Source organism: Micromonospora sp. NPDC018662, from assembly GCF_044391475.1.
GTDB lineage: Bacteria > Actinomycetota > Actinomycetes > Mycobacteriales > Micromonosporaceae > Micromonospora.
This window is the reverse complement of sequence record NZ_JBISAC010000007.1, coordinates 56,915-113,662: the sequence shown is the minus strand read 5'-3', so window position 1 is coordinate 113,662 and position 56,748 is coordinate 56,915. Positions and strand designations below refer to the sequence as shown.

Genomic DNA, 56,748 nt, shown 5'->3' with positions numbered 1-56,748 from the left:
CGTGGCTGGTCGAGCGGCTCCAGCGGCCCACCCTGGTGCTCGCGCCCAACAAGACGCTCGCCGCCCAGCTCGCCAAGGAGTTCGGCGAGCTGCTGCCGCACAACGCGGTGGAATACTTCGTCTCCTACTACGACTACTACCAGCCCGAGGCCTACATCCCGCAGACCGACACCTACATCGAGAAGGACTCCTCGATCAACGAGGAGGTGGAGCGGCTGCGGCACTCGGCGACCATGTCGCTGCTCACCCGGCGCGACGTCATCGTGGTGGCCACCGTGTCGGCGATCTACGGTCTGGGCACGCCGGAGGAATACCTCGACCGCGCCGTGCGGGCCAAGGTGGGGCAGGAGCTCGACCGCGACCAGTTGCTGCGCCGGCTGGTCGACATTCAGTACACCCGCAACGACATGGCCTTCCAGCGCGGCACGTTCCGGGTCCGCGGCGACACGCTGGAGATCATCCCGGCGTACGAGGAACTGGCCGTCCGGATCGAGCTGTTCGGCGACGAGATCGAGAAGCTCTACTACCTCAACCCGTTGACCGGGGACGTGGTCCGTGAGGTCGACAGCCTGGTGATCTTCCCGGCCACGCACTACGCGGCCGGCCCGGAGCGGATGGAGCGGGCGATCCGCGACATCGAGGCCGAGCTGGCCGAGCGGCTGGCCGAGCTGGACCGGCAGGGCAAGCTGCTGGAGGCGCAGCGGCTGCGGATGCGCACCACCTACGACATCGAGATGATGCGTCAGGTCGGCTTCTGCTCCGGCATCGAGAACTACTCGATGCACATGGACGGCCGGCTGCCCGGCAGCCCGCCGCACTGCCTGCTCGACTACTTCCCCGACGACTTCCTCACCGTGGTCGACGAGTCGCACGTGACGATCCCGCAGATCGGCGGCATGTACGAGGGCGACGCCTCCCGCAAGCGGATGCTGATCGACCACGGCTTCCGGCTGCCCAGCGCCGCCGACAACCGGCCGCTGCGCTTCGACGAATACCTGGAGCGGGTGGGCCAGTCGGTCTTCCTCTCCGCCACCCCGGGCCCGTGGGAGCTGGAGCAGGCCCAGGGCGAGTTCGTCGAGCAGGTCATCCGGCCGACCGGCCTGGTCGATCCCGAGGTGGTGGTGAAGCCGACCAAGGGGCAGATCGACGACCTCATGCACGAGATCAAGCTGCGCACCGAGCGGGACGAGCGGGTGCTGGTCACCACGCTGACCAAGAAGATGGCCGAGGACCTCTCCGACTACCTGCTGGAGAACGGCATCCGGGTGCGTTACCTGCACTCCGAGGTGGACACGCTGCGCCGGGTCGAGCTGCTGAGCGAGCTGCGCAAGGGCGACTACGACGTGCTGGTCGGCATCAACCTGCTCCGGGAGGGCCTCGACCTGCCCGAGGTCTCCCTGGTGGCGATCCTCGACGCCGACAAGGAGGGCTTCCTGCGCAGCGGCCGGTCGCTGATCCAGACCATCGGCCGCGCGGCCCGGAACGTCTCCGGCCAGGTCCACATGTACGCCGACAAGATCACCCCGTCGATGGCGGCGGCGATCGACGAGACCGACCGGCGTCGGGCCAAGCAGATCGCCCACAACGAGGCCCACGGGATCAGCCCCGAGCCGCTGCGCAAGAAGATCTACGACATCCTCGACGACATCTACCGCGAGGCGGAGGACACCGAGGCCACCACCGTCGGCGGCGCCGCGCGGCAACTGTCCCGGGGCAAGGCGCCGGTCAAGGAGACCCGCAGCCGGGGTGGCCGGGGCGGCGCGGCGACCCCGTCCCGGGAGGGGATGGCCCGGGCCGACCTGGCCAACCTCATCCAGGAGCTCAACGACCAGATGCTGGCGGCCGCGCGGGAACTCCAATTCGAGCTGGCGGCGCGGATCCGCGACGAGGTCGCCGATCTCAAGAAGGAGTTGCGCGGGATGGACGCCGCCGGGGTGCGGTGACCGGCGCGCCGGCCGGGAGGGCGGGATGCTGACCGAGGCGGTGACCGGGCGTCCCGACGCCAGGCTGCGGCAGTGGGTGGACCGCTACCTCGGCTACCGGGAGGACGCGCCGGCTCCGCTGGTGCGCCGCGAGGTGGCCGGCGCGTTCGTGGTGCTGATCCTGGGCTGGGGTGCCCCGCTCGACGTACGCGATCCACGGGTGACCGGCCGGGGCGCGTCCGGCAACGCGTTCCTGGCCGGTCCGTTCGACGGGTGGTGCGCCACCCGCACCGACGGGGCGGGCGCCGGCGTGCAGGTGATCCTGACCGCGCCGGCGGCGCGGCGGGTGCTCGGGCTGCCGCTCGGTGAGCTGGCCAACCGGGTGGTGCCGGTCGACCGGGTCGCCGGCTGGCTGGCCGACCTGCGGGACGAGCTGGCCGGCGCGGCCGGCTGGCCGGAGCGCTTCGCCCGGCTCGACGCCGCCTTCGCCGCCCGGCTGGCCGCCACCGGCCCGGTCGACCGCCGGCTGCTGGCGGCGTGGCGGCGGCTCGACGCCAGCGGGGGAGCGGTCGGCGTCGCCGCGCTGGCCGACGAGATCGGCTGGTCCCGTCGTCACCTGGCGGTCCGGTTCCGCCAGGAGTTCGGGCTGCCGCCGAGGACGGTGGCCCGGCTGCTGCGTTTCGAGCGGGCGTACGCCAGTCTCGGCCGCACGGTGCTCATCGCGCCGGCCGCCGGCGCGGGCGGGGCGGGCTGGGCGGAGCGGGCGACCCGCTGGGGCTACTACGACCAGTCGCACCTGATCCGGGAGTTCCAGGCGTTCGCCGGCGCCACGCCGGCGGTGCTGGCCCGGCCCGGATCACATCCGTCCTATCCGGGCTGACCGGCGCGCGGCACGCTGGTGGCATGCCAAGCATCTACCCGGTTCTCCGGTATCCCGACGTCCGCGCCGCCGTCGACTTCCTCCGGTCGGCGTTCGGCCTCACGGTCCACGAACTCTACGAGGAGCCCGACGGCACGGTGCGCCACGCCGAGCTGGGTCACGGCGACGGCCTGGTCATGATCGGGGCGGGGCCCGCGCCGGTGAGCCGCCCGGCCGACGACGACTACCGCGTCTACCTGGCGGTCGACGACGTGGACGCGCATCACCGGCGGGCCCGTGAGGCCGGCGCGGAGATCGTCCGGTCGCCGTTCGACACCGACTACGGGTCCCGCGACTACGCGGCCCGTGACCTGGTCGGCGTGGTCTGGTCCTTCGGCACCTACCATCCCTGACCCGGCCGGCGTCTGTCGCTCTGCGCGAGCGAGGTATTGCCGTGTGTGATGGTCATGCGTACGCTCCCACCCTGGGAGGAGCGCATGCCGATGTCAGCAAGTCCGGTCGTCCGGCGGGTGCGGCTCGGTGTCGAGCTGCGCCGGCTGCGCCGCCGTGAGTCACTGACGCTCGAGCAGGTCTGCGCCCGGCTCGGCTGGGCGTCCACGTCGAAACTGTCCCGCATCGAGCTGGGTCAGAGCCGGCCGGACCTGGCCGACGTGCTCGACCTGCTCGACGTCTACGCGGTGCCACCGCACCAGCGGGACGATCTGATCGTCATCGCCCGCGACGCCGCCACCGGGCGCGGCTGGTCCAAGGCGCTCGGCGAGATGGGGGAGCGGCAGCGGGCGTACGCGGAGTTGGAGGCCGGCGCCGAGCGCATCGTGGAATACCAGCCGGCGTTCGTGCCCGGCCTGTTGCAGACCCCGGCGTACGCCCGGCTGCGGGTGTCGGCGGGCGCGTCGCTCGCCGACGAGGTGGACGTGGAGGCCGACGTCCGCGCCCGGGCGGTGCGCCAGGAGTTGCTGGTCCGGCCGGACCCGCCGCACTACACCGCGTTGATCGACGAGCGGGCGTGCGAGCCGGGCGGCCTGCCGGTCGAGGTGTGGCGGGAGCAGTTGCGGCACCTGCTGGCGCTGACCGAACGCTCGTACGTCACCGTCCGGGTGTTGCCGCGTGACGCCTCGTCCGGCGAGGTCCTGCACCCGTTGGCGCCGTTCTCCTACTACGCCTATCCCGACCCGGACGACCCGCGCACCGTGCTGGTGGAGACGCTCACCACCGACCTGCGGCTGGTCGCCGAGGCGGATGTGGCCCGCTACGAGCAGGTGATCGAGCGGCTGCTCGTGGCGGCGCTGCCCGAGGACGCGACGGCCGCGCTGCTGGCCCGGCGGCTCGGCTCCGCGCCGGTGCCCCGGCCGCGCGAGCCGGGCTGAGTCACCGCGCCGCGCGCCCACTGAGCTGGACAGGGGCGCCGCGCGCCCACCGGGCCCGACGCCCCCGATGCCCGTCGGGACCGGTGACCGCGCGTCACGCGCAGGCTACGCCAGGGGTACGACAGTTCAGGCCGGCACGTCGACGAAGTGCTCGACCAGCGGCGGGCCGGCGAAGTACGGGCCGATCAGCCCACGCCACCGCGCGAAGCGCTCGGTCTGCCGGAAGTGCACGTCGTGCGCCTCCACCGAGTCCCACTCGACCAGCAGCACGAACCGGGTGGGCGACTCCACCCCGCGGGTCATCCGTACCGAGCGGCAACCCTGCGCCTCGGCGAGGATCGGACGCGCCTGCGCGTAGGCGGCGGCGAAGTCGTCCTCGTGTCCGGGCGTCACGTCGATCAGCGCGACCTCAAGAACCATGCCCGAAGCCTCCCATGCCCGGCCTCCCCCGGTACGCTCCGGGGGCGCTCCGGCGGCGGGGGAGGGACATCTACATGCTCGACTGGCTCACCGGCACCGCGTTCACCGTGCTCGGCGCCGGCACCACCTGGGCCGAGCTGCTCGGCTTCGTCACCGGCGTGGTCAACGTCTGGTTGGTCGCCCGCCAGCACATCGCGAACTGGGCCGTCGGCATCGCCAACGTGCTGCTGCTGATGGTGCTGTTCTGGACCGCCGGCCTGTACGCCGACGCCGGCCTGCAAGTGGTCTACGTGGCGCTCGGGGTCTACGGCTGGTGGCACTGGCTGTTCGGTGGCGCCCGGCGCAGCCGGCTCACGGTGGCCCGCACCGGGCGGCGGGAGTGGTGGGCGCTGGGCCTGGCCGGGCTGCTGCTCACCGCCGGTCTGTGGGCGTTCCTGGACCGGGCGACCGACTCGACCGTCCCGCTGGCCGACGCGGTCACCACCGCGTTGTCGCTGCTGGCCACCTACGGCCAGACCCGCAAGCTGGTGGAGAGCTGGTGGCTGTGGATCGCCGCCGACCTGATCTACATCCCGCTCTACGCGTACAAGGGGCTGTGGCTGACCGGCGGCCTGTACCTGATCTTCCTGGCCCTCTGCGTGGTGGGGTTGCGGGCCTGGCGGGCGGACCTGCGCCGGCGCGTGGCGGCCACGCCGGTGCCGCCGGGTCCGGCGCCGGTGGCCGCGTGAGCATGGCCGGGACGGGCCCGCGACGGTTCCGGCACGGCCTGGTGGTCGGCAAGTTCTATCCCCCGCACGCCGGGCACCACGCGCTCATCGAGGCCGCCGCGGCCCGCTGCGCGGCGGTGACCGTGGTGGTGGCGCCGTCCCGGCGCGAGTCGATCCCGTTGGACCTGCGGCTGGCCTGGCTGCGCGAGGTGCACGCCGGCACCCCGTGGGTGCGGTTCGTCGGCCGGCACGACGACCACCCGGTCGACTACGCCGACCCGGCGGTGTGGGATCTGCACTGCGCGGTGTTCGCCGACGCGCTGGGCGGTGAGCGGGTGGACGCCGTCTTCTCCTCCGAGGTGTACGGCGCGGAACTGGCCCGTCGGTTCGGCGCGGTCGCGGTCGACGTGGATCCGCGGCGGCGGGCGGTGCCGGTCTCCGGCACGGCGGTGCGCGCGGACCCGGCGGCGCACTGGCGGTGGCTGAGCGCGCCGGTGCGGGCGTGGCTGGTCCGCCGCGTGGTGGTGGTCGGCGCGGAGTCCACCGGCACCACGACCATGGCGCGGGCGCTGGCGGAGCACTTCCGCACCGCCTGGGTGCCCGAGTACGGCCGCGAGCTGACCGCCCGCAAGCTGGCCGCGCTGCGCCGTTCCCGGCCGGACGCGACCGTCTTCGACGTCACCTGGGACCGGGACGACTTCGTCGAGGTGGTGCGCGAGCAGCAGGCGGCCGAGGACGCCGCGGCCCGGGTCAGCGGCCCGCTGCTGTTCTGCGACACCGACGCCCGGGCCACCGCGATCTGGGAGGAGCGCTACCTGGGTTCGTCGTCGGCCGAGGTCCGGGCCGCTGCGCGCCGCCCGGCGCTCTACCTGCTCACCGACCACGAGGGTGTGCCCTTCGCCGACGACGGCCTGCGCGACGGGGAACACCTGCGGGCATGGATGACCGGGCGGTTCCGGGCGGAACTGGCCGGGGGCGGGGTGCCGGTGGTCGAGCTGCGCGGCACGCACGAGGAGCGGCTGGCCACCGCGGTCACCGTGGTCGAGGATCTGCTCGCCGCCGGGTGGGCGTTCACCGACCCGGTGCTGCCCGCCCACTGAAGCCCTCGTCTGCACCGGACCGGAGGGTGCCGAGCACCGCCGGCACCCGGCGGTGCTGTCCGCCACCCGAGAGCTGCCTGGGCCCCGCCCAGCGAACGCTGTTTCCACCGACCCTGGGACAGAAAGGCTAGCCTCCTAGGACGCACTGCGCAACGTGAGTCGTGGCACCTGAAGACGGCAGATCGGCGCCCGGAGATGCGCTACCGGGTCGGGATGGTGAACAATGGCGGCCGAGGAGGGGAGTATTCCCCCGCGACGGAGTCGTCAGCACGGAAGAGCGCCAGCACCCCCCGGTGGCTCGACCCGGCTCCGTCGGTCGGAGCCCACCCGGGTTCCGGCGGAAGAGACCTCCGACAGTCACCACAGTCAGCGTCGACGCACCCCGGCCCCACACCCGGCGTACGGTGTGCCCGACGCTGCGTGTCTGCCGGAGGATGGATTTGAACGTGTCCGCATTGGTGTGGGCGGTAACCCTGACCGCGATGATCGCGGTCCTGCTCGCCGACCTGTTCATCATCGGCCGCCGCCCGCATGAGCCCAGCGTCCGCGAGTCCAGCCTGTGGGTCGGCTTCTACGTGGTGCTGGCACTGCTCTTCGGCGTGGTGCTCTGGTTGACGGCCGGGCCGAGCGTGGCCGGCCAGTTCTACACCGGCTGGCTCACCGAGTACAGCCTCTCGGTGGACAACCTCTTCGTCTTCGTGATCATCATGGCCCGCTTCGGGGTGCCCCGGCAGTACCAGCAGAAGGTGTTGCTCATCGGCATCCTGCTGGCGCTGGTCATGCGCGGCGGGTTCATCGCGGCCGGTGCGGCGCTGATCTCCCAGTTCTCCTGGGTGTTCTACATCTTCGGCGCGTTCCTGATCTACACCGCGGTGAACCTGGCCCGGCAGGGTGAGCCGGACGAGGACGAGTTCAGCGAGAACCTGCTGATTCGGTGGAGCCGCAAGGCGTTGCCGCTGTCCCGGGACTTCGACGGGGCGAAGATGACCACCCGGGAGAACGGGCGGCGGTTGTTCACCCCGATGCTGATCGTGATGATCGCGATCGGCACCACCGACCTCATCTTCGCGCTCGACTCGATTCCGGCGATCTTCGGCATCACCCAGGAGCCATACCTCGTGTTCACCGCGAACGTCTTCGCGCTGATGGGGTTGCGGCAGCTCTACTTCCTGCTGGGCGGCCTGCTGGACCGGCTCATCTACCTCAGCTACGGGCTGGCCGTGGTGCTCGGCTTCATCGGCGTGAAGCTGGTCCTGGAGGCGTTGGCCGACAACAACCTGCCGTTCATCAACGGCGGCGAGCACGTGGGCTGGGCGCCGCACATCCCGATCTGGCTCTCGCTGACCGTCATCCTCGGCACCCTGGCCGTGGCCACGGTGGCGAGCCTGGCCAAGTCGTCGCGGGACCGGCGCCGGGAACTGGCCGAGGCGCGCCGCTGACCGCATCGGGTGTCCGGGGCGGTCCCGCCCCGGACACCCGGGTCAGACGCGGTGCGCGCCGACCAGGGTGGCGACCCGGTCCGGGGGCAGTTCCTCCTCGACCACCCGGCGGGTCAGGTAGCAGGCGTTCAACATCCGGCGCCGGCCGCCGTGCGGCTCGGCCGTGACGATGCCGACGTGGTGGATGCGCCGGCCGGGGCGGGCGAAGAAATAGAGGTCGCCGGGGCGCTCGTCGTCCAGCGCCAGTGGCGTGGTCGCCTCGGCCTGGTCGTCCGCGTCGCGGGGCAGCGTGACGCCGTACCGCCGCCAGGCCAGGTGCACCAGCCCGGAGCAGTCGATGCCGTCGGTGGACAGGCCGCCCCAGACGTAGACCAGGTCGCGCAGCCGGTCGGCGACCGCGAGCACCTCCTTGGCCTCGGGCCGCTCTCCGGGCAGCGGCACCAGGTCGCCCTCCGGCGCCCAGAGCGGATCGGCCCGACCGGGCACCCGGACCGGCCGCCACCCGTCCACCGGCCGCCCGGCGGAGGCGAGACGGGTGCCGAGCACCACGCCGGTGAGGTCCGGGGGGCCGCCGGCGGCGGCGTGCAGCGTGGTGCGGCCGACGTCGACCACCAGCGCGCCGGCGGACGGCGCGTCGGTGGGTGTGGTGAGGTGGGCGGCGCGCAGCCAGCCCGGGTAGCCGCGGACGTCGAGCTTGGCGGCGGGTTGGCCGAGGGCGAGCACCCGGACCCAGCCGTCCGGTCGGGTCTCGGTCACCAGCACCGGCTCGCCGAGCAGGAGCTGGGTCAGGACGCAGTCGCCGACCTGCTGGTCGCGGTCCATTCCGGCGACCCAGGCGGCCACGTCGGGGGCGTCGGCGAGAGCGGGGCGGTCGATCGGACGCACCGCCTCGGGCGCGGTCCAGAGGGTCGCCACCGGGACCCGTACGACGGCCTGGTGGCCCGGTTGAGGCGCCATGTGCACCCCTCCTCCCACGCTTCTGTGGGCGACCCTATGAAAAAATCCGCCGACACTCAACTGCGGTGCTGAACCTTAGCTTCATTCACGTCGGTGATCCCGAGCCCCGGCGCGTTCGGCAGCAGCACGCTCGCGCCCTCGTACCGGAGCCCGCCGGTGACCGGCGACCAGGCGAGCCACCAGGCGGCGTCGAGGTCCGACACGGCCGTGGTGCCGTGCGCGGCGGCCAGGCTGGCGGCCGCGCCCACGCCGATCGGACCCTCCATCATGGAACCGACGATCGTGCCCATGCCGTGCGCGGCGGCCAGGTCGAGCAGCGTGCGGGCCGGTTGCAGGCCGCCGCACTTGGCCAGCTTGACGTTGACCATGTCGGCCGCCCGGCGGCGGATCACCTCGACCAGGTCCCGCACGTCGAAGACCGACTCGTCGGCGAGGATCGGCACGTCCACCCGGTCGCTGACCCAGGCCAACCCGTCCAGGTCGCGGCGGTGCACCGGCTGCTCGACCAGTTCGACGTCGAGCCCGGCGTCCGAGATGCCACGGATCACCCGGACCGCCTCGCGCGGCGTCCAGCCCTGGTTGGCGTCCAGCCGGATCCGCACGTCCGGGCCGACGGCGGCGCGCACCGAGCGGACCCGGTCCAGGTCGCCCGCGGCGTCGGTGCCCACCTTGAGCTTCAGCACGGTGAAACCCTCGGCCCGCCGCCGGCCGGCCGCCGCGGCCAGGTCGACCGCGTCGCCGGCGGCCAGCGTGACGTCCGTCGGGACGCGCAGCGCGGTGCCGCCCAGCAGCCGCACCAGGGGTACGCCGAGTCGCCGCGCGGCCAGGTCGTGCAGCGCCACGTCCACTGCCGCCTTCGCCGACTCGTTGCCCACCACGGCCCCGCGCACCTGCCCGCAGCGGGCCTGGAGGTCGTCCGCGTCGCGTCCGGTCAGCAGCGGCGCGAGCAGTTCGCGGACGCACGCCTCGGCGCCGCCGATCGACGCGCCGGTGACCTGCCAGACCTGCGGGGCCTCGCCGAACCCGGACCGGCCGTCGGTGTCGATCACCTCGACGACCAGGGTCTCCGTGGTGGTGGTGCTGCGCAGCGCGGTGACGAACGGGGTGTGTAAGGGGGCCGAGAGCCGGTGGGTGCGTACCGCCGCGATCGTCATGTGGGGCACCCTATAGGCACTGGCGGCGAGCAGGGGAGGGCCGATGACCGGGCGGGACTGGGAGCTGGTGGGCGCGCCGAACGCCCGCGACCTGGGCGGGTTGCCGACGACCGACGGGCGGCGGGTCCGCGCCGGGCGGCTCGTCCGCACCGCGGCGCTGGGCCGGCTGACCGACGAGGACCTGCCGGTGCTGGGCAAGCTCGGCGTGGCCTGCGTGGTGGACCTGCGCGCCGCGCAGGAGCAGGAGGTGGCCCCACCGGACCGGCTGGTGGGCGAACCCCGCGTGGTGCACCTGCCGGTGTACGACGCGGCCCACCCGGTGTTCACGTACGTCTCGGCCGTGTTGCAGGGGCACGACCTGGACGCGTACGCGGAGCTGGCCCGCGAGGGCATGCCGGGGGCGATGACGGCGATCTACCGCTGGTTCGTCACCGGGGAACCGGCGCGGGCGGGGTTCGGCGCGGCGGTGCGGCTGGCCGCCGACGGCGCGCACCTGCCGTTGCTGTTCCACTGCTCCGCCGGCAAGGACCGCACCGGGTGGCTGTCGGTGGTGCTGCTGACCGCGCTGGGCGTCGAGGAGCCGGCGATCCGGGCCGACTACCTGCGGCACAACGAGTTGACCGAGAGCCTGCGCGAGGTGCTGCTGGCGGCGATGACGCGGCGTCGGCCGGACCTCGACCCGGCGGCGGCCCGGCCGCTGCTGGAGGTGCGCCCGGAGTACCTGGACGCCGCGTACGACGAGGTGCGCCGGGTGCACGGCTCGTTCGAGGCGTACCTGCGCGACGGTCTGGGCGTGACCGACGAGCTGCGCGCCGCGTTGCGGGAGCGGTTGCTGGCGTAGCGGCTCAGCCGGCCAGCTCGTGCCGGGCGTCCCACACCCGCGCGCTGACGTGCGCGATCAGCCGGCAGGCGTCGTCCTCGACCTGCTCGCCGTCCGCGCCGCCGTCGGCCAGGTCGGTGGTCGTGCACACCACGACGGCGTACGGCGGCGCGTCGTCCGGGAAGACCACGCCGGCGCCGTGGCGGACGCCGCGTACCCAGCCGTTCTTGTGCGCGATGCGGGTGCCGTCGGGCAGCCCGGCGGCCAGGTCCTCGCGGTGCTCCTGGGCGACGAGCACGTCGAGCATGGCCGCGCAGCCGGCCGGCGAGGCGAGCGGACCGGGCCGGCTCGCGCCCAGTGCCAGCTCGCCGAGGAGGGCGGCCAGGTCGGCGGCGGTGACCAGGTTGTCGATGCCGGCGTCGCGGGCGGCGAAGTCCTCGATGCCGCGGCCGGTGACGCTGTGCCGCGCGCCGGCCAGCGTCCACGCCTCCGCCACGGCGGGCAGCCCGACCTGGCCGATGCAGAGGTTGGTGGCCAGGTTGCTGGACCGGATGATCATCCGCTCGGCGAGCCAGCGCAGCGGAGCGCTGCCGCCGACGGCGTCCCAGACCGCCTCGTCGTTGTCGTAGTCGCGGTTGTTGGCGAACCGGGGCGCGTCGGGCCGCGCGGAGTCGAACGAGTTGCGCACCGGCACCGGCGCGTCCAGGTCGAGCCGGCCGGCCTCAGCGGCCCGGTGCAGCGCCACCAGCACGGCGACCTTCATGGTGCTCGCCGCGTAGTGGGTGGCGTCGGCCCGCCGCGTCCAGGTGGGTCGGGCACCGGGACGCCCGACGTACGCGGAGACGGTGCCGGGCACCCGGTCCAGGTGCATGTCGAGTTCGTCCCAGATCATGGGCCGACCGTAGCGGAACCGCCCGGCGCGCGGGGCTGCGGTGCGGCCGGTACGGCGTTAACGTGCGGGGATGGCGACCGCCTTGTACGACGACATCGCGGACTGGTACGAGGAGTACGCCAGCGACACCTCCGGCCCGTACATGGATCGGGTCCGGTCGGTGCTGGCGGAGTTGCTGGGTGCGGGCCCCGGGCGGTGCCTGGACCTGTGCTGCGGCACCGGCGCGCACGCCGCCGAGCTGGCCCGGCTGGGCTGGACGCCGGTGGGCGTGGACCTGTCGGCCGGGCAGCTCCGCCACGCCCGGGCCCGGCTGCCGGTGGCCCGCGCCGACGCGACCGCGCTGCCGTTGGCCGACGGCGCGGTGCCGGCCGCGGTCTGCGTGCTGGCGCACACCGACATGCCGGACTATCCGGCGGCGCTCGCGGAAATGGCCCGGGTGCTGGCGCCGGGCGGCCGGCTGGTGCACGTCGGCGTGCATCCGTGCTTCGTCGGCGCGTTCGCCGACCGGTCCGAGCCGGAGCGCATCGTGATCGACGGCGGCTACGCCGAGCGGGAGCGCACGGTCCGCTCGTGGAACGCCGCCGGGGTGCGGGCCCGGGTGGGGGCCTGGCACCTGCCGCTGGCCGACCTGCTCACCGCCGGCACGGCCACCGGCTTGGTGCTCGACCGGGTGGTCGAGTCCGGCTCCGGCCCGGTCCCCGACGTCCTGGCCTTCGCCGCCACCAAGCCCGCCTGACCCCCACCCCCACCCCCCACCGGGCTCGCTGATGCACGGAAAGAGTGGCCATTCCCCGGGGAGTGGCCACTCTTTCCGTGAAAGTGCGGTACGCGGAGCGGGTGGGTCAGCCGGCGTGCTTGCGGCGGGCCGCTGCCCGGCCGCGCTGCTGCTGGTCGAGGACCACCTTGCGGATGCGCACCGAGGTCGGGGTGACCTCGACGCACTCGTCCTCGCGGCAGAACTCGAGCGCCTGCTCCAGCGACAGCTTGCGCGGCGGGATCAGCTTCTCGGTCTCGTCGGAGGTCGACGCCCGCATGTTGGTGAGCTTCTTCTCCTTGGTGATGTTGACGTCCATGTCGTCGGAGCGGGAGTTCTCCCCGACGATCATGCCCTCGTACACCTCGGTGGTCGGCTCGACGAAGAGCTGGCCGCGCTCCTGAAGGTTGATCATGGCGAACGAGGTGACCGCGCCCGCCCGGTCGGCCACCAGCGAACCGTTGTTGCGGGTACGCAGCTCGCCGAACCACGGCTCGTACGACTCGAAGACGTGGTGCAGGATGCCGGTGCCCCGGGTGTCGGTGAGGAACTCGGTGCGGAAGCCGATCAGGCCGCGCGCCGGGACCAGCCACTCCATCCGGATCCAGCCGGTGCCGTGGTTGACCAGCTGCTCCATCCGGCCCTTGCGGGTCGCGAGGAGCTGGGTGATCGCGCCGAGGTATTCCTCGGGGGCGTCGATGGTGAGCCGCTCGACCGGCTCGCAGGTCTTGCCGTCGATCTCCTTGGTGACCACCTGCGGCTTGCCGACGGTCAGCTCGTAGGACTCGCGGCGCATCTGCTCGACCAGGATCGCCAGGGCCAGCTCGCCACGGCCCTGCACCTCCCAGGCGTCCGGCCGCTCGGTGGGCAGCACCCGCAGCGACACGTTGCCGATCAGCTCCTTGTCGAGCCGGTCCTTGACCATCCGGGCGGTGACCTTGGCGCCCTTGACCCGACCGACCAGCGGCGAGGTGTTGGTGCCGATGGTCATCGAGATGGCCGGCTCGTCCACCGTGATCAGCGGCAGCGGGATCGGGTTCTCGGCGTCGGCCAGCGTCTCGCCGATCATGATCTCCGGGATGCCGGCGACCGCGATGATGTCGCCCGGCCCGGCGGACTCCGCCGGCTTGCGCTCCAGACCCTCGGTCATCAGCAGCTCGGAGATGCGCACCCGCTGGGTGCTGCCGTCGGTGCGGCACCAGGCCACGGTCTGGCCCTTGCTGATCGTGCCCTGGCGGACCCGGCACAGGGCGAGCCGGCCCAGGAACGGCGAGGCGTCGAGGTTGGTGACGTGCGCCTGGAGTGGCGCGCCCTCGTCGAACGCGGGGGCCGGGATGGTGTCCAGCAGGGTGCGGAACAGCGGCTCCAGGCTGGTGCTGTCGTCCGGGATCGCGCCGTCGGCCGGCTGGGTCAGCGAGGCGATGCCGTCGCGGGCGCAGGCGTAGACGATCGGGAAGTCGATCTGCTCCTCGTCGGCGTCCAGGTCGAGGAAGAGCTCGTAGGTGTCGTCCACGACCTCCTTGATCCGGGCGTCCGGGCGGTCCACCTTGTTGATCACCAGGATGATCGGCAGCCGGGCGCGCAGCGCCTTGCGGAGCACGAACCGGGTCTGCGGCAGGGGGCCCTCGCTGGCGTCGACCAGCAAGACGACGCCGTCGACCATGGTCAGGCCGCGCTCGACCTCACCACCGAAGTCGGCGTGGCCGGGGGTGTCGATGATGTTGATGGTGACCGGGTCGCCGTCCGCCGGCAGGTATCGCACGCCGGTGTTCTTGGCGAGGATGGTGATGCCCTTCTCCCGCTCGAGGTCCATCGAGTCCATGACCCGCTCGGTGTCCTCGCCGCGGGCGCCGTAGGCGCCGGCCTGCCGCAACATGGCGTCGACCAGGGTCGTCTTGCCGTGGTCGACGTGGGCGATGATGGCGACGTTGCGGAGGTCGGTGCGAAGCTGCATACCCTCCATACTCCTGTCTGCGGTTGCCGGGGCACGCCTCGGGGTCACCCCGAGATGGCCCGGATCTGTGTGGAAAGTGCTGGGCCGACCGTTCCTGCCACTGGCATGCTGGCTCCCGTGCGGGGTGCCGAATGCCTGATCTGCTGAACTGGCTGCAAGGGCTGCCGCCCCTGCTCATCTACCTGGTCGCCGCGCTGATCGTCGCGGGGGAGACCGCGGTGATCTTCGGGCTGCTGGTGCCGGGCGAGGCGACCCTGCTGCTGGTCGGCTTCCTAGCGTACGCGGGGACGCTACGGCTCGCCCCCGCGCTGGCGGCGATGACGGCCGCCGCCGTGATCGGAGACACACTCGCCTACCGCGCCGGGCGGCGTCACGGGCCGCGGTTGCGTGCCTCCGGGCTCGGTGCCCGGATCGGGCCGCACCGGTGGCGGCGTGCCGAGGAATTGTCGGACCGGCTGGGCGGGCGCGGCATGATGGCCGCCCGCTGGGTAGCGTTCGCCCGCACGCTGGCGCCCCGGCTGGCCGGCGGCGCCGGGATGTCGTACCGGCGGTTCGCACCGTGGAACCTGGCCGGGGTGGTGAGCTGGGTCGGCGCCTCGGTGCTGGCCGGTTATCTGGCCGGCGAGTCCTACCAGCGGGTGTCGGATCTGCTCGGTCGTGCCACCGGCGCGGTCCTGGTGCTGCTGCTGTGCCTGCTCGGCGTGGTGCTGGCCGGCCGCTGGCTCGGGCGTAACCCGGATCCGGCCCGGGCGCTGGCGGCCCGCGCCGCCGCGCTGCCGCCGCTGCGCTGGTTCCGGTCCCGGTACGGGGTGTTGTTCTTCCTGCTCGGCATGCGCGTCGGCCCGGTCGGCGCGCTGCTGGTCAACCTGGCGTGCGGGTTGGCGCTGCTGTTCGCCGCCGGGCTGGCGGTGGCCGCCCTGCTGGACGCGGTGGTCCGGCACAGCGGGCTCGGGGTGCTCGACGGGCTGGTCGGCGACTGGTTCGCCGCCCGGCGTACCCCGGGGGTGGCGGACGCGGCCCTGGCCGTCGTGTCGGTGCTGCGCGGCTGGGTGCTGATCACCGCGGTGGCAGTGGTGGCGGCGGTGGTGGCCCGGCGGCACCGGCCCTGGCGGGCGGACCTGCTCGGGCTGGTCGGCACGGTCGGGGCGGCGGTGCCGCTGGTGGTGCTGGTGGGGGTGGTCGACCTCACCGGTCCGGGCGTCCCGGACCGGGTCCGTGACCTGTTCCCGGGTCAGAACGCGGTGGTGACGGCGAGTTTCGGCACGCTGGCGTGGCTGCTGTCGCGCGGGGCGCGCTGGCCGGTCGGGGTGGCGGTCTGGACGGCCGCCTCGGTCGGCGTGGTCGCGGTCGCCGGCGCGCGGCTCTACCTGGGCTGGAGCACGGCCAGCGGCACCGCCTCGTCGGTGCTGCTGGGCGCCGCCTGGACCGCCGTGTTCGTGATCGCCTGGTCGACCCGGAACCGGGCTACGAGCGGCAACGGTCGGCCGGGCGCCGCGGACCCCGGCCCGCCCGGCCCGACGGGCGCGGGAGCCGGCCCGTCCATCCCGGCGGACCCGGCCGGACCGGACCCGGCGGAGCGACCGCCCCGGCCGCGGGCCCGCCGGCCGTGGTCGCGGGGGCCCCGGACCCCCGTCGATCCCTGCTAGGGTGCGCCGGACGGGGACCACGGGGAGGTTCGATGCGGCGAGGAGTCGGCCGGTGGGCCGCGGCTGCGGTGGTGGCACTGCTGGCGGCGGGCACGGTGACCGGATGCGGCGGCGAGGAACCGCCGGTTCGTGAGGTGGCGGCGGAGCTGCCCACGGCGGCGGCGCCGGCCGAGGAGCCGGCGGAGGCGCCGGCCGACGCGCCGAGTGAGGCGCCGCCGGCGGTCGCGGCGATGGGCGGCAAGCCCAGCCCCAGCGCGAAGGCGAGCGCGAAGCCACGCCCGAAGCCGTCCCGCACGTCCACCGCGCCGTTGGCCCGGCCGAAGCCGCCGACCGAGACCCGGGTGCCGCCGCCCCCGCCGAAGCCGGCGCCCAGCGGCTGCAAGCCGACCCACCGGGGCACCAAGGCGACGCAGAGCCAGGTGAAGGCGGCGCTGGCCGACGCCGCGGCCCGCACCTACTGGCCCACGTCCGCGCCGGACATCCGGATCCCGTCGACGCTGATGAAGGCGACCGCCTGGCAGGAGAGCGGCTGGCAGTCGACGATCGTCGCCTGCGACGGCGGCGTCGGGCTGATGCAGGTCATGCCGGCCACCGCGGAGTGGATGAACCAGCGGTTCGAGCAGTCGTACGACATCGACGACTACCGGGACAACGCCTACCTGGGCGGCACCTACCTGGCCTGGCTGACGAAGTACATCGGCGACATGTACTTCGAGTCGGACTACCGGCTGGACGCCTCGCTGTGCACCGCCGAGCTGGATTCCTGCCTGCTCAACGCCGTGATCTCGGCGTACAACTACGGGCACGCCGCGGTGGCCCGGGAGGGGAGGCCGCTGGCGATCCCCAACCCGCAGTACGTCTACAACGTCCGCGACCTGATGACCAGCTGCGAGTGTCTCGGCTTCTGAGCGGCCCGCCCCGGCCGGGCGCCGGCGTGCTGCCGACGCCCGGCCGGCGGGTCAGTCCCGCGCGGCGACCGGCTCGGCCGGCGCGGCGGTCTCCCCGGTGGGTGCGTCCGGGTCGCGGGTGATCCGCCCGGGCCACCAGAACCGGTCGCCCAGCAGGAACGCCAGGGCCGGCACCAGCACGGTACGGACGAGCAACGTGTCCAGCAGCACACCGACGCAGACGATGATGCCGATCTGGGTGAGCGTGATGAGCGGGAGCACGCCCAGCACCGCGAAGACCGCGGCCAGCAGCACGCCGGCGCTGGTGATGACGCCGCCGGTGACCCGCAGCGCGGACAGCATGCCGTCGCGGGTCCCGGCCCGGCGGGCGTCCTCCCGGGCCCGGGTGACCAGGAAGATGTTGTAGTCCACGCCGAGCGCGACCAGGAACACGAACGCCAGCAGCAGCACGCCGCTGTCCAGCGCCGGGAAGCCCAGCACGTGGTCGAAGAGCAGCCAGGCGGCGCCGAGGCTGGCGAAGAACGAGGCGATCACGGTCAGCACCAGCAGCAGCGGGGCCAGCAGGCCGCGCAGCAGCAGCACCAGCACGGCGCCGACCAGCAGCAGGATGATCGGCAGGATCAGCCGCAGGTCCCGGGTGTTGGCCTCGGCGGAGTCGTAGGTGGCGGCGACCGTGCCGCCGACCAGCGCGCCGTCGGGGGCGTCCGCCCCGGCGACGGTGGGTGGCGCGGAGTCGGGCACGGCGGCGACCGCGTCGCGCAGCGCCACCACGGCCCGGTCGGAGGCGGCGGTGCCGGGCTCGGCGGTGAGCACCACGTCGACCTGGGCGACCCGGTCCCCGGCGAGGCCGGGCCGGGCCGAGGCGACGCCGTCGACCGCGCCGGCGGCGGCGAGCACCGCGGGCGCCGCCTGCGGGTTGGTGAGCACCGCGACCGGCTGGGTGCTGCCGGCCGGGAAGGCCCGCGCGAGCGTCTCCGCGCCGGCGACCGCTTCGGGTCGCTCCCGGAACTGCTCGGTCTCGGACAGGCCGGTGCGGATGCCGAGCCCGCCGAGCGCGAGGCCGGCGAGCAGCAGCGTGGCCAGCGCCGCGACCGGCAGCGGCCGGCGGACGACCAGCTCGCCGAGGCGGCCCCACAGCCGGCCCTCCCGGGCGGCGCTGCCGACACGCGGGACGAACGGCCAGAACAGGCCCCGGCCGAACAGCACCAGCGCGGCGGGGAGCACGAACAGCGCGGAGAGCATGGCGAACACCACGCCGATGGCGCAGGCCACCGCGAGCGCGCGGTTGGTCTCCTGCTCGGACAGCAGCAGCGTGAGCACGCCCAGCACGACGGTGCCGCCGCTGGCCAGGATCGGCTCGGCGGTGCGCCGCAACGCGGCCCGCATGGCGGTGAACCGGCTCTCCTCGCGGCGCAGCTCCTCGCGGTAGCGGGCGATGAGCAGCAGGGCGTAGTCGGTGGCCGCGCCGAAGACCAGCACGCTGGCGATGCCGGTGACCTGGCCGCTGGGCAGGTAGATGCCGAGCGCCGGCACCACCGTCTCCACCGTGCGCAGGGTGAACTGCTCGGCGGCGGCCACCACGAGCAACGGCACCAGCCACAGGAACGGGCTGCGGTAGGTGACCAGCAGCAGCAGCGCCACCACGGCGGCGGTGACCAGCAGCAGCGTGGTGTCGGCGCCCTGGAAGACCTTGCTCAGGTCGGCGGTGAAGGCGGGGCCGCCGGTGACCTCGACGGTCAGGTCGTCGGGCAGGTCCGCCACGGCGTCCCGCACCTTGCCCACCTCGTCGACCACTGCCTGCTGGTCGCCCGCGGTGGACAGCGGCACGGCGACCAGCGCCACGGTGCCGTCGGGGGAGAGCTGGGCGGGGGCGACCCGGCCGCCGACGGCGAGCGGGCCCAGCTTGCCGGCGGCGCCGTCCAGCGCGGACCGGTCGGAGGCGCTGAGCGGGGCGCGGTCGGCGCGGCTGACCACGACCAGCGCGGGCTGGGTGTCGCGCGACGGCAACTGGTCCTGGAGGCGTTCGACCTGGGTCGACTGCCACTCGACGGACAGACCGGTGGCGGAGACCGGTTCGGGGTTGTCCGGTCGGGGTAGCCCGAAGACCACCGCGCCGACGACGAGCGCGGCCGCCACGGTGAGCCAGGCGGCCAGCCGGCCCCGGGCGACGCGGGTGAACAGTGACATCGGATGCCCTCTTGATCCTGCGGTTGATTCTCGCCAGCCGAGTATCTTGATGAGCGAGATTATCCGGCGAGGCTCTATGCTGCAAGCCGGACCGAGGGGATGGCGGCGAGCGGTGACGGGGCACGGGATGTACCGGCGACGAAACGACCCGCGTGGACGCATGGTCGCGGAGATCACCAACGACCTGCGCCGTTACTCGTCGGACGCCCAGCACGTCGGGCACGCGTTCGCCGGCCTGCACGGGCTGAACGCCACCGACCTCCAGGCGCTGATCGCGGTGATGGAGGCCGAGCTGGTGGGCGATCCGATCACCCCCGGCCGGCTCGGCGAGGTGCTCAACCTCTCCTCCGGCTCGGTGACCGCGCTGGTCGACCGCCTGGAGCGCGCCGGCCACATCCGGCGCGACCGGGACACCGCCGACCGTCGCAAGATCCTGCTGCACTACGCCGACCGCGGCGCCACGCTGGCGCAGAGCTTCTTCGGCCCGCTGGGCCGGCGCACCGACGAGGTGATGGACCGGTTCACCGACGACGAACTGGCCGTGGTGCACCGGTTCATGGGCGAGATGGTGCACAGCATGCGGGCGCACCGCGACGAGGTGCGCGCCGCCCGCGATGCCGCCACCGACCCGGCCGGCGACCGCTGACCGTGCGGCTCGTCACCCGGCTCGCCGCCGCGGCGCTGCGGTTGCCCGCCGCCCGCGCCGGCCGGGTCGCCGTCACCCGGGACATCCCGGTGCGGGTCCGCGACGGGATCACCCTGCGCACCGACCACTACGCGCCGGACCTGCCGGGCGCGGCCTGCGTGCTGATCCGCACCCCGTACGGGCGGGGCGGTCCGATCCGGCTGCTCGTTCACCTGGTCGCCGAGCGGGGCTTCCACGTGGTGATCCAGTCGTGTCGCGGCACGTACGGCTCCGGCGGCGAGTTCGCCCCGCTGGTGCACGAGCGCGACGACGGCCTGGACACGCTCGACTGGCTGCGCCGGCAACCCTGGTGGACCGGCGTGTTCGGCATGTTCGGCGCCAGCTACCAGGGGTTCGTGCAGTGGGCGGTGGCCGCCGAGGCGGGCGACGAGCTGCGCGCGATGGTCGCCGTGGTCACCGCGTCGGCCACCCGCGACTCGACGTACGCGGGGGAGTCGTTCGCGCTGGACACGGTGCTCACCTGGGCGGAGCTGCTCCAGGCGCAGACCGTGCCCTGGCTGGCCCGGCAGTGGGAGCTCAAGCGCGGCCAGCCCCGGCTCATCCGCGCGTTGGCCCACCTGCCGCTGGTCGAGGCGGACCGGGTCGCCACCGGCGTGACCGTGCCGTTCTTTCAGGAGTGGCTGCGCCACCACACGCCGGACGCCGACTATTGGCGGGCCCGGGTCTTCGGCGACCGGATCACCGAGGTCGGCGCGCCGGTCGCCATGGTCAGCGGCTGGCAGGACATCTTCCTCCCGGCCCAGCTCGACGACTACGCCCGGCTGCGCGCCGCCGGCGCCCGCCCACGGCTGACCGTCGGCCCGTGGACCCACGGCAGCCCCGGGCTGCTGGTGGCGGCGCTGCGCGACGGGCTGGACTGGTTCGACGAACACCTGGCCGGCCGGGCGGCGTCACCTCGTGCGGGCACGGAGCGCGCGCCGGTGCGGGTGCACGTGGGCGGCGTCGGGGGTGGGTGGCGGGACCTGCCCGACTGGCCGCCGCCCGCCACGCCGACGCGCTGGCACCTGCGCGCCGGCGGTGGCCTGTCGCCCACCCCGCCGGTGGCCGGCCCGCCGGACCGGTTCCGGTACGACCCGGCCGACCCGACCCCGTCGCTGGGCGGCCCGCTGCTGGTCGCCCAGCGGGCGGGCGCGGTGGACAACCGGCCGGTGGAGGCCCGCCCGGACGTGCTGACCTACACCAGCGATCCGGTGGACGGTCCGGTCGAGGTGGTCGGGCCGGTGCACGCCGAGATCCACCTGCGCAGCGAGCTGTCCTACCTGGACGTGTTCGTGCGGCTGTGCGACGTGGACCGACGCGGTCGATCGTGGAACGTCTGCGACGGACTGGTCCGCGTCGAGCCGGGTCGGTTCCCGCCGGGGCCGTCGGGTGTGGTGCGGGTGCCGGTCACGCTCTGGCCGACCGCGTACCGGTTCGCGCCGGGGCACCGGCTGCGCGTCCAGGTCTCCGGCGGCGCCCACCCGCGCTGGGCGCGTAATCCCGGCACCGGGGAGCCGCTCGGCACCGCGGTCACTCTCCGCGCCGGGTGGCGAGAGGTGTGGCATGACCGTGAGCATCCGTCGGCATTGTTGCTGCCGCTCGTGCGGCCCGTCCGGTAGTCGCAAATAGCGGTTCTGAGCTGGGATTTTTCCCCGCTGGGAGATAGGCTGCCAGCAAGTGCCCGTTGCTGTGCAGTCATCCGGCAGGGGCGCGTCCGCAGATCTCACGTCATCACACGTAGTGATTGCCGTTCCCTTGTCGACCATCGATCGGAAGGGGATCCGCCATGACGTCGGCTCCGGCGAACCTGCTGGCCGTCCGCACCCTGTTACTCACCTACCTCAACGTCGACAAGAACGTCGTCCGGGATGCCGATCTCGAACCGGCGGAGGTCGGCATCGTCGGCGATCCCAGCCACCGGGGCGGCTACCACTGCGGCTCGGACCGGGTGGTGGCCAACGACTACTCGGTGGTCGAGTCCTCCAGGGACCGTTCCGGGCTGACCCTGTACGCGTCCGCGTTGGACATCGGCACGTTCTCGGTCCGCTCCGGCGGCGCCACGCACACGCTGCGGACGTTCTCCACCTGGCTCGTGGCGCAGTGCGTGGCGAACGCGTCCGACACCCGGGACATCCGGGAGATCATCTACTCCGCGGACGGCCGGACGGTGCGGCGCTGGGACCGGCTGGGCCGGCGCACCACCGGCGACAGCAGCCACCTGTTCCACACCCACATCAGCTTCTTCCGCGACTCGACCAGGGCGGGCCGGGACCAGACCCCGCTGTTCCGCCGCTATCTCACCGCCATCGGGCTGATCGCCCCAGTGACACCGGAGGACGACATGAAGCAGACCGACAAGCTCATCGGGAACACCGGCTCGGCCAACCGTACGGTCGGCGACGTGCTGGCCGACCTGCAGAATCTGCGCAATTGGTTGATCTCGCCGGCCAACACCGTCGGACTGGTCAATCCGCCGCTGGCGAACTCCCCGCTCCAGCAGATGCTGGCGATGCTGCGGGCCTGGCCGGCGCTCGTGGCGCAGGTGACCGAGCTGTCCGGCAGGGACTTCACCGACGAGCAGCAGATCGTCACCGGCGTGCTCGCCGGGCTGCCGCCGGAGAAGATCGCCGAGGCCATCCCGCCGCAGATCGCCCGCGACGTCGCCGACGAGCTGTCCCGGCGGCTCACCGCCTGACCCGATCCCGCCGCGACGACTGCAGCGTCGCGGCGCCGGGAATTTAGCAACAAGCATTGCGCAACAGTTCTTGCGGATGTCAGACTCGGCCGCATGGACCAACCCACCGTGCGTCAGGTCACCGACTCGCGTGTGCTCGCCGCGCTCGCCCATCCGCTGCGCCGCCGCCTCATGGACGTGCTCAAGGTCTACGGACCGGGCACCGTGGGCATGCTCGCCGAACGCACCGACCAGGCACCGGCGAACGTCAGCCACCACCTGAAGGTGCTGGCCGCCGCCGGCCTGCTGGTCGAGGCGCCCGAGCTGGCCCGCGACCGCCGGGAACGCTGGTGGAAGCCCCGGAACCGGGGAGTGCGCTGGTCCAGCACCGACTTCGACGACGACCCGTCCACCCGGGTGGTGGCCGACGCGGCCGGCTCGCTCAACCTGGAGCGGCACACCGCCCTGGTGCGGGCCTGGCACGCGGCCCCCGACGAGGCGCACGCCGCCTGGGGTGACGCGCCGTTCAGCACCGACCACTGGCTGCACCTGACCCCGGACGAGCTGGCCGAGCTGAGCCGCGAGGTGATCGCGCTGTTCACCCGCTGGGCAGACCGGCCCGCCCCCGACGACGGGCAGCGCCGCGAGCCGGTCTTCGTGTTCACCCACGGCGTACCGGCGCGACCGTGACCGCCCCGCCCGGCGCTGCCGCGCCGCCCGCCCCCGCGCCGCCCGGCGGCCTGTTCCGGCACCGTGACTTCCGGCTGCTCTGGACCGGCCACTCGATCAGCGCCGTGGGCAGCAACATGACCGCGGTGGCGCTGCCGCTGGTCGCCGTGGCCGTGCTCGACGCCAGCACGTTCCAGGTGGCGGTGCTCACCGCCGCGGCCTGGCTGCCCTGGCTGCTGGCCGGCCTGCCGGTCGGGGCCTGGGTCGACCGGGTCCGCCGCCGCCCCGTGATGATCGCCGCCGACCTGGCCGCCGCCGCGCTGTTCGCCAGCGTCCCGGCCGCCGCCCTGCTCGACCTGCTCACCGTCGGGCACCTGCTGGTCGTGGCGCTCGGCGCCGGCCTGGCCCGGGTGTTCTTCGAGACCGCCGACCAGGTCTACCTGCCCACCCTGCTGCCGCCCGAGCAGGTGCCGCCCGCCAACGCCCGGCTGCACGCCACCCAGACCGCGAGCTACCTGCTCGGCCCCGGGCTGGCCGGGCTGATCGCCCAGCTCGCCGGCGCGGTGACCGCGGTGGCGCTGGACGCGGTGAGCTTCCTGGCGTCCGCGCTGTGCCTGCACCGCATCCGCGCGGTCGAGCCCCGCCCGCGCCGTACCGCCGGGACGGGGTCGATGCGCCGGGAGGTGTCCGACGGGCTGCGCTTCGTCGCCCGGGACCCGTACCTGCGGGTGCTGACCGTCTTCGGCGCGGCGAGCAACATCGGGCTCACCGGCTACCAGGCGGTGCTGGTGGTCTTCCTGGTCCGCTCGGCGGCGCTGCCGGCCGGCCTGGTCGGCCTCCTGATCGGCCTGGCCAGTCTCGGCGGGGTCGTCGGCGCGGCCCTGGCCGCCCGGCTGGCCCGGCGGCTCGGCACCGCCCGCGCCCTGCTGCTCGCCGGCGCGCTAACCGGGCCGCCGGCGCTGCTGATCCCGCTCGCCGGCCCCGGCGGGCGGGTGGCCTGGCTGGTGCTCGGCGGCGTGCTGGTGAGCCTGGGCGTCGCGATCGGCAACGTGGTCAAGGGCAGCTTCCGGCAGACCTACACGCCGCACCGGCTGCTCGGCCGCGTCACGGTGAGCATGCACCTGCTCAACTACGGCACCATCCCGCTCGCCGCGCTGCTCGCCGGCGTGCTGGGTGCCGCGTGGGGACCGGGCGGCGCGATCCGGCTGATGACCGCCTGGCTCGCGCTCACCCCGCTGATCCTGCTGATCGGGCCGCTACGCCGGCGGCGTGACCTGCCGGCGAGACCCGCGTGACGGCGCGCTGCGGCGGCGGTCGGAGCCCGACCGCCGCCACCGGCACTACGTCACATCGGACGGACGTTGTCCGCCTGCGGGCCCTTCTGGCCCTGCGTCACCTCGAACTCGACCTTCTGGCCCTCGTTCAGCTCGCGGTAGCCACCGCTCTGGATGGCCGAGTAGTGGACGAACACGTCCGGGCCTCCGCCATCCTGCTCGATGAAGCCGAAGCCCTTTTCCGAGTTGAACCACTTGACCGTGCCGGTTGCCATGCGTCTCTCCCTGTTCAATGCGGGTGAGCACCGACCCGCGGTCGGTGATCGCCCCTGTACCTCCTCGACAGTAACCGCCCGAACCCGGATCCGCTGGCGGAAGTGCCGGCGTGGCTCACGAATACCTGCGAACCGGAAATCCCCCCGACCCGCCCCGGGGCGCGGCATGCTTGCCCGGATGAGCACAACGACGGCGCTGGCCGACCTGGAACGGGAGATCACGGCGCCCGGTGCGGGGGGCCCCGACCGCCTGCGCCTGGTGGCCACGCCGTTCGTGCCCGAGGTGCGGCTGCACCTGGCCGAGGACGCCATCCTGTGGTGGGCGCGGATGGAGGCCGCCGCCGGGCGGTCGCTCCCACCGCCGTACTGGGCCTCGGTCTGGGCCGGCGGGCAGGCCCTGGCCCGGCACCTGCTCGACCACCCCGAGCTCGTCGCCGGGCGGCGCGTGCTCGACCTGGGCGCCGGGTCCGGGCTGGTCGCCATCGCCGCCGCGCTCGCCGGCGCCGACCAGGTGGTCGCCAACGACGTCGACCCGTACGCGGTGGCCGCCGTCACGGTCAACGCGCGGGCGAACCGGGTCCGGGTGGCCGTCGACGGCGACGACCTGCTCGACGGCGTGGCCGACGCCGACCTGCTGGTGGCCGGCGACGCCCTCTACGACGCCGAGCTGGCCGCACGGGTGTTGCCCTACCTGCGGCGCTGCGCGGACCGGGGTGTCGAGGTGCTGGTCGGTGACCCGGACCGGGGTCACCTGCCGCCAGCCGGGCTGGAGTTGGTGGCCAGCTACCCGGTGCCCACCACCGAGCCCTCGGTCGACTCCCCGGTACGCCGGGTCCAGGTGCTGCGCCCCCGCTGACCCTCGGGGATCCTCCGGAGGCGATCTCCGGGGCCGCTGGGGGGGTCACGCCCGATGTGCCGGGTGACCGGCCGGGCATAGCGTGCCAGGCATGACGAACCTGCTCGCCCAGTTCGGGCAGCTGCCCACCACCCTGCTGATGGGCCTGCTGGGCGTGGTGATGCTCGCCGACGCCGTACCCCTGCTCGGGGTGCTGGTGCCCGGCGACGCCGCGGTCCTGGCGGCGGTCGGCGCGGGCCGGCCGGCCGGCGGCGCGGCGACCGTCGCGGCGGTGGTGGCCGGTTGCCTGGCCGGCTGGTCGTTGAGCTTCCTCGCCGGACGGCGCTGGGGCGGGCGGCTGCGGGGCGGCCGGCTGGGCGCCTGGATCGGCGAGTCCCGCTGGGCCGCCGCCGAGACGCTGCTGCTTCGCGGGGGCGGGCGGATCGTGCTGGTGGCGCCGTTCCTGCCGGTGTTCAACGCGTTGCTGCCGCTGGCCGCGGGCGGGCTGCGGATGCCGTACCGGCGGTTCATCACCTGCGCGGCGCTCGGCGCGACCGCGTGGGCCGGGCTCTACGTGGCGCTCGGGCTGGCCGCGCGGACGCTGACCGCCCTGCTGCCCGGCGCGCCGGACCCGACGGTGCTCACCATGACGGTCGGGTTGCTGCTCGCCGGCCCGGTGCTGCTCGGCACCCGGCGCCGGCTGCGTGCGGTGACCGGCTGACCGGGCCGGGTCCGGCCGCCACGGGGGAGGCCGGACCCGGCACGCTCACCAGCCGCGGGCCCGCCACTGCGGCACGGCCGGCCGCTCGGCGCCGAGCGTGCTGTCCTTGCCGTGACCCGGGTAGAACCAGGTCTCGTCCGGCAGCCGGTCGAAGAGCTTCGCCTCGACGTCGTCGATGAGCCGGCCGAACCGCTCCGGGTCCTGGTCGGTGTTCCCCACCCCACCGGGGAAGAGTGAGTCCCCGGTGAAGAGGTGCGGCCCGCCGGCCGGGTCGCGGTGGAGCAGCGCGATCGAACCCGGCGTGTGCCCGCGCAGGTGGATCACCTCCAGCGCGCAGTCGCCGACCGGAACCGTGTCGCCCTCGTGCAGCGGCGCGGCGTCGATCGGCAGGCCCTCCGCGTCGTCGGCGTGCACCAGCGCGCGGGCGCCGGTCTTGGCGACCACCTCCTCCAGCGCGACCCAGTGGTCCATGTGCCGGTGGGTGGTGACCACCGTCGCCAACCCGCCGTCGCCGATCAGCTCCAGCAGCCGGGGCGCCTCGTTGGCGGCGTCGATCAGCACCTGCTCGCCGGTGGCGCGGCAGCGCAGCAGGTAGGCGTTGTTGTCCATCGGGCCCACCGACAGCTTGGTCACGGTGAGCCGGTCGAGTTCGCGCACGGCCGGCGGGCCGCCGGGCGTGACGTCTCCGGTGTAGGTCATGACGGGGTTCAGATCCATTCCGGTGGGTTCGGCAGGGGGCCGTCGGGATCGACGGTGAGCAGCTCGCCCGTGCCCCGGCCGGTCAGCCAGGCGGCGAGTTCCGGCGCGGGGCCGGTGATCGTGGGCGCGCCCTCGGGGTCGCCCACGGCGAGTTCGCGCGCGGGGCCGTCGGGACGCAGCACCATGGCCGGCGCGGCCGGATCGTCGGCCAGCCCGGTCGTCACCTCGTGCAGCAGCCGCTGGGCGAACGCCTCCGGCCAGTCCGCCGGTCGGTAGCCGGCGGCCAGGTCGACGTGGTGCACCTCGACCTCGCGCAGCCGGCCCCAGACCAGCAGCGCCGCCGGCCACGGGCCGCGCCGGGTCTGCACCATGGCGCCCCACGCCCCGGGCGGCATCTCCGCCACCGCCGCGTCGAAGCGCTGGCCGCTGCGCCGCAGGTCGTCCAGCAGGTCGGCGGGGCCCCGGCCGGCGCCCGCCTCGATGTCGGCGTTACGCGCCTCGATCGAGGCGTACATCGGGATCGGCTCGCCGGTGCGCGCGGCCGTGAGCAGGTTGACGAACCCGTCGGCGTTGCGGGCCAGGTGGGTGAGCACGTGCGCGCGGCTCCAGCCCGGCAGCAGCGACGGCACCGCCACGTCCGCGGCGGCCAGGACGGTCACGGTACGCAGCAGCCGGTCGTTCGCCTGGGCCAGCTCGCCGGTCAGCAGCAGGGGATCAGTCGTCATCGGATCCGACAGTAGCGGGCCGGCCCGCGCCGCGCCGCCGGGGAAATCGCTTTCGGCGCGTCGCCGCGCGTCCTAGCGTCGGGGCCGACGGCTTCGCGCCGTGACGCCGGGAGTCGGAGGGAGGTGGTGCGCATGCCGGTCCCCGCGCGTGTGTCCGCCCTGATCCCACGAACCCGATGAGGATGCCATGACCCTCGACCTGACCGCCCTCGGCTGGGACGCCGACTGGGCGACCCACCTCGATCGACGCGCCGACCATCGACCCGGGCGGGTGGCCCGGGTCGACCGCGGCGTGTGCACCGTGCTGCGCCCGGAAGGGCCGGTGCGGGCGAGCCTCGGCGGCGGCGTGCTCGCCGCCGCGGCCCGCGACCTGACCGCGTTGCCCTGCGCCGGCGACTGGGTGCTGCTGGCCACCTGGCCGGACGGTCCGGTCACCGTGGAGGCGGTGCTGCCGCGGCGTACCGCGCTGGTGCGGCGCACCGCCGGCAAGGACGCCAGCGGCCAGGTGCTGGCCGCCAACCTCGACACCGCCGCGGTGGTCGAGCCGGTGCACCCGGCGCCGGACGCCGCCCGGATCGAGCGGCTGCTCTCCCTCGTCCACGAATCCGGCGCCGCGCCGCTGGTGGTGCTCACCAAGGCCGACCTGGCCGCCGACCCGGCCGCAGTGGCCCGGCAGCTCGCCGAGCTGGCGCCCGGGGTGCCGGTGCTGGCGGTGAGCGCCGAGCGGGGCACCGGGCTGGCGCCGCTGCGCCGGCACGTCGCGCCGGGGCGCACGCTGGGCCTGCTCGGTCCGTCCGGGGCGGGCAAGTCCAGCCTGGTCAACGCGTTGGCCGGGGCGGACGTGATGCGGACCCAGGCGATCCGCCGGGTCGACGGCAAGGGCCGGCACACCACCACCTGGCGGGCGCTGGTGCCGCTGCCGGGTGGGGGAGCGGTGCTGGACACCCCCGGCGTCCGGGCGGTCGGCCTGCTGGACGGCACCGCCGGCCTGGACCGGGCGTTCGCCGACATCGCCGACCTGGCCGCCGGCTGCCGGTACGCCGACTGCGCGCACGACGCCGAGCCGGCCTGCGCGGTGCGGGAGGCGCTGGACAGCGGCGAGCTGCCGGTCCGCCGCTGGGAGAGCTGGCACCGGTTGCAGCGGGAGCTCGCGTACGAGAGCGGTCGGCGCGCGGCCCGGCTCGCCGCCGAGCGGCGGGGCGGCTGGCGCGGTGGGCGGCGACGCACCGGGCGTCCGGCGGCACCGCCGCCCGCTCCCGGCACGTTCTGAGCTGGGGGAATGGTCGCGCGACGGAAGTTGTCACACCTCGAGGCTAGAGTTGCCGAGGCGCTTTCCCTGCGCCTCGACAACTCGTGAAATCCACCCAGACCCGTCGTCTGGTGAACAGATCCGCCTCACATTCTTCTTCCGGGAGCACACGCACCGTGGCCGACCGTCTGATCATCCGTGGCGCGCGCGAGCACAACCTGCGTGACGTCAGTCTCGACCTGCCCCGGGACGCCCTGATCGTCTTCACCGGGCTGTCCGGTTCGGGCAAGTCGAGCCTGGCGTTCGACACCATCTTCGCCGAGGGGCAGCGCCGTTACGTCGAGTCGCTGTCGTCGTACGCCCGGCAGTTCCTCGGCCAGATGGACAAGCCCGACGTCGACTTCATCGAGGGCCTCAGCCCCGCGGTCTCCATCGACCAGAAGTCCACCTCGCGCAACCCGCGCTCCACCGTCGGCACCATCACCGAGGTCTACGACTACCTCCGCCTGCTCTTCGCCCGCATCGGCGAGCCGCACTGCCCGATCTGCGGCGAGCGGATCTCCAAGCAGAGCCCGCAGCAGATCGTCGACCGGGTGCTCGCCATGCCCGAGGGCACCAAGTTCATGGTGCTCGCGCCGGTGGTCCGCGGCCGCAAGGGCGAATACGTCGACCTCTTCGCCGAGCTCCAGGCCAAGGGCTACGCCCGGGCCCGGGTCGACGGCGTGGTGCACCCGCTGACCGAGCCGCCGAAGCTCAAGAAGCAGGAGAAGCACACCATCGAGGTGGTCATCGACCGGCTCAGCGTGAAGCCGAGCGCCAAGCAGCGGCTGACCGACTCGGTCGAGGCCGCGCTCGGCCTCTCCGGCGGCCTGGTCCTGCTCGACTTCGTCGACCTGCCGGAGGACGACCCGGCCCGGGAGCGCCGCTACTCCGAGCACCTGGCCTGCCCGAACGACCACCCGCTCGCGATCGAGGACCTGGAACCCCGGGTCTTCTCCTTCAACGCGCCCTACGGCGCCTGCCCGGACTGCACCGGCCTGGGCACCAAGAAGGAGGTCGACCCCGAGCTGATCATCCCGGACCCGGAGCGCACGCTGCGCGAGGGCGCGATCCAGCCCTGGTCCACCGGGCACAACCTGGAATACTTCCTGCGCCTGCTGGAGGCGCTGGGCGAGAGCCAGCACTTCGACGTCGACACGCCGTGGCGCGCGTTGCCGTCGAGGGCGCAGAAGACGATCCTGCACGGCTCCGACGACCAGGTGCACGTCCGCTACCGCAACAAGTACGGCCGCGAGCGCTCCTACTACACCGGCTTCGAGGGCGTGGTGCAGTGGATCGAGCGCCGGCACACCGACACCGAGTCCGAGTGGTCCCGCGACAAGTACGAGGGCTACATGCGTGACGTGCCGTGCGCGGCCTGCGGTGGCGCCCGGCTCAAGCCGGAGGTGCTCGCGGTCACGCTGGCCGGCAAGAGCATCGCCGAGGTCTGCAACCTCTCCGTGGGCGAGGCGGCCGACCTGCTCGCCGGCATCGAGCTGACCGACCGGCAGAAGATGATCGCCGAGCGCGTGCTCAAGGAGATCAACGCCCGGCTGAAGTTCCTGCTCGACGTCGGTCTGGACTACCTCTCCCTGGACCGGCCGGCGGGCACGCTCTCCGGCGGCGAGGCGCAGCGCATCCGGCTCGCCACCCAGATCGGCTCCGGCCTGGTCGGCGTGCTCTACGTGCTCGACGAGCCGTCGATCGGTCTGCACCAGCGGGACAACCACCGGCTCATCGAGACGCTGCTGCGGCTGCGCGGGCTGGGCAACACGCTGATCGTGGTCGAGCACGACGAGGACACCATCCGGGTGGCCGACTGGATCGTCGACATCGGCCCGGGCGCGGGCGAGCACGGCGGCAAGATCGTGCACAGCGGCTCGGTGCCGGCGCTGCTCGACAACGACGAGTCGGTCACCGGCGCCTACCTGGCCGGGCGCCGGGCCATCCCGACGCCGGCCACCCGCCGGTCGCAGACGCCGGGCCGGGAGCTGGTGGTGCACGGCGCGCGCGAGCACAACCTGCGCAACCTCACCGTCAGCTTCCCGCTCGGCCAGCTCATCGCCGTCACCGGCGTCAGCGGCTCGGGCAAGTCGACACTGGTCAACGACATCCTCTACACGGTGCTCGCCAACCAGATCAACGGCGCCCGGCTGGTGCCCGGTCGGCACACCCGGATCACCGGCCTGGAGCACGTGGACAAGGTCGTCGGCGTGGACCAGTCGCCGATCGGGCGTACCCCGCGCTCCAACCCGGCCACCTACACCGGTGTCTGGGACCACGTCCGCAAGCTCTTCGCCGAGACCACCGAGGCCAAGGTCCGGGGGTACGGCCCGGGCCGGTTCTCGTTCAACGTCAAGGGCGGGCGCTGCGAGGCGTGCTCCGGCGACGGCACCATCAAGATCGAGATGAACTTCCTGCCGGACGTCTACGTCCCCTGTGAGGTGTGCAAGGGCGCGCGCTACAACCGCGAGACGCTCGAGGTGCACTACAAGGGCCGGACGGTCGCCGAGGTGCTGGACATGCCGATCGAGGAGGCGGCCGAGTTCTTCTCCGCCATCCCGGCCATCCACCGGCACCTGAAGACGCTCGTCGACGTCGGCCTGGGCTACGTCCGGCTCGGCCAGCCCGCGCCGACGCTCTCCGGCGGCGAGGCGCAGCGCGTGAAGCTCGCCTCCGAGCTGCAGAAGCGCTCCACCGGGCGGACGGTCTACGTGCTCGACGAGCCCACCACCGGCCTGCACTTCGAGGACATCCGCAAGCTGCTGATGGTGCTGGAGGGCCTGGTCGACAAGGGCAACACGGTGATCACCATCGAGCACAACCTCGACGTGATCAAGACGGCCGACTGGCTCATCGACATGGGTCCCGAGGGCGGTCACCGCGGCGGCACGGTGCTCGCCACCGGCACCCCGGAGGAGGTCGCCGAGGTGCCGGAGAGCCACACCGGCGAGTTCCTGCGGCCGATCCTCAAGCTGGCCGGCGCGGCCAAGGGCGCGAAGGCGGCCACCACCCGGGCGGCCAAGGCCAACGGCGCCACGAAGTCACGGGTCCGTAAGGTGCCGGCCGGCGCGCGCTGACCGACGGGCCCGACGGGCGGGGCGGGCAGTCCGCCCCGCCCGTCGTCCGCACGGATGCCCGGTCGTTCGACAGCGTCGCGGTCCTCGTGGTGCCGGTCTGGTGACGCGACAGTATGAACCGTGCCGGAGGCTGGTGCGTGTTGCACACTGTGGCCACGGATCATGACCGGTGGCCACAGCCGAGAGAGAGGCCGGAGATGAGTGACGACCAGGCGCGAACCGGACCGGTCACCCAGACCCGTCGGGCCCTGCTCGCGGGTGCCGGAGCTGTCGGCGCGGCCGTGGTGCTCGCCGGTTGCGGCGACGACGACGCGACCCCCGGGGCGGCCCCGACCAGCGGCGGCCCGCCCGGCGCCACCGCGACCGGCGACGCCGGTGGCGGCAACCGCGACAGCAGCGGCCCGCTGGCCCGCACCAGCGACATCCCGGTCGGCGGCGGCGCGATCTACGCCAGCAAGGGCGTGGTGATCACCCAGCCGGAGGCCGGCCAGTTCAAGGCGTTCGACCCGATCTGCACGCACCAGGGCTGCCCGGTGTCGAACGTCGACGGCGGCACCATCAACTGCACCTGCCACAACAGCCGGTTCTCCATCAGCGACGGCTCGGTGAAGCAGGGCCCCGCCACCAAGCCGCTCGCGGCCAAGGAGATCAAGGTCAGCGGCGACCAGATCACGCTGGCCTGACCGCGCGCCCCGTCCCCGCCCGCCGACCGTGGGCGGGGGCGCGGTGGCGGTCGGGTGTCGGGGGTGCGGACTAGGCTTGGCGCGTGGCTGACCCCTCGACCTACCGTCCCGCGACCGGCACCATCCCGGAGTCCCCAGGGGTCTACCGCTTCCGCGACGGCACCGGCCGGGTGATCTACGTGGGCAAGGCGCGCAACCTGCGCAGCCGGCTCAACTCCTACTTCGCCGACCCGGTCAACCTGCACCAGCGCACCCGGCAGATGGTCTTCACCGCCGAGTCGGTCGACTGGATCACCGTCGCCACCGAGGTGGAGGCGCTCCAGCAGGAATACACCTGGATCAAGCAGTACGACCCGAGGTTCAACGTCCGCTACCGCGACGACAAGTCCTACCCCTACCTCGCGGTCACGCTCGACGAGGAATACCCGCGCCTACAGGTGATGCGCGGCGCGAAGCGCAAGGGCGTGCGCTACTTCGGGCCATACTCGCACGCCTGGGCCATCCGCGAGACGCTCGACCTGCTGCTGCGGGTCTTTCCGGCCCGCACCTGCTCCTCCGGGGTGTTCAAGCGGGCCGGCCAGGTCGGCCGGCCCTGCCTGCTCGGCTACATCGGCAAGTGTTCGGCGCCGTGCGTCGGCACCGTCACCGCCGAGCAGCACCGGGAGATCGTCACCGGCTTCTGCGACTTCATGGCCGGCCGCACCGACACCATGGTCCGCCGGCTGGAGAAGGAGATGCTCGACGCCAGTGAGCAACTGGAGTTCGAGCGTGCCGCCCGGCTGCGCGACGACGTGGCCGCGCTGCGCCGGGCCATGGAGAAGCAGACAGTGGTGCTCGGCGACGGCACCGACGCCGACGTGGTGGCGTTCGCCGACGACCCCCTCGAAGCCGCGGTGCAGGTCTTCCACGTCCGCGACGGCCGGGTGCGCGGCCAGCGCGGCTGGGTGGTGGAGAAGACCGAGGAGCTGACCACCGGCGACCTCGTGCACCACTTCTGCACCCAGGTCTACGGCGGCGAGCAGGGCGAGGCCGACGTCCCCCGGGAGCTGCTCGTCCCCGAGTTGCCCGGCGACGCCGACGCGCTCGCCGACTGGCTCTCCACCCGCCGGGGCAGCCGCGTCTCGCTGCGGGTGCCGCAGCGCGGCGACAAGCGGTCGCTGCTGGAGACCGTCGAGCGCAACGCGAAGGACGCGTTGACCCGGCACAAGCTCAAGCGCGCCGGTGACCTGACCACCCGCAGTCAGGCCCTCGACGAGATCGCCGACGCGCTCGCCATGCGCACCTCACCGCTGCGCATCGAGTGCTTCGACGTCTCCCAGATCCAGGGCACCGACGTGGTCGCCAGCATGGTGGTCTTCGAGGACGGGCTGCCCCGCAAGAGCGAATACCGCCGGTTCATCGTGCGCGGCGCCACCGACGACCTGTCCGCCATGTCCGAGGTGCTGCGTCGGCGTTTCGCCCGCTACCTCGACGCCCGCGCCGAGACGGGGGAGCTGGGCGACGAGACCGCCGCCGACCCCGACCGCCCCGGCATCGACCCGACCACCGGGCGGCCGCGCCGGTTCGCGTACCCGCCGCAGCTGGTGGTGGTCGACGGCGGCCCGCCGCAGGTGGCCGCCGCCGCGAAGGCCCTCACTGAGCTGGGCATCGACGACGTCTCGCTGTGCGGGCTGGCCAAGCGGCTGGAGGAGGTCTGGCTGCCCGACGACGAATACCCGGTCATCCTGCCGCGCACCTCCGAGGCGCTCTACCTGCTGCAACGGGTCCGCGACGAGGCCCACCGCTTCGCCATCACGTTCCATCGCCAGCGGCGGTCCAAGCGGATGACCGAGTCGGCGCTCGACAACGTGCCCGGCCTGGGGGAGGTCCGTCGTAAGGCGCTCCTGCGGCACTTCGGCTCGCTGAAGCGGCTGTCCGCGGCCACGGTCGAGGAGATCACCGAGGTGCCCGGCGTCGGCCAACGTACGGCCGAGGCGATCCTCGCCGCCCTCGACAGCGACCCCGCCACAACCCCGTCCTCCCCCTGACCACCCACCGCCGCCTCCCTCGCGCGATGATCAAGGAGTTGGCGTCACCCCCGCCGGCCCACTGAGACACAAACCCCGTGATCACGCCCAGACCGGCCGGAGGCGCGCGATGCGGCGCCCCGCCACGCCTAGTGATCATGGGGCTGGCTGCCCGGTTGTCGGCGTGTCGGCCCGCCACCCTCATGATCGCCGCGCGGTGAACGGGTGGGGGGCGGGGGCGGGGTTGGTGCTCTCACGTGACGGGATGGGCGTTTCGCACCTCGGGAACGGTGGAGATCTTGGTAGGAATCGGCCCCCAGAGGGGCCTTCCGCTTCCAAGATCTCCCCGCGCTCGCCTCGGGCGGGCTCCCCGGATGGAGCACCTGGGGCGGGATGTGCGGTTTCGTCGGGTGTGGGGTGGTCGGGGTCACGGGCGTGGGGGAATCGGGGCCGGGGGCGGGGCGTTATACCTGGCAGACCGCGTGCAGCCCGGCCCCGAGCCGTCGACAGCCCCGGTCGGAATGACCGGCCACCGGCCGTCGTTACACCCACGAGCCGCCGAGCCCCGCCACCCCCTGTGGCCGCGCCGGCACCCGGGCCCCGAGCAGACCACCCCCCTGTGGCCGCCGGGCCCACCCACAGGACTTCCCCCCTCGCGGCCCCCGGCCGCGTATCCCCCACCCCCCTTTGGGAGGCACCATCATGGCTACCACCCTGCTGCGTAAGACCGTGCTCACCGCTGCCGGTATCGCCGCCACCGCCGGCGGGATCGCCGGCCCCGCCATCGCCGCCAACGCCGCCCCCGCCCAGAACACCACCACCGCCGTCGCCGACCGCAAGGGTCACGGCGAGCGGGAACTCGACGTGCGCTACGAAGCCCAGCCGAACTTCTACTACTGCGGCCCCGCCGCCGCCCGCAACGCCATCAGCGTCCTCGGCAAGAACATCGACGTCGACGCCATGGCCCGCGAGATGGGCACCACCGAGAACGGCACCAACAGCATCAACGACATCACCCCGGTCCTGAACAAGGAGACCGGCAAGCCCTACCGCTCCGTCGAGATCACCGACCGCAAGGCCGACGACAAGCAGACCGACACCCTGCGCGCCGACATCGTCAAGACCGTCGACGACGGCCGCGCCGTGGTCGCCAACATCGCCGGCACCGCCACCGACACCGACGGCACCACCCACTCCTTCGAAGGCGGCCACTACATCAGCGTCGTCGGCTACCAGAACAACGGCACCACCGTCACCATCGCCGACAGCGCCAACCCGAACACCGCCTCCTACCGCATCAGCGTCGACAACCTCGCCGACTGGATTGCCACCCGCGGCTACAGCACCCGCTGACACCAGCGAAAGGGCCGGCCCCGACAACGGGGCCGGCCCTTTCGTCACCCCTCGGCCAGGACGGCGAGGATCGCTTCGCCGTACTTGGCGAGCTTGTTCTCGCCCACCCCGTTGAACCGGGACAGCTCGGCCAGGGAACTCGGCGGCTCGGCGGCGATCTGACGCAGCGTGGCGTCGTGGAAGACCACGTACGCCGGCACGCCCTGCTCCTTGGCGGTGGCCGCGCGCCAGGCGCGGAGCCGCTCGAAGACCGGCGCGGCGGCGGGGGAGAGGTCGGCGACGACGGTGGCCGCGCCCCGTGGCTTCGCGGCCCGGCCGGACAGCGGCCGTTCCGGCTCCTTGCGCAGGGTGACCGTGCGCCGTCGGCCCAGCACGTCGGCGCTGGCCTCGGTCAGCGCCAGCGTGCCGTAGTCGCCCTCGACCGCGAGCAGGCCCTCGGCGAGCAGTTGCCGCACCACGCCGCGCCACTCGGCGTCGCGCAGTTCGGTGCCGATGCCGAACGTGCTCAGCGCGTCGTGCCCGTGTTGGTCGATCTTGTCGGTGTGCTTGCCGAGCAGGATGTCGATGCTGTGCCCGGCGCCGAACCGCTGATTGCGCTCCCGGTCGAGCCGGTAGACGGTGGAGAGCAGCTTCTGCGCGGCGACCGTGCCGTCCCAGGACTCCGGCGGGTCCAGGCAGGTGTCGCAGTTGCCGCAGTTCGGTGCCCCGGCCTCGCCGAAGTAGTCGAGCAGTTGGGCGCGGCGGCAGCGGACCGTCTCGCAGAGTGCCAGCATCGCGTCGAGGTGGGCGGCCAGGTTGCGCCGGTGCGCCAGGTCGCCCTCCGAGGTCTCGATCATCTTGCGTTGCTGCACCACGTCCTGGAGCCCGTACGCCAGCCAGGCCGTGGACGGCAGCCCGTCGCGCCCGGCGCGGCCGGTCTCCTGGTAGTAGCCCTCCACCGACTTGGGCAGGTCGAGATGGGCGACGAAGCGTACGTCGGGCTTGTCGATGCCCATGCCGAACGCGATGGTGGCCACCATGACCAGCCCGTCCTCGCGCAGGAAGCGCTGCTGGTTGCGGGCGCGGGTCGCCGCGTCCAGGCCGGCGTGGTAGGGCAGCGCCGGGATGCCGTTGGCGACCAGGAACTCGGCGGTCTTCTCCACCGAGGCGCGGGACAGGCAGTAGACGATGCCGGCGTCGCCCGGGTGCTCGTCGCGCAGCAGGCTCAGCAACTGCCGGCGCGGCTCCCGCTTGGGGACGATGCGGTACTGGATGTTGGGCCGGTCGAAGCTGGCCACGAAGTGCCGGGCGTCGGTGAGCTGGAGCCGGGAGGCGATCTCGGTGCGGGTGGCCTGCGTCGCGGTGGCGGTCAGCGCGATGCGCGGCACCTGCGGCCAGCGTTCGTGCAGCATCGACAGGTTGAGGTAGTCGGGGCGGAAGTCGTGCCCCCACTGCGAGACGCAGTGCGCCTCGTCGATCGCGAACAGCGCGATCCGGCCGCGTTCCAGCAGGTTGAGCGTCGAGCGCACGGCCAGCCCTTCCGGGGCCAGGTAGAGCAGGTCCAGCTCGCCGGCGAGGTAGGCCGCCTCGACCCGTCGGCGCTGCGCCGCGTCCTGGGTCGAGTTGAGGAACCCGGCCCGGACGCCGACCGCGGTGAGCGCGTCGACCTGGTCCTGCATGAGCGCGATCAGCGGCGAGACGACCACCGCCACGCCGTCGCGGACCAGCGCGGGGATCTGGTAGCAGAGCGACTTGCCGCCCCCGGTGGGCATGAGCACCAGCGCGTCGCCGCCGGCCACCACGTGCTCGATGATGTCCTGCTGGACACCGCGGAACGCGTCGTAACCGAAGACCCGGCGCAGCACGTCCAGCGCGCCCGCGGTCCGCTCATCGGTGGGGGAAACCATCCGCGCAGTCTACGAGCGCCCGCCGACACCGCCACGGAACCGCCCGCCCGCGCCGCCGCCCCACCGGGCCCTGTTTCACGGAAACAGTGGCTATTCCGCCGCGGATAGCCCCTGATTCCCTGAAACAGGGGAGGGAAGAATGGCGGGGGAAGGGGGCGCGGCGATGGCATCGGGGCGGCCGTGCCGGCACGGCGACACCCGGGCCCGGGTACGCGGTCACCGTTCCGTCCCCGTCGCCCCAGCTCAGCCTGCCGATCCCGGCCGCGCTGTGGAAGCCCGGGTGCCCGGTGACGTCCATGCATACCTCGTCGTCGGGGCCGACCCGGCCGCAGAAGACCGGCTCCACGTGATTCCAGGCATCGGCCCGGGACAACATCGCAGCGTTCGCGGGCAGCTCCGGACGCCGGATCGTCAGCCCTTCCGTGTAGACGACGGCCTGGTCGCGGGCCTCCCGCGCGTCGGCCGCGAGGTAGGTCAGGTGCAGCGTCCAGCGGCGGGGCATCCGGTAGGCCCCGGCGGGTGACTGGTTGCGGTCCGACCGCCGCTCGCGCTCCGTCGCGTAGTGGGTCATCAGAGCATTGACGTACGGCGAGAGGGGATCGGACGTCGCCAGCGCGTGGGCGATGGCGGCGCGGACCCGCTCGGACACGTCGGCCCCGTCGAGCATGGCGGCCAGGTCATGGTGAAAGTCGGTCACCGCATGCTGCCTCTCCGTAGGCGAGTGGTTGCGAACAGCTTGGGTCGCGCCGGCCACACCGCCGAGGAGGTGGCCAAGATCCTCGGCTGGCACCGCACCAAGGTCATCCGCTTGGAGCAGGGGCACTCCCGGGTGATGCCGAAGGACATGCCGCCGCTCCTTGACCTCTACGAGGCCACCGAGTCCGAGCGGGAATCACTGGCCGCGCTGCACCGCCAGTCCCGGCTGAAGGGCTGGTGGAGCGCGTACGGCGACGTGCTGCCGGACGACTACGTCGGCTTCGAGGCGGAGGCCACGTCGATCAGCTCGTTCGAGAGCCTCTACGTGCCCGGCCTGTTGCAGACCGAGGAGTACGTCCGGGCCGGTCGCGGCACCGCCGACCAGGACGAGACGGATCGCGTGGTGGCGGCGCGGCTGGCTCGCAAGGCGTTGCTGTCCCGCGACCTGCCACCGTCGCTGTGGGTGGTGTTGGACGAGGCGGTGCTCCGGCGGGTGGTCGGCGGCCCGGCGGTGATGCGGGCCCAGCTCGCGCGCCTGGTCGAGGCGTGCGAGATGCCGACGGTGGAGATCCAGGTCCTGCCGTTCACCCGCCGGGGCTCACGCGGCCATGGGTGGAGCCTTCACGCTGCTGAGCTACGACGATCCGGTGCTCGACCCGACCGTGGACAGGTGACCCGCTCTAGACTCCTGTTCGACCACCTTCGGGCCAAGGCGCTCGACCCCGACCGGTCTGCGGATCTCCTCAGCCGGGCTGCCGCCGAGGTCCCGGACTGACTCCAACCCCGTGGAGCGCTGCCGATGACCCCCTCGGATCCGGCCCAGGTTCGCTGGCGCAAGAGCAGCCGAAGTGGTGCGAACGATTCGAACTGCGTCGAGGTGGCTGACCTCTCCACCGCGTTGGCGGTGCGTGACTCCAAGGACCCGGACGGGCCGGCCCTCCTCTTCGATCGGGGCGTGTGGTCGTCCTTCGTCGCCGGCCTGCGGCACGGCTGATTCCCCTCGAAGTCGATCCGCCGCCCCGATGCCGGCGGCATCACCCGCGCCGGGTTGGATGGTCGGATGGCGGTACGCATCGACATCGACGCACTGCGGGACGTGGCTGGCTCGGCGACCTGGGCGACGGCGGAGAAGCTGCGATCAGCCGGCCAACCCGCGACGCTGGTACCGGTCGGCGGGGGAGCATCAGGCACCGTCCGGACGGCCGGGGAGCCGCCGGTCGTGATCTGGGTCGGGATCACGGCGGACGGCTTCACCGCCGAGTGCGACTGTTCGGCCGGGACGAGGCCGTGCGCGCACGCGGTGGCCCTGACGCTCGCTGCGCTGAGCGACGGGCTCGCCTGGTCCTCGGCGGCCACCCCGCCGTCCGCCGTGGCTGTCGACCCGGTGATTGCTGAGCTGGCCGAACTCGCGCGGAGCGTGCCGATGCGGCGGCTGGCGTCGCTGGTCGCCGAGTGGGCGGCAAAGGATCGCGTCCTGGAAAGCCGGCTGCGGGCGCGGGCCGGCCAGCTTGCGTCTCCCACCGTGAACGATCTCGACCGCATCCGTCGCATGATCGACAATCTGGCCGGCGAGGCGACCAGCGGCCAGTGGGACCTGCATGACGTGGAGAAGGCGGGGCGGGCGATCGTGGAGGAGGTGGAGGTGCTCGCCCAGCGACCCCCGACCGAGGAGGCGCTGCTGGTGGTCGAACGGGCCGCTCGTGCCTGGGACGGCCGCTCCGGATATCTGTACGACGCCTGGGAGACGTACGACGAAGAGCCGGCCGAGATCGGCGGCGCGTTACGGGCGGCCCACGTCCGCCTCTGTGAGCAGGTGCAGCCGGATCCCGACGAGCTGGCGGGCCGGCTCGCCGAGATCATCGCGGCGGCCGAGGTCGACTCCTGTCTCGACGAGCCATGGGACTACCTTGCCGTGCTCGGTCGCCAGCGGGTCAAGGCACTGCTCCGGCGCCGCTGACCGGCCGACGCGGTCCGCGCTCCCGGGGCGAGTTGCTGTCCACCAGCAGAGCAGTCGTTGGCTCAGCGGCTTGGGACGACGAGCGGTAAACCGGACGAGCAGGTGTTCCGGTGGTCACCCCGTGGAATCCCGGGTGGGGGCGCAGCCGTTAGAGTCGTCGACTGACCATGCGCGGCCGACCGGCCGCGGCGCCACGGCTTGGGGGTACGCGGGTGAGCGAGGCGCAGACGGCGGAGACCGCGGTGGGGCGGCCGGCGCCGACCGAGGCGGAGACGTCACTGGTGGTGGTGACCGGCCTCTCCGGCGGTGGGCGCAGCACGGTGGCCCGGGCGCTGGAGAACGTCGGCTACTACGTGGTCGACAACCTGCCCCAGGCGCTCCTGCTGGACATGGCCGAGCTGGCGTTCAAGGCCGGCGGCGCGGCCCGGCGTACGGCGATGGTGCTGGACGTGCGGTCGCGCGCCTTCTCCACGGACCTGGCCGGGGCGATCCGGGAGCTGCGCGAGCGCGGCTTCCAGCCTCGGGTGGTCTTCGTCGACGCCGACGACGAGGTGCTGATCCGGCGCTTCGAGAGCGTGCGCCGTTCGCACCCGTTGCAGGGCGACGGGCGGCTGGCCGACGGCATCGCGGTGGAGCGGGCCCTGCTGGAGGAGGCCCGCGACCAGGCCGACGTGATCATCGACACCAGCCACCTGAACGTCAACCAGCTCCGCCGCCGCGTCGAGGAGCTGTTCGGCGGCGAGGACGCCCGCCGGCTGCGGATCACCGTGCTGTCGTTCGGCTTCAAGTACGGTCTCCCGCCGGACGCCGACTTCGTGATGGACGCCCGGTTCCTGCCCAACCCGTACTGGGTGCCGGAGCTGCGCGAGCACACCGGCCGGGAGGAGGCGGTCAGCGCGTACGTGCTGGGTCAGGAGGGCGCGGACGCGTTCGTCGCCGGCTACGCCGACCTGGTCAACGCCACCACGGCCGGCTTCGAGCGGGAGGGCAAGCGCTACCTGACCGTGGCCGTGGGCTGCACCGGCGGCAAGCACCGCAGCGTGGCGATCGCCGAGGAGCTGGCCGTGCGGCTGCGCGCGTCCGGCATCGCCGCCAACCCGCAGCACCGGGACCTGGGGCGGGAATGACCCCGACCAGGGTGGTCGCGTTCGGCGGGGGGCACGGGCTGTCCGCGTCGCTGCGGGCGCTGCGGCACTGCGTACCCGGACTGGACCTGGACATCACCGCGGTGGTCACGGTCGGCGACGACGGCGGCTCCAGCGGCCGGCTGCGCGCCGAGCGCGGCGGCCTGCCCCCGGGTGACCTGCGGCAGGCGCTGGTCGCGCTCTCCGGTGACCACCCGGCCACCCGGCGCAGCGCGGCGTTGTTCCAGCACCGCTTCGCGGCCGCCGCGCCCGCGCCGACGCTCGGCTCGCCGGCCCCGGCGGCGGGTGACCCGCTCGCCGGCCACGCGGTCGGCAACCTGCTGCTGCACGGGCTGACCGAACTGCTCGGCGATCCGGTGGCCGCGCTGGACCACGCCGGGGCGATGCTCGGCGCGGTGGGCCGGGTGCTGCCGATGTCGCGCCAGCCGGTGGGCATCGAGGCCCGGGTCCGCGGCGTCGACCCGGACCACCCGGACGAGGTGCGCACGGTGCGCGGCCAGCACCAGGTGGCGGTCACCTCGGGGACGGTGGAGTCGCTGCGGCTCACGCCGGCCGCGCCGGCCGCGTGCGCCGAGGCGGTGACCGCGGTACGGGCCGCCGACTGGTTGATCTTCGGGCCGGGCAGCTGGTACACCAGCGTGCTGCCGCACCTGCTGGTGCCCGGCCTGGCCGACGCGATCGTGTCCAGCCCGGCGCGGCGGCTGGTGACGCTGAACCTGGTGGCCGAGAAGGAGACCTCGGGGCTTTCCCTGCCCGACCATCTGGACACCCTGCGCCGCTATCTGCCCGAGCTGAAGGTGGACATGGTGCTCGCCGACTCGACGGCGGTGGGTGATCCCGTGGCGGTCGAACGTGCGGCAGAATCGCTGGGTGCCCGGCTGGTCCTCGCTCCCGTCGCCGTCGTCGACGGCGCGCCCCGTCATGATCCGGCCGCCCTGGGCGCCGCACTGGTGCCGGTCCTGGGCGTCGATCGTTAGACACGTACGTAATCACCGGCGACACGCCGGAACGGGTCCGTGAGGGGGCGCTGGAATGGCGATGACGGCTGCGGTCAAGGACGAGCTGAGTCGGGTCGACGTGCCCAAGCCCTGCTGCCGGCGGGCGGAGATGGCCGCCCTGCTGCGCTTCGCCGGTGGCCTGCACATCGTGTCGGGGCGCGTGGTGGTGGAGGCGGAGCTGGACACCGGCGCGGTGGCCCGCCGGCTGCGGCGGGAGATCGCCGAGGTCTACGGCTACCCGAGTGAGATCCATGTGCTCGCCTCGGGCGGCCTGCGCAAGGGCAGCCACTTCATCGTGCGGGTGGTGAAGGACGGCGAGGCGCTGGCCCGACAGACCGGCCTGCTGGACGTGCGGGGTCGCCCGGTGCGGGGCCTGCCGCCGCACGTGGTGGCCGCGAACGTCTGCTGCGCGGTCTCCGCCTGGCGGGGCGCGTTCATGGCGCACGGCTCGCTGACCGAGCCGGGGCGCTCCAGCGCGCTGGAGATCACCTGCCCGGGTCCGGAGTCGGCGCTGGCGCTGGTCGGCGCCGCCCGCCGGCTCGGCATCACCGCCAAGAACCGCGAGGTGCGCGGCGTGGACCGGGTGGTGGTGAAGGACGGCGACGCGATCGCCGCGCTGCTGACCCGCATCGGCGCGCACTCCAGCGTGCTGGCCTGGGAGGAGCGGCGGGTCCGCCGGGAGGTGCGCGCCACCGCCAACCGGCTGGCCAACTTCGACGACGCCAACCTGCGCCGCTCGGCGCGCGCCGCGGTGGCCGCCGCCGCCCGGGTGACCCGGGCGCTGGAGATCCTCGCCGACGACGCGCCCAACCACCTGACCTCGGCCGGCCGGCTGCGGCTGGAGCACCGGCAGGCCTCGCTGGAGGAGCTGGGCGCGCTCGCCGAGCCGCCGCTGACCAAGGACGCCATCGCCGGCCGGATCCGCCGGCTGCTCGCGCTCGCCGACAAGCGGGCCCGCGACCTGGGCATCCCGGATACGGAAGCGGCAGTCACGCCGGACATGCTCGTGGTCTGATAGGACGGAGGGGCGACGTCGCGCGACCGGGATCACCACCCGCCGCAGCGCGCCGCCACGCGCTCGGATAGGGTCGCTGCGTACGGCAAGGGGGCCGGCACAGGCACTCCTCGCCGCACTCACCGCCTCGGGCGGTCAGGTCTGGAACGGACCGCGGCGGGGTGGCCGAGATGACATCGTCAACGGCCGGCTCCAACGGTCGGCGCACACACCTCCGCCGGCTGTGGTCTGACGCCGGCGGACCAGAACGCGAGGAGATGGGACCTGTGACCATCCGGGTTGGCATCAACGGCTTCGGCCGGATCGGCCGTAACTTCTTCCGGGCAGTGCTGGCGTCCGGCGCCGACATCGAGGTCGTCGCGGTCAACGACCTGACCGACAACGCGACGCTCGCCCACCTGCTCAAGTACGACAGCATCCTGGGTCGCCTCCCGCACGAGGTGAAGGCCACCGCCGACGAGATCACGGTGGGCGGCAAGACCATCAAGGCGTTCGCCGAGAAGGACCCGGCGAAGCTGCCGTGGGGCGAGGTCGGCGCCGACGTGGTCATCGAGTCCACCGGGTTCTTCACCGACGGCAGCAAGGCGAAGGCGCACGTCGACGGCGGGGCCAAGAAGGTCATCATCTCCGCCCCGGCGAAGAACGAGGACGTCACCGTGGTCATGGGTGTCAACCAGGACACCTACGACCCGGCGAAGCACACCATCATCTCGAACGCCTCCTGCACCACCAACTGCCTCGCCCCGATGGCGAAGGTCCTCCAGGACACGTTCGGCATCACCAAGGGTCTGATGACCACCATCCACGCGTACACGCAGGACCAGAACCTGCAGGACGCGCCGCACAAGGACCTGCGCCGGGCCCGGGCCGCCGCGCTCAACATCGTGCCGACCTCGACCGGCGCCGCGAAGGCCATCGGCCTGGTGCTGCCGGAGCTGAAGGGCAAGCTCGACGGTTACGCGCTGCGGGTGCCGATCCCGACCGGCTCGGCCACCGACCTGACCGTCGAGGTCGGCCGGGAGACCACCGTGGACGAGGTCAACGCCGCGCTCAAGGCCGCCGCGGAGGGCCCGCTCAAGGGCATCCTGGTCTACAACGAGGACCCGATCGTCTCCGCCGACATCGTCACCGACCCGGCGTCGTGCATCTTCGACGCGCCGCTGACCAAGGTGATCGGCAACCAGGTCAAGGTCGTCGGCTGGTACGACAACGAGTGGGGCTACTCCAACCGCCTGGTGGACCTGGTCAAGCTGGTGGGTTCCTCGCTGTGAGCATCCGCAACCTCGACGACCTGCTCGCCGAGGGGGTGTCGGGTCGGCGCGTGCTGGTGCGCGCCGACCTGAACGTCCCGCTCGACAAGCAGACCGGTGACATCACCGACGACGGGCGGATCCGGGCGGTGCTGCCGACGCTGAGCGCGCTGGTGCAGGCCGGCGCGAAGGTGGTCGTCTGCTCGCACCTGGGCCGCCCGAAGGGCACGCCGGACCCGAAGTTCAGCCTCCGTCCGGTCGCCGGGCGGCTCGGTGAGCTGCTCGACGCCCCGGTGCACTTCGCCGAGGACACCGTCGGCGAATCGGCACAGTCGACAGTGGCGGGCCTGGCCGACGGCCAGGTGGCGCTGCTGGAGAACCTGCGGTTCAACGCCGGTGAGACCAGCAAGGACGACGCCGAGCGGGGCGCGTTCGCCGACCAGCTCGCGGCGCTCGGCGACGCGTACGTCGACGACGCGTTCGGCGCGGTGCACCGCAAGCACGCCAGCGTGCACGACGTGCCGGCCCGGCTGCCGCACGTGGCCGGCCGGCTGGTGCTGCGCGAGGTCGAGGTGCTCAGCAAGCTGACCGGCGCGCCCGAGCGGCCGTACGTGGTGGTGCTGGGCGGCTCGAAGGTCTCCGACAAGCTGGCCGTGATCGAGGCGCTGCTGCCCACTGTCGACCGGCTGCTCATCGGCGGCGGGATGTGCTTCACCTTCCTCAAGGCCCAGGGCCACGAGGTGGGCTCCTCGCTGCTGGAGGAGGAGATGGTCGAGACCTGCCGCAACCTGCTGGACCGCGCGCCGGGCAAGATCCTGCTCCCGGTCGACGTGGTGGCCGCGGACGCCTTCGCCCCGGACGCCGCGCACGACACCGTGCCGGCCGACGGCATCCCCAGCCACCGGCTGGGCCTGGACATCGGGCCGGAGACGGTGGCCGGCTTCGCCGCCGTGCTGTCCCAGGCGAAGACGATCTTCTGGAACGGCCCGATGGGCGTGTTCGAGATGGCCGCGTTCGCCAACGGCACGCGCGGGGTCGCCGAGGCGATCACCAAGGCGGACGCGTTCAGCGTGGTCGGCGGCGGCGACTCCGCCGCGGCGGTGCGCGCGCTGGGCCTGGACGAGTCGTCGTTCGGGCACATCTCCACCGGCGGCGGCGCCTCCCTGGAATACCTGGAGGGCAAGGCCCTCCCCGGCATCGCGGCTCTGGAGAACTGAATGGCGAGCACCACCCGCCGGCCGCTGATGGCCGGCAACTGGAAGATGAACCTCAACCACCTCGAGGCGAACCTGCTGGTGCAGAAGCTGGCCGCGAGCCTCACCGAGAAGCAGCTCACCGACGTCGAGTGCGTGGTGCTGCCGCCCTTCACCGACCTGCGTACGGTGCAGACCGCGGTGGACGGCGACAAGCTGCTGATCGGCTACGGCGCGCAGGACCTGTCGCCGTTCCCGTCCGGGGCGTACACCGGCGACATCGCCGGGCCGATGCTGGCCAAGCTCGGCTGCACCTACGTGACGGTCGGCCACTCCGAGCGGCGGCAGTACCACGGCGAGGACGACGCGCTGGTCAACGCGAAGGTGGCGGCGGCGCTGGCGAACGGGCTCACGCCGATCCTCTGCATCGGCGAGGGCCTGGAGGTGCGGGAGCAGCTCAACCAGGTCCCGCACTGCTGCGACCAGCTCGACGGCGCGCTGAAGGGGCTGACCGCCGAGCAGGTCACCCAGGTCGTCGTGGCGTACGAGCCGGTCTGGGCGATCGGCACCGGCAAGACGGCGACGCCGGAGGACGCGCAGGAGGTCTGCGGCGAGGTGCGTAAGCGGCTCGCCGAGACCTACGACGAGACCACCGCCGGGCAGGTCCGGATCCTCTACGGCGGGTCGGTCAAGGCGTCGAACGTCGCCGCGATCATGGCCCAGCCGGACGTGGACGGGGCCCTGGTGGGGGGCGCCAGCCTCGACGCGGAGGAGTTCGCGCGGATCTGTCGGTTCCCGGAGCACACGGCCCGCTGATCGCTCGCTATCCTTGACGCTGCCCGTCCACCGGTCGGTGCCGCAGTGCCCGACAGGTCCGGGCAGTGATCGCAACGAGAGGACTGACCCCCGCCATGCCGATCTGGTTCGCCTACACGATGATCACCTTGCTGGTCATCACCAGCGTGCTGCTCACCCTGCTGATCCTCCTGCACCGCGGTAAGGGCGGCGGCTTGTCGAGCATGTTCGGCGGCGGCGTCAGCTCCAGCCTGGCCGGTTCCTCGGTGGCCGAGAAGAACCTCGACCGCTACACCGTTCTGGTGGGGATCGTCTGGTTCGCCTGCATCGTCGGGCTCGGCCTCTGGCTGCGCCTCCAGATGAGCAGCGGCACCTGAGCGAGCGCGTCAACGCGTACAATCTGCGCGCGGTCCGTCACGGACCGCGCGCAGTTTGTTTCTCCGCCCGTCGCCCGTCGCCGATCCCCTTCCGGCGGCGGTCCCCTCCGACGACAGGGAGCGCGCAACCGTGCCCAGTAACAACGTCATCCGCGGCACCCGGATCGGGTCCGCCCCTGAGCGTTTCGACCAGCGGGCCGAGCCGGCTCCGCGCCGACCGGTCGTCTACTGGTGCCGCCACGGGCACCGGGTCGAGTTCCTGATCGCTGCCGAGGCGGAGACCCCGGCGTCGTGGGACTGCCCCCGCTGCGGGGAGCCGGCCGGCCCCGACCCGGGCAACCCGCCGGGCCGCACCCGCGCCGAGCCCTACAAGACCCACCTGGCGTACGTGCAGGAGCGGCGTACCCCGGAGGAGGGCGAGGCGCTGCTGGCCGAGGCCCTGGCCGCCCTGCGCCGCCGCCGCGGCCGCGCCTGACCCCCACCCCCCGTCCCGCCTCTTTCACGGAAAGAGTGGCCATGCCGTCGGCCATGGCCACTCTTTCCGTGAATCAGCGCGGAGAGGGTGGGGTGGGACGGGTCAGCGGAGGCTGCGGGAGCGGGGTGGGACGTTGGCCGCCGCGAGCCGGTCCAGCAGCCAGAGGGTACGGGACACCCCGTGCGCGCCGGCCGCCGGCAGTTGCACCGGCCCCGCCCCGGCCAGCGCCATGCCCACCGCCCGGGCCTTGTCCGCCCCGGCGGCGACCAGCCAGACCTCCTCGGCCGTGTTGATCGTCGGCAGGGTCAGCGTGGTCCGCACCGGCGGCGGCTTCGGGCTGCCGCGTACGGCGCTGACCGGACGGTTGTCGTGGTGCACCGGATGCTCCGGGAACACGGACGCCACGTGCCCGTCCTCACCGACGCCCAGCATCAGCACGTCGAAGTGGGGGACCGTGGCGTGCCCCGGCCGGGCGGCGGCGGCCAACTCCCGCGCGTAGGCGGCGGCGGCCGCCTCCGGGTCGTCGCCCGACGGGCCGTCCGACGCCGGCATCGGGTGCACCCGGGCCGGGTCCAGCGGCACCGCGTCCAGCAGCGCCGCCCGGGCCTGGGTCTCGTTGCGCTCCGGGTGGCCGGCCGGCAGGAACCGCTCGTCGCCCCACCAGACGTCGACCCGGGACCAGTCCACGGCGTCCCGAGCCGGGAGCTGGCCGACCGCCCGGTGGACCGCCGCGGCGATCCGCCCGCCGGTCAGCACCACCGACGCCTGACCGCGCTCGGCCTGCGCGTCGAGCAGCTTCACCACCAGCCGGGCCGCCACCGCCTGCGCCAGCAGGTCGGGGTCGGCGTGTACGGCGACACTCGCCTCAGTCATCCGTCGTGCCCTCGTGTCTCTCTGGGTCCGGTCGCCCGGTCCGGGCGGTCACTCGTTCGCGGTCGCGCCCGCGTGCGCGGTCACGCCCGCCTCGGCCCGCTGGGCGGTCGCCGGATCCTTCCACACGTGCACCCGCTGAGCCGCCCGCTGGTCCAGCCCGGTCAGCCCGGCCGTCGCGCCGAGCGCCTCGGCGTACACCTGGTCGGCGTCGAGCCGGCGCAACTCCTCGGCCAGCTCGTCGCCGAGCGGCCGGCGGACCAGCGGCAGCGTCCGGTCCTCCTGCCCGGTACGCCGGAACACCGCGACGCTGTCGTCCCTGGTCAGCGTCAGCTCGTCGCCGTTGGCGCAGCGCAGCTGCACCTCGCGCATCCGCGGGAACTCGTCGCTGTGCTGCCAGGCCGGCTCGATGCCGAGCCGGGCGGCCAGCCACCCGCGCATCAGCGCCGCGGTCGGGTCGGTGGGCGGCGCCACCACTGTCGCCTCGGTGACCCGGGCCTGGGTGGTGTCGAACGCGCCGGCGACCAGCGTGCGCCACGGGGTGATCCGGGTCCACGCCAGGTCGGTGTCGCCCGGCGCGTAGTCGCAGGCCCGCTGCCGCAGCGCGGCGATCGGGTCGGCGGCCTGCGCCGAATCGGTGATCCGACGGTCGGCCACCACGCCGAGGAAGTCGGTGGCGATCTCGTCCGGCGGCTCGCCGTGCCACCAGGTCACCACCGGCACGTCCGGCACCAGCAGCGGCATCACCACGGACTCGGCGTGCAGCGCGAGCCGGCCGTACATCCGGGTCACCACCGCCTCGCAGGGGCCGAGCCGGCCGCCCACCACGATCTCCGCGTCCAGCCGGTTGCGGTCCCGCTCGATGTCGGAGCGGACCACCACGAGCAGCCGGCAGGGGTGCGCGGCGGCGGCGATGGTGGCCGCCGCCTCGGCCTCCCGGACCCGCTTCTCGTCCACCACGACGATCAGCGTGAGCGCCATGCCGCTGGCCACCCCGCCCGCGCTGCGCCGCTCGGCGGCCAGCGCCTTGACCACCTCGTTGCCGGTGGTGTCCCACAGCCCGATCATGCTCTTCTCCAAGCTCTTCCCTCGGCGGCCAGCATTTCGTCGGCGGCCCGGGGGCCCCACTCGCCGGCCCGGTACGGCTCCGGCGTGGTGCCCTCCCAGGCGTGCTCCAGCGGGTCCACCACCTGCCAGCTCTGCTCCACCTCGGCGGCGTCCGGGAACAGCGTCCGGTCGCCGATCAGCACGTCCAGCACCAGCCGCTCGTACGCCTCGGGGCTGGACTCGGTGAACGCCTCGCCGTACTGGAAGTCCATCGCGATGTCGCGGACCTCCATGGTGGTGCCCGGCACCTTGGAGCCGAACTTCAGCACCACGCCCTCGTCCGGCTGCACCCGGATGACGAGCTGGTTGGCGCCGAGGGACTCCATGTCGGCCGGGTTGAACGGCAGGTGCGGCGCCTTCTTGAACATGATGGCCACCTCGGTGACCCGCCGGGGCAGCCGCTTGCCGGCCCGGATGTAGAACGGCACCCCGGCCCAGCGCCGGTTCTGGATGCCCAGCTTCACCGCCACGTACGTCTCGGTGGTGGAGTCCTCCGGGACGTCCTCCTCCTCCAGGTAGCCCTTGGCGCGCTCGCCGCCCACCCAGCCGGGCAGGTACTGCCCGCGGACGGTGTCCCGGGCGACGTCCCGAGGCACGGCGATGGCCTTGAGCACCTTGAGCTTCTCGGCCCGGATCTCGTCGGCGTCGAAGCTGGTCGGCTCCTCCATCGCGACCAGGGCGAGCAGCTGGAGCAGGTGGTTCTGGAGCACGTCCCGGGCGGTGCCGACGGAGTCGTAGAACGCGGCCCGGGTGCCGATGCCGACGTCCTCGGCCATGGTGATCTGCACCGAGTCGACGTACTTGGAGTTCCACAACGGCTCGAACAGGTTGTTGGCGAACCGCAGGGCCAGGATGTTCTGGACCGTCTCCTTGCCCAGGTAGTGGTCGATCCGGAAGACGTCCTGGCTGGTGAAGACGTCGTCGACGAGGTCGTTGAGCGCCTTGGCCGAGGGCAGGTCGTTGCCGAACGGCTTCTCCACCACCACCCGCCGCCAGCCGCCGGACTTCTCGTTGTCGGCCATGCCGGTGCGGGCGAGCTGCTTGAGCACCACCGGGAACGCCGCCGGGGGGATGGAGAAGTAGAATGCGGCGTTGCCGTGGATGCCGTGCGTGTCGCGCAGCTCGTCCAGCGTGGTGGCGAGATGGTCGAACGCGGCGTCGTCGTCGAACGAGCCGCCGACGAACTTGATGTTGCCGACCAGCCGGGCCCAGACCTCCTCGCGCCACGGGGTGCGGGCGTGCTTCTTGGCCGCGTCGTGGGCCAGCGACTCGAAGTCCCCGTCGCCCCAGTCGCGTCGGGCGAAGCCCAGCACCACGAAACCGGGCGGCAGGAGCCCTCGGTTGGCGAGGTCGTACACCGCGGGCAACAACTTCTTGCGAGCCAGGTCCCCGGTGACCCCGAAGATCACCAAGGCGCACGGCTCGGGGATCCGCGGCAGCCGCCGGTCCTGGGGGTCGCGCAGCGGGTTCACCGGGCCACCTCCTCCTGCATCTCGGTCCACTGATTCCAGGTCATTGATCGTCACGTACGTGTCCGTCCGGCCGTATCCAGCAGCTGGGCGACGCCGGCCGCCCGCTCGGTCAGGTGTAGTCGCAGCACCGGTCGCTCCCGGCCGGCCAGGGCCCGCCGGTCGTCGGCGGCCTGGGCCGCCTGGAGTTCCGCGAAGGTGTACGGGCGACCGGGCACGTCCAGATCATCGGTGACCGCACCGGTGATCTGGAGGTGCCGGGCGCGCCCGTCGCTGTGGTGCGGATGGCGGGGGCCCCACCCGAAGGTCACCGGCCGCCCGGCGGCGCGGGCCAGCAGCGGGCGCAGCCCGGCCACCGTCGCGTCGACCCGCCGGTCGAGGTAGGCGGTGACCGCGAGGTGCTCGTCCGCGTCCAGCCCGTCGGTCAGCCAGCGCAGCGCGCCGGCCAGGTCGGTGGGGGCGCCGGTCGGGGCGTACACCTCGATCGCGCCGTCGACCGACGACGGCCCGCCCGCCGGTGCCGCCTCGTCGTCGCCGGGGGTGCCCGCCGGCTCCGCGAACGGGTCCACCCGCAGCGTCACCGCGGCGATCGCGGCAGCGTATTCCCAGGTGAGGAACTGGGCGCCGAGCGGCCCGTTGACCGCCAGGTCGGCGGCCACGCCGGGCCCCACGCCCGCGACGAGCGCACCGCCCAGGCCGACCGTCAGCACGTCCGGGCCGACGGCGCCGGGCGCGTCGGGGGACTCCGCCGGGACCGTCAGCACCCGCCCGCCGGTCGCGGCGGCGAGCAGCGCGCCGGCCCAGTGGCGCAACCCGTCGAGCCCGGTGCCGTCGGGCACCAGCGCCACGGTGGCCCGGCCGTCGTCGGCCGCCGCGCCCACTGCCGCGCCGAGCGCGAGACCGGGATTGTCCCGAACCCGGTCGAGCGCGCCGGCCAGCGCCGCGGCCTCGTCCAGCAGCTCGGTCACCGGCGCGCCGGCCAGCGCGGCCGGGACCAGGCCGGTCGCGGTGAGCGCGGACCAGTGCCCGTCCGCCTCCGGGTCGGTCGGGATCACCACCGCGCCCAGCTCGTCGGCGAGCGCCTCCAACGCCGAGCCGGGCGGGGTGACCACCACCACGTGCCGGGCCGCCTCCGGCCCGGCGTCGTGCCAGGACTGCCGGAAGGCCCGCAGGTGGGCGTCCGTGGTCCGGTCCAGGTCCCGGCCGGCGAGCACCAGCACGGTACGCGTCGGCCGGTCGGCCAGCGCCGCCCGGACCGGCCCGGGATCGGCCGTGTCGAGCACGGTCAACGGCCGGCCCAGGCAGTCGGCGATCACCTCGGCGGCGAGCGTGACGCCACCGGGGCCGGCGAGCACCACGTGGTCCAGGTCGCCGAGTTCGGCGGTCAGCTCGGCGAGCTGGGGGAGCAACTCCCGGCTGCGGCAGTGGGTGTCCAGCCAGCCCAGCCGGGTGCGGGCCGCCGCCTCGGCCCCGGGACCCCAGAGGGTCGGGTCCTTGGCGGCCAGCCGCGCGGGGACGTCGTGGGCGACCAGCGCGACGCGCGCGGAGCGGTCCACCGCGTCCGCGCCGTGCACGGCCAGGCCGGCGGCGACATCCGCCGGACCGGCGAGCAGGTCGTCCACGTGATCACCTCACCCGTTCCACGGTACGGCGGGACGCGTCCCGGGGCGCTGCCCCGGGACGCGTCGGACGCCGTCGGTCACGCGTTGCCGCCGGCCCGCTGGGCGTTCTGCGCGTTGCCCTCGGCGGCCTGGTGCGGGCTGCCGGCGCCCTTGGCGGCCTCGGCGAGGGACTTCTTCACGCCCTCCAGCAGCTCCAGCCAGCTCGCCTCGAACTTCTCCACGCCCTCCCGCTCCAGCGTGGCGATCACGTCGGCCAGGTCCACGCCGACGGACTCCAGGTCGGCGAAGACCTGCCGCGCGTCGTCGTACGCGCCGGTGATCGCGTCGGCCCGGGTCTCGCCGTGGTCGGCGTAGGCGTGCACGACCGGCTCCGGCATGGTGTTGACCGTGCCGGGGGCGACCAGTTCCTCGACGTAGATGACGTCCCGGTAGTCCGGGTTCTTCGTCGAGGTGGAGGCCCACAGCGGCCGCTGCGGGTGGGCGCCGGCGTCGGCCAGCTTCTGCCAGCGGGCGGAGGAGAACACCTCGCCGTACCGCTCGTACGCCAGCCGGGCGTTCGCCACCGCGGCCTTGCCGCGCAGCGACTTGGCCTGGTCGGAGCCGATCTTCTCCAGCCGCTTGTCCACCTCGCTGTCGACCCGGGAGACGAAGAACGAGGCGACCGAGCCGATCTTGGACAGGTCGTGCCCGTTGGCCTGCGCCTGCTCCAGGCCGGCCAGGAACGCGTCCATGACCTGCGAGTAGCGGTCCAGCCCGAAGATCAGCGTGACGTTCACGCTGATCCCCTCCGCGAGCGTCTTGGTGATCGCCGGCAGGCCCTCCTCGGTCGCCGGGATCTTGATGAACAGGTTCGGCCGGTCGACCAGCCACCACAGCGCCTTGGCCTCTGCCGCGGTCTTGTCCGCGTCGTGCGCCGAGCGCGGGTCCACCTCGATCGAGACCCGGCCGTCCACGCCGGCGCTCGCGTCGTACGACGGGCGCATCACGTCGCAGGCCCACCGCACGTCGTACGTGGTGAGCATGCGGACCGCCTCCTCGACGTCCACGTCGCGGGTGGCGAGGTCACGCAGCTGCCAGTCGTACTCGTCGGCGTCGCTCAGCGCCTTCGCGAAGATCGTCGGGTTGGTGGTCACGCCGGCCACGTGGCTCTCCCGGCGCAGCTTGTCCAGCCCGCCGGAGCTCAGTCGTACCCGGGAAAGATCGTCGAGCCAGATCGCCACCCCGGCGTTCTGGAGCTCGCTCAGCCTGTCCGTCATGCCGTCCACGCTCCCCTCAGTTGCCGGTCGTGAAACCGGTGATGTCGCCCACCCGGGTCAGCGCCGCGTGCGCGGCGGCCACGATCCGGTCGGGGGTGAACCCGAACTGCTCGAAGAGCACGGAGTGGGGCGCGCTCGCGCCGTAGTGCTCGATGCTCACGCTCTCGCCGCTGTCGCCGACGATCCCTCGCCAGGACATCGCGATGCCCGCCTCCACGCTCACCCGTGCCTTTACCCCGCGCGGCAGCACCGACTCCCGGTACGCCTCGTCCTGCGCGAAGAACCACTCCTGGCACGGCATGGACACCACCCGGGTGGGGGTGCCGTCGGCCTCCAGCCGCTCCCGGGCGGTGAGGCAGAGCTGCACCTCGGAGCCGGTGCCGACGAGGATCACCTGCGGCTTGCCGTTGGACGCCTCGGCCAGCACGTACCCGCCCTTGGCGGTGCCCTCGGCGGAGCCGAACTCGGCGCGGTCGATCGTCGGCAGCGCCTGCCGGCTGAGCGCCAGCGCGGTCGGCCGGTCGGTGTGCTCCAGCGCCTGCCGCCACGCCCACGCGGTCTCGTTGGCGTCGGCCGGCCGGACCACGTCCAGGCCGGGGATGGCCCGCAGCGCGCTCAGGTGCTCGATCGGCTGGTGGGTCGGGCCGTCCTCGCCGAGACCGATCGAGTCGTGCGTCCAGACGTAGGTCACCGGCAGCTTCATCAGCGCGGCGAGCCGCACCGACGGGCGCATGTAGTCGCTGAACACGAGGAACGTGCCGCCGTAGGGGCGGGTGCCGCCGTGCAGCGCGATGCCGTTGAGGATCGCGCCCATGCCGTGCTCACGGATGCCGAAGTGCAGCGTGCGGCCGTACTCGTCGCCCGGGAAGTCCTTGGTGGCGTGCCCGGCCGGGACGAACGACGGCTCGCCCTTCATGGTGGTGTTGTTGCTCTCGGCCAGGTCGGCCGAGCCGCCCCACAGCTCCGGCAGCACCGGGGCGAGCGCCTCCAGGACCTTGCCGGAGGCGGCCCGGGTCGCGACGCCCTTGGCGTCCGCCGGGAAGGTGGGCAACGCGTCGGTCCAGCCGGTCGGCAGGGTACGGGTGGCCATCCGCTCCCACAGCGCCTTGCGCTCCGGGTTGGCCTGCGCCCAGGCGTCGAACCGGGTGTCCCACTCGGCCTGCGCCTGCGCGCCGCGCTCCAGCACCTGGCGGGCGTGCTTGAGCACCTCCTCGTCGACCTGGAACGTCTGCTGCGGGTCGAAGCCGAGGATCTCCTTGGTGGCCTTGACCTCGTCGGCGCCGAGCGCCGAGCCGTGGATCTTGCCGGTGTTCTGCTTGTTCGGCGCGGGCCAGCCGATGATGGTGCGCAGCGCGATGAACGACGGCTTGCCGGTCTCCGCCTTGGCGGCCAGCAGCGCCTGGTAGAGCGCCTCCACGTCCTCGTGGTAGTCGCCCTGGTCGGCGTCGCCGGTGCGCCAGTCGACGGTCTGCACGTGCCAGCCGTACGCCTCGTAGCGGGCCGCGACGTCCTCGCTCTTGGCGATCCGGGTGTCGTCCTCGATCGAGATCTCGTTGTCGTCGTAGATCACGCAGAGGTTGCCGAGCTGCTGGTGGCCGGCGAGCGCGCTCACCTCGTGGGTGATGCCCTCCTCGATGTCGCCGTCGGAGGCGATGCACCAGATGTCGTGCCGGAACGGCGAGTCGGCGCGGTCCGGCTCCGGGTCGAACAGGCCCCGCTCGCGGCGGGCCGCCATGGCGAAGCCGACCGCGTTGCCGAGCCCCTGGCCCAGCGGCCCGGTGGTGGTCTCCACGCCGGGCGTGTGGCCGTGCTCCGGGTGGCCCGGGGTGAGCGAGCCCCACTGGCGCAGCGCCTTGAGGTCGTCCAGGGCCAGCGGGTAGCCGGCGAGGAAGAGCTGGATGTAGAGCGTCAGGCTGGAGTGCCCGGCGGACAGCACGAACCGGTCCCGGCCGGGCCAGTTCGGGTCGGCCGGGTTGTGCCGCATGACGCGGTTGAAGAGCAGGTACGCCGCCGGGGCGAGGCTCATCGCCGTGCCCGGGTGGCCGTTGCCGGATTTCTCCACGGCGTCCATGGCCAGCACGCGGACCGTGTCGACGGCCCTGCGGTCGAGGTCGGACCAGTTGAGAGCGGGAAGCTCGGGTCGTTTCGCAGCCACGATGGTTGTGCTCCTCGGCAGATGGGCGGAACCCTCACCGATGACCCTATCGAGCGGCGCTAAACGTCCGCCCGGGGATCTCGGCATGCTGACTCCTACGTTTCCGGGGGGACCTGTCGTTCAACCCGAGGTGTGACGGCCCGCACCGTTGCCGGGTCTGCGGGGCAGCCAAAACGACGACGCGTAGTGTGTGGGGCGGTGTGTGGACCCGGGCTCGGGTCCGGGCCGATCGATCTCCCCTGCCGAAGCCGGAAGGTGGCAATCCGTGAGCATGATCACCGAGCGCCCCGTCAGCAACCCTGCCGTGAAGTCGCCGGTGGGCACGGTGGCGGAGGCGCCGGCGACCGGCCGGCGGGACGTACGGGCCGTGGTGGCCGCGTACGTGGCGCTGACCAAGCCGCGGATCGT

The 56,748-nt window shown here is 73.3% G+C and carries 52 protein-coding genes (2 of these 52 only partly in view); 35 read left to right on the top strand and 17 right to left on the bottom strand.

Going from position 1 to position 56,748, the window contains the following annotated elements; translation table 11 throughout:
* The 4 genes from uvrB to ACH495_RS20555 all read left to right on the top strand — a co-directional run.
* On the top strand, positions 1-1,943 hold the 3' portion of the coding sequence (uvrB, locus tag ACH495_RS20570) for an excinuclease ABC subunit UvrB (protein WP_396859336.1). It extends 169 nt beyond the left edge of the window; only the last 1,943 of its 2,112 coding nucleotides appear in the window; its start codon lies off the left edge, out of view; it ends in the stop codon at positions 1,941-1,943.
* Positions 1,944-1,968: 25 nt separating this feature from the next.
* Complete coding sequence (locus tag ACH495_RS20565; RefSeq protein ID WP_396859335.1) at positions 1,969-2,802, top strand: helix-turn-helix domain-containing protein; 834 nt, start codon at positions 1,969-1,971, stop codon at positions 2,800-2,802.
* Between the two features lie 23 nt (positions 2,803-2,825).
* On the top strand, positions 2,826-3,194 hold the full coding sequence (locus tag ACH495_RS20560; protein WP_396859334.1) for a VOC family protein: 369 nt from the start codon (positions 2,826-2,828) through the stop codon (positions 3,192-3,194).
* A gap of 84 nt (positions 3,195-3,278) precedes the next feature.
* A complete protein-coding gene (locus ACH495_RS20555; RefSeq protein WP_396859333.1) occupies positions 3,279-4,169 on the top strand; it encodes a DUF5753 domain-containing protein in 891 nt (296 codons plus the stop codon).
* 126 nt (positions 4,170-4,295) lie between these two features.
* Here the strand turns inward: ACH495_RS20555 and ACH495_RS20550 are convergent, their stop codons facing one another.
* Positions 4,296-4,589 (bottom strand): antibiotic biosynthesis monooxygenase family protein, encoded by a 294-nt coding sequence (locus ACH495_RS20550; RefSeq protein ID WP_396859332.1) that lies wholly within the window; start codon positions 4,587-4,589, stop codon positions 4,296-4,298.
* Between the two features lie 74 nt (positions 4,590-4,663).
* On the opposite strand from ACH495_RS20550, the gene pnuC reads away from it, so the two are divergent.
* The 3 genes from pnuC (at position 4,664) to ACH495_RS20535 (ending at position 7,835) form a co-directional block, all read left to right on the top strand.
* Positions 4,664-5,317 carry a nicotinamide riboside transporter PnuC gene (gene pnuC, locus ACH495_RS20545; protein WP_396859331.1) on the top strand — a complete coding sequence of 218 codons (654 nt, stop codon included), beginning with the start codon at positions 4,664-4,666 and terminating at the stop codon, positions 5,315-5,317.
* A gap of 2 nt (positions 5,318-5,319) precedes the next feature.
* Positions 5,320-6,396, top strand: coding sequence for an AAA family ATPase (locus ACH495_RS20540; RefSeq protein WP_396859554.1), 1,077 nt, complete (start codon positions 5,320-5,322; stop codon positions 6,394-6,396).
* A gap of 440 nt (positions 6,397-6,836) precedes the next feature.
* Positions 6,837-7,835 carry a TerC family protein gene (locus tag ACH495_RS20535; RefSeq protein ID WP_396859330.1) on the top strand — a complete coding sequence of 333 codons (999 nt, stop codon included), beginning with the start codon at positions 6,837-6,839 and terminating at the stop codon, positions 7,833-7,835.
* 42 nt (positions 7,836-7,877) lie between these two features.
* Here ACH495_RS20535 and ACH495_RS20530 read toward each other — a convergent pair whose 3' ends face one another.
* Positions 7,878-8,792 carry an NlpC/P60 family protein gene (locus tag ACH495_RS20530; protein ID WP_396859329.1) on the bottom strand — a complete coding sequence of 305 codons (915 nt, stop codon included), beginning with the start codon at positions 8,790-8,792 and terminating at the stop codon, positions 7,878-7,880.
* A gap of 56 nt (positions 8,793-8,848) precedes the next feature.
* Complete coding sequence (locus ACH495_RS20525) at positions 8,849-9,946, bottom strand: mandelate racemase/muconate lactonizing enzyme family protein (RefSeq protein ID WP_396859328.1); 1,098 nt, start codon at positions 9,944-9,946, stop codon at positions 8,849-8,851.
* A gap of 43 nt (positions 9,947-9,989) precedes the next feature.
* On the opposite strand from ACH495_RS20525, the gene ACH495_RS20520 reads away from it, so the two are divergent.
* On the top strand, positions 9,990-10,787 hold the full coding sequence (locus tag ACH495_RS20520) for a tyrosine-protein phosphatase (RefSeq protein WP_396859327.1): 798 nt from the start codon (positions 9,990-9,992) through the stop codon (positions 10,785-10,787).
* A gap of 4 nt (positions 10,788-10,791) precedes the next feature.
* On the opposite strand, the gene ACH495_RS20515 is transcribed toward ACH495_RS20520, so the two are convergent.
* Positions 10,792-11,658 (bottom strand): serine hydrolase, encoded by an 867-nt coding sequence (locus ACH495_RS20515; protein ID WP_396859326.1) that lies wholly within the window; start codon positions 11,656-11,658, stop codon positions 10,792-10,794.
* 70 nt (positions 11,659-11,728) lie between these two features.
* Between ACH495_RS20515 and ACH495_RS20510 the strand changes: the two genes are divergently transcribed.
* A complete protein-coding gene (locus tag ACH495_RS20510) occupies positions 11,729-12,394 on the top strand; it encodes a class I SAM-dependent methyltransferase (RefSeq protein ID WP_396859325.1) in 666 nt (221 codons plus the stop codon).
* Between the two features lie 106 nt (positions 12,395-12,500).
* Here ACH495_RS20510 and typA read toward each other — a convergent pair whose 3' ends face one another.
* Positions 12,501-14,366, bottom strand: coding sequence for a translational GTPase TypA (gene typA, locus ACH495_RS20505; protein ID WP_396859324.1), 1,866 nt, complete (start codon positions 14,364-14,366; stop codon positions 12,501-12,503).
* A 131-nt stretch (positions 14,367-14,497) separates the two neighbouring features.
* On the opposite strand from typA, the gene ACH495_RS20500 reads away from it, so the two are divergent.
* Positions 14,498-16,012: a DedA family protein gene (locus ACH495_RS20500; protein ID WP_396859323.1), complete on the top strand. Its 1,515-nt coding sequence runs from the start codon at positions 14,498-14,500 to the stop codon at positions 16,010-16,012.
* A gap of 32 nt (positions 16,013-16,044) precedes the next feature.
* Positions 16,045-16,920: a transglycosylase SLT domain-containing protein gene (locus tag ACH495_RS20495; protein ID WP_396859322.1), complete on the top strand. Its 876-nt coding sequence runs from the start codon at positions 16,045-16,047 to the stop codon at positions 16,918-16,920.
* A gap of 51 nt (positions 16,921-16,971) precedes the next feature.
* Here ACH495_RS20495 and ACH495_RS20490 read toward each other — a convergent pair whose 3' ends face one another.
* Complete coding sequence (locus tag ACH495_RS20490; protein WP_396859321.1) at positions 16,972-19,107, bottom strand: MMPL family transporter; 2,136 nt, start codon at positions 19,105-19,107, stop codon at positions 16,972-16,974.
* Between the two features lie 127 nt (positions 19,108-19,234).
* Between ACH495_RS20490 and ACH495_RS20485 the strand changes: the two genes are divergently transcribed.
* The 5 genes from ACH495_RS20485 (at position 19,235) to ACH495_RS20465 (ending at position 24,430) form a co-directional block, all read left to right on the top strand.
* Positions 19,235-19,753: a MarR family winged helix-turn-helix transcriptional regulator gene (locus tag ACH495_RS20485; protein WP_396859320.1), complete on the top strand. Its 519-nt coding sequence runs from the start codon at positions 19,235-19,237 to the stop codon at positions 19,751-19,753.
* A 2-nt stretch (positions 19,754-19,755) separates the two neighbouring features.
* Positions 19,756-21,411 carry a CocE/NonD family hydrolase gene (locus tag ACH495_RS20480; RefSeq protein ID WP_396859319.1) on the top strand — a complete coding sequence of 552 codons (1,656 nt, stop codon included), beginning with the start codon at positions 19,756-19,758 and terminating at the stop codon, positions 21,409-21,411.
* A 167-nt stretch (positions 21,412-21,578) separates the two neighbouring features.
* Positions 21,579-22,487, top strand: a complete 909-nt coding sequence (locus ACH495_RS20475; RefSeq protein ID WP_396859318.1) for a hypothetical protein — start codon at positions 21,579-21,581, stop codon at positions 22,485-22,487.
* A gap of 93 nt (positions 22,488-22,580) precedes the next feature.
* A complete protein-coding gene (locus tag ACH495_RS20470; protein ID WP_396859317.1) occupies positions 22,581-23,156 on the top strand; it encodes an ArsR/SmtB family transcription factor in 576 nt (191 codons plus the stop codon).
* On the top strand, positions 23,153-24,430 hold the full coding sequence (locus ACH495_RS20465) for an MFS transporter (protein WP_396859316.1): 1,278 nt from the start codon (positions 23,153-23,155) through the stop codon (positions 24,428-24,430). Before ACH495_RS20470 ends, ACH495_RS20465 begins: the two co-directional genes overlap by 4 nt.
* Before the next feature lie 50 nt (positions 24,431-24,480).
* Here the strand turns inward: ACH495_RS20465 and ACH495_RS20460 are convergent, their stop codons facing one another.
* Positions 24,481-24,684: a cold-shock protein gene (locus ACH495_RS20460; protein ID WP_091059998.1), complete on the bottom strand. Its 204-nt coding sequence runs from the start codon at positions 24,682-24,684 to the stop codon at positions 24,481-24,483.
* Positions 24,685-24,862: 178 nt separating this feature from the next.
* Between ACH495_RS20460 and ACH495_RS20455 the strand changes: the two genes are divergently transcribed.
* Positions 24,863-25,540, top strand: a complete 678-nt coding sequence (locus ACH495_RS20455; RefSeq protein ID WP_396859315.1) for a class I SAM-dependent methyltransferase — start codon at positions 24,863-24,865, stop codon at positions 25,538-25,540.
* A gap of 91 nt (positions 25,541-25,631) precedes the next feature.
* Positions 25,632-26,240 (top strand): DedA family protein, encoded by a 609-nt coding sequence (locus ACH495_RS20450; protein ID WP_396859314.1) that lies wholly within the window; start codon positions 25,632-25,634, stop codon positions 26,238-26,240.
* Positions 26,241-26,285: 45 nt separating this feature from the next.
* Here the strand turns inward: ACH495_RS20450 and ACH495_RS20445 are convergent, their stop codons facing one another.
* Together ACH495_RS20445 and ACH495_RS20440 are read right to left on the bottom strand one after the other, a co-directional pair.
* Positions 26,286-26,939: an MBL fold metallo-hydrolase gene (locus ACH495_RS20445; protein WP_396859313.1), complete on the bottom strand. Its 654-nt coding sequence runs from the start codon at positions 26,937-26,939 to the stop codon at positions 26,286-26,288.
* 8 nt (positions 26,940-26,947) lie between these two features.
* On the bottom strand, positions 26,948-27,664 hold the full coding sequence (locus ACH495_RS20440) for a maleylpyruvate isomerase family mycothiol-dependent enzyme (protein ID WP_396859312.1): 717 nt from the start codon (positions 27,662-27,664) through the stop codon (positions 26,948-26,950).
* Positions 27,665-27,851: 187 nt separating this feature from the next.
* Between ACH495_RS20440 and rsgA the strand changes: the two genes are divergently transcribed.
* From rsgA to ACH495_RS20415, 5 genes are all read left to right on the top strand, one after another.
* A complete protein-coding gene (gene rsgA / locus ACH495_RS20435) occupies positions 27,852-28,934 on the top strand; it encodes a ribosome small subunit-dependent GTPase A (RefSeq protein WP_396859311.1) in 1,083 nt (360 codons plus the stop codon).
* Between the two features lie 155 nt (positions 28,935-29,089).
* Positions 29,090-32,032 carry an excinuclease ABC subunit UvrA gene (gene uvrA, locus ACH495_RS20430; RefSeq protein WP_396859310.1) on the top strand — a complete coding sequence of 981 codons (2,943 nt, stop codon included), beginning with the start codon at positions 29,090-29,092 and terminating at the stop codon, positions 32,030-32,032.
* A 197-nt stretch (positions 32,033-32,229) separates the two neighbouring features.
* Entirely contained in the window at positions 32,230-32,715 is a 486-nt protein-coding gene (locus tag ACH495_RS20425) for a Rieske (2Fe-2S) protein (protein ID WP_396859309.1), read from the top strand.
* 83 nt (positions 32,716-32,798) lie between these two features.
* Entirely contained in the window at positions 32,799-34,742 is a 1,944-nt protein-coding gene (uvrC, locus tag ACH495_RS20420; RefSeq protein WP_396859308.1) for an excinuclease ABC subunit UvrC, read from the top strand.
* Positions 34,743-35,423: 681 nt separating this feature from the next.
* Positions 35,424-36,074, top strand: coding sequence for a C39 family peptidase (locus tag ACH495_RS20415; RefSeq protein WP_396859307.1), 651 nt, complete (start codon positions 35,424-35,426; stop codon positions 36,072-36,074).
* Between the two features lie 44 nt (positions 36,075-36,118).
* On the opposite strand, the gene recQ is transcribed toward ACH495_RS20415, so the two are convergent.
* Both recQ and ACH495_RS20405 read right to left on the bottom strand, forming a co-directional pair.
* Positions 36,119-37,960, bottom strand: coding sequence for a DNA helicase RecQ (gene recQ / locus ACH495_RS20410; RefSeq protein ID WP_396859306.1), 1,842 nt, complete (start codon positions 37,958-37,960; stop codon positions 36,119-36,121).
* Positions 37,941-38,657, bottom strand: a complete 717-nt coding sequence (locus ACH495_RS20405; protein ID WP_396859305.1) for a hypothetical protein — start codon at positions 38,655-38,657, stop codon at positions 37,941-37,943. The genes recQ and ACH495_RS20405 overlap by 20 nt, the downstream gene beginning before the upstream one ends.
* Before the next feature lie 24 nt (positions 38,658-38,681).
* On the opposite strand from ACH495_RS20405, the gene ACH495_RS20400 reads away from it, so the two are divergent.
* The 11 genes from ACH495_RS20400 to ACH495_RS20350 all read left to right on the top strand — a co-directional run bounded on the left by ACH495_RS20400 (position 38,682) and on the right by ACH495_RS20350 (position 47,861).
* A complete protein-coding gene (locus ACH495_RS20400) occupies positions 38,682-39,431 on the top strand; it encodes a helix-turn-helix domain-containing protein (protein WP_396859304.1) in 750 nt (249 codons plus the stop codon).
* Positions 39,432-39,455: 24 nt separating this feature from the next.
* Positions 39,456-39,650 (top strand): DUF397 domain-containing protein, encoded by a 195-nt coding sequence (locus ACH495_RS20395; protein ID WP_396859303.1) that lies wholly within the window; start codon positions 39,456-39,458, stop codon positions 39,648-39,650.
* A 66-nt stretch (positions 39,651-39,716) separates the two neighbouring features.
* Complete coding sequence (locus ACH495_RS20390; RefSeq protein ID WP_396859302.1) at positions 39,717-40,613, top strand: hypothetical protein; 897 nt, start codon at positions 39,717-39,719, stop codon at positions 40,611-40,613.
* A gap of 212 nt (positions 40,614-40,825) precedes the next feature.
* Positions 40,826-41,740 carry an RNase adapter RapZ gene (rapZ, locus tag ACH495_RS20385; RefSeq protein WP_396859301.1) on the top strand — a complete coding sequence of 305 codons (915 nt, stop codon included), beginning with the start codon at positions 40,826-40,828 and terminating at the stop codon, positions 41,738-41,740.
* Positions 41,737-42,735, top strand: a complete 999-nt coding sequence (yvcK, locus tag ACH495_RS20380) for a uridine diphosphate-N-acetylglucosamine-binding protein YvcK (protein ID WP_396859300.1) — start codon at positions 41,737-41,739, stop codon at positions 42,733-42,735. Before rapZ ends, yvcK begins: the two co-directional genes overlap by 4 nt.
* Before the next feature lie 55 nt (positions 42,736-42,790).
* Positions 42,791-43,771: a DNA-binding protein WhiA gene (whiA, locus tag ACH495_RS20375; RefSeq protein WP_343446065.1), complete on the top strand. Its 981-nt coding sequence runs from the start codon at positions 42,791-42,793 to the stop codon at positions 43,769-43,771.
* A gap of 266 nt (positions 43,772-44,037) precedes the next feature.
* The gene (gap, locus tag ACH495_RS20370) at positions 44,038-45,042 is read left to right on the top strand and encodes a type I glyceraldehyde-3-phosphate dehydrogenase (protein WP_396859299.1); all 1,005 of its coding nucleotides are present in this window, start codon (positions 44,038-44,040) and stop codon (positions 45,040-45,042) included.
* The gene (locus tag ACH495_RS20365) at positions 45,039-46,238 is read left to right on the top strand and encodes a phosphoglycerate kinase (RefSeq protein WP_396859298.1); all 1,200 of its coding nucleotides are present in this window, start codon (positions 45,039-45,041) and stop codon (positions 46,236-46,238) included. The genes gap and ACH495_RS20365 overlap by 4 nt, the downstream gene beginning before the upstream one ends.
* Positions 46,239-47,030, top strand: a complete 792-nt coding sequence (gene tpiA, locus ACH495_RS20360; RefSeq protein ID WP_396859297.1) for a triose-phosphate isomerase — start codon at positions 46,239-46,241, stop codon at positions 47,028-47,030.
* A gap of 95 nt (positions 47,031-47,125) precedes the next feature.
* The gene (gene secG / locus ACH495_RS20355; protein WP_343446069.1) at positions 47,126-47,386 is read left to right on the top strand and encodes a preprotein translocase subunit SecG; all 261 of its coding nucleotides are present in this window, start codon (positions 47,126-47,128) and stop codon (positions 47,384-47,386) included.
* A 130-nt stretch (positions 47,387-47,516) separates the two neighbouring features.
* The gene (locus tag ACH495_RS20350) at positions 47,517-47,861 is read left to right on the top strand and encodes an RNA polymerase-binding protein RbpA (protein ID WP_396859296.1); all 345 of its coding nucleotides are present in this window, start codon (positions 47,517-47,519) and stop codon (positions 47,859-47,861) included.
* A 102-nt stretch (positions 47,862-47,963) separates the two neighbouring features.
* Here the strand turns inward: ACH495_RS20350 and pgl are convergent, their stop codons facing one another.
* The 6 genes from pgl to tkt form a co-directional block, all read right to left on the bottom strand.
* Positions 47,964-48,734, bottom strand: coding sequence for a 6-phosphogluconolactonase (pgl, locus tag ACH495_RS20345; RefSeq protein WP_396859295.1), 771 nt, complete (start codon positions 48,732-48,734; stop codon positions 47,964-47,966).
* 48 nt (positions 48,735-48,782) lie between these two features.
* The gene (locus tag ACH495_RS20340) at positions 48,783-49,799 is read right to left on the bottom strand and encodes a glucose-6-phosphate dehydrogenase assembly protein OpcA (RefSeq protein WP_396859294.1); all 1,017 of its coding nucleotides are present in this window, start codon (positions 49,797-49,799) and stop codon (positions 48,783-48,785) included.
* Positions 49,796-51,310, bottom strand: coding sequence for a glucose-6-phosphate dehydrogenase (gene zwf, locus ACH495_RS20335; protein WP_396859293.1), 1,515 nt, complete (start codon positions 51,308-51,310; stop codon positions 49,796-49,798). Before zwf ends, ACH495_RS20340 begins: the two co-directional genes overlap by 4 nt.
* Before the next feature lie 50 nt (positions 51,311-51,360).
* Positions 51,361-52,929 carry a glucose-6-phosphate isomerase gene (locus ACH495_RS20330; RefSeq protein WP_396859292.1) on the bottom strand — a complete coding sequence of 523 codons (1,569 nt, stop codon included), beginning with the start codon at positions 52,927-52,929 and terminating at the stop codon, positions 51,361-51,363.
* Between the two features lie 77 nt (positions 52,930-53,006).
* A complete protein-coding gene (tal, locus tag ACH495_RS20325; RefSeq protein WP_396859291.1) occupies positions 53,007-54,185 on the bottom strand; it encodes a transaldolase in 1,179 nt (392 codons plus the stop codon).
* A gap of 16 nt (positions 54,186-54,201) precedes the next feature.
* Positions 54,202-56,340, bottom strand: a complete 2,139-nt coding sequence (gene tkt / locus ACH495_RS20320) for a transketolase (RefSeq protein WP_396859290.1) — start codon at positions 56,338-56,340, stop codon at positions 54,202-54,204.
* Positions 56,341-56,605: 265 nt separating this feature from the next.
* Between tkt and ACH495_RS20315 the strand changes: the two genes are divergently transcribed.
* Positions 56,606-56,748, top strand: the start of a protein-coding gene (locus tag ACH495_RS20315) for a heme o synthase (RefSeq protein WP_396859289.1). It continues 817 nt past the right edge of the window; only the first 143 of its 960 coding nucleotides appear in the window; the start codon lies at positions 56,606-56,608; its stop codon lies beyond the right edge, outside the window.

Bases quoted from the DNA above. Each gene is read 5' to 3' on its own strand.
- ACH495_RS20565 (WP_396859335.1), top strand. From the start codon at position 1,969: ATGCTGACCGAGGCGGTGACCGGGCGTCCCGACGCCAGGCTGCGGCAG.
- ACH495_RS20560 (WP_396859334.1), top strand. From the start codon at position 2,826: ATGCCAAGCATCTACCCGGTTCTCCGGTATCCCGACGTCCGCGCCGCC.
- ACH495_RS20555 (WP_396859333.1), top strand. From the start codon at position 3,279: ATGCCGATGTCAGCAAGTCCGGTCGTCCGGCGGGTGCGGCTCGGTGTC.
- ACH495_RS20550 (WP_396859332.1), bottom strand. From the start codon at position 4,589: ATGGTTCTTGAGGTCGCGCTGATCGACGTGACGCCCGGACACGAGGAC.
- pnuC (WP_396859331.1), top strand. From the start codon at position 4,664: ATGCTCGACTGGCTCACCGGCACCGCGTTCACCGTGCTCGGCGCCGGC.
- ACH495_RS20540 (WP_396859554.1), top strand. From the start codon at position 5,320: ATGGCCGGGACGGGCCCGCGACGGTTCCGGCACGGCCTGGTGGTCGGC.
- ACH495_RS20530 (WP_396859329.1), bottom strand. From the start codon at position 8,792: ATGGCGCCTCAACCGGGCCACCAGGCCGTCGTACGGGTCCCGGTGGCG.
- ACH495_RS20525 (WP_396859328.1), bottom strand. From the start codon at position 9,946: ATGACGATCGCGGCGGTACGCACCCACCGGCTCTCGGCCCCCTTACAC.
- ACH495_RS20520 (WP_396859327.1), top strand. From the start codon at position 9,990: ATGACCGGGCGGGACTGGGAGCTGGTGGGCGCGCCGAACGCCCGCGAC.
- ACH495_RS20515 (WP_396859326.1), bottom strand. From the start codon at position 11,658: ATGATCTGGGACGAACTCGACATGCACCTGGACCGGGTGCCCGGCACC.
- ACH495_RS20510 (WP_396859325.1), top strand. From the start codon at position 11,729: ATGGCGACCGCCTTGTACGACGACATCGCGGACTGGTACGAGGAGTAC.
- typA (WP_396859324.1), bottom strand. From the start codon at position 14,366: ATGCAGCTTCGCACCGACCTCCGCAACGTCGCCATCATCGCCCACGTC.
- ACH495_RS20500 (WP_396859323.1), top strand. From the start codon at position 14,498: ATGCCTGATCTGCTGAACTGGCTGCAAGGGCTGCCGCCCCTGCTCATC.
- ACH495_RS20495 (WP_396859322.1), top strand. From the start codon at position 16,045: ATGCGGCGAGGAGTCGGCCGGTGGGCCGCGGCTGCGGTGGTGGCACTG.
- ACH495_RS20490 (WP_396859321.1), bottom strand. From the start codon at position 19,107: ATGTCACTGTTCACCCGCGTCGCCCGGGGCCGGCTGGCCGCCTGGCTC.
- ACH495_RS20485 (WP_396859320.1), top strand. From the start codon at position 19,235: ATGTACCGGCGACGAAACGACCCGCGTGGACGCATGGTCGCGGAGATC.
- ACH495_RS20475 (WP_396859318.1), top strand. From the start codon at position 21,579: ATGACGTCGGCTCCGGCGAACCTGCTGGCCGTCCGCACCCTGTTACTC.
- ACH495_RS20470 (WP_396859317.1), top strand. From the start codon at position 22,581: ATGGACCAACCCACCGTGCGTCAGGTCACCGACTCGCGTGTGCTCGCC.
- ACH495_RS20460 (WP_091059998.1), bottom strand. From the start codon at position 24,684: ATGGCAACCGGCACGGTCAAGTGGTTCAACTCGGAAAAGGGCTTCGGC.
- ACH495_RS20455 (WP_396859315.1), top strand. From the start codon at position 24,863: ATGAGCACAACGACGGCGCTGGCCGACCTGGAACGGGAGATCACGGCG.
- ACH495_RS20450 (WP_396859314.1), top strand. From the start codon at position 25,632: ATGACGAACCTGCTCGCCCAGTTCGGGCAGCTGCCCACCACCCTGCTG.
- ACH495_RS20445 (WP_396859313.1), bottom strand. From the start codon at position 26,939: ATGACCTACACCGGAGACGTCACGCCCGGCGGCCCGCCGGCCGTGCGC.
- ACH495_RS20440 (WP_396859312.1), bottom strand. From the start codon at position 27,664: ATGACGACTGATCCCCTGCTGCTGACCGGCGAGCTGGCCCAGGCGAAC.
- rsgA (WP_396859311.1), top strand. From the start codon at position 27,852: ATGACCCTCGACCTGACCGCCCTCGGCTGGGACGCCGACTGGGCGACC.
- ACH495_RS20425 (WP_396859309.1), top strand. From the start codon at position 32,230: ATGAGTGACGACCAGGCGCGAACCGGACCGGTCACCCAGACCCGTCGG.
- ACH495_RS20415 (WP_396859307.1), top strand. From the start codon at position 35,424: ATGGCTACCACCCTGCTGCGTAAGACCGTGCTCACCGCTGCCGGTATC.
- recQ (WP_396859306.1), bottom strand. From the start codon at position 37,960: ATGGTTTCCCCCACCGATGAGCGGACCGCGGGCGCGCTGGACGTGCTG.
- ACH495_RS20395 (WP_396859303.1), top strand. From the start codon at position 39,456: ATGACCCCCTCGGATCCGGCCCAGGTTCGCTGGCGCAAGAGCAGCCGA.
- ACH495_RS20390 (WP_396859302.1), top strand. From the start codon at position 39,717: ATGGCGGTACGCATCGACATCGACGCACTGCGGGACGTGGCTGGCTCG.
- yvcK (WP_396859300.1), top strand. From the start codon at position 41,737: ATGACCCCGACCAGGGTGGTCGCGTTCGGCGGGGGGCACGGGCTGTCC.
- whiA (WP_343446065.1), top strand. From the start codon at position 42,791: ATGGCGATGACGGCTGCGGTCAAGGACGAGCTGAGTCGGGTCGACGTG.
- tpiA (WP_396859297.1), top strand. From the start codon at position 46,239: ATGGCGAGCACCACCCGCCGGCCGCTGATGGCCGGCAACTGGAAGATG.
- secG (WP_343446069.1), top strand. From the start codon at position 47,126: ATGCCGATCTGGTTCGCCTACACGATGATCACCTTGCTGGTCATCACC.
- pgl (WP_396859295.1), bottom strand. From the start codon at position 48,734: ATGACTGAGGCGAGTGTCGCCGTACACGCCGACCCCGACCTGCTGGCG.
- ACH495_RS20340 (WP_396859294.1), bottom strand. From the start codon at position 49,799: ATGATCGGGCTGTGGGACACCACCGGCAACGAGGTGGTCAAGGCGCTG.
- tal (WP_396859291.1), bottom strand. From the start codon at position 54,185: ATGACGGACAGGCTGAGCGAGCTCCAGAACGCCGGGGTGGCGATCTGG.